This window comes from Pseudomonas sp. S1_E05 (assembly GCF_056337105.1).
The window spans coordinates 2,276,295-2,332,393 of sequence record NZ_JBFRHM010000001.1 but is presented as its reverse complement, the minus strand read 5'-3'; the positions used below and the strand labels follow the sequence as shown (position 1 = coordinate 2,332,393).

The 56,099-nt window shown below is 61.2% G+C and carries 52 protein-coding genes and 2 pseudogenes (2 of these 54 cut by a window edge); 21 read left to right on the top strand and 33 right to left on the bottom strand.

The window, feature by feature from the left end; translation table 11 throughout:
- A protein-coding gene (locus tag AB4N33_RS10740) for a glycosyltransferase 61 family protein (RefSeq protein WP_476457250.1) crosses the window boundary here: on the top strand, positions 1-460 show its 3' end. 695 nt of this gene lie to the left of the window's left edge; the window shows 460 of its 1,155 coding nt (coding positions 696-1,155); its start codon lies beyond the left edge, outside the window; it ends in the stop codon at positions 458-460.
- Between the two features lie 60 nt (positions 461-520).
- On the opposite strand, the gene AB4N33_RS10735 is transcribed toward AB4N33_RS10740, so the two are convergent.
- The 3 genes from AB4N33_RS10735 to AB4N33_RS10725 all read right to left on the bottom strand — a co-directional run bounded on the left by AB4N33_RS10735 (position 521) and on the right by AB4N33_RS10725 (position 2,983).
- On the bottom strand, positions 521-1,945 hold the full coding sequence (locus AB4N33_RS10735; RefSeq protein WP_460126374.1) for an undecaprenyl-phosphate glucose phosphotransferase: 1,425 nt from the start codon (positions 1,943-1,945) through the stop codon (positions 521-523).
- Positions 1,946-2,185: 240 nt separating this feature from the next.
- A complete protein-coding gene (gene grxC / locus AB4N33_RS10730) occupies positions 2,186-2,440 on the bottom strand; it encodes a glutaredoxin 3 (RefSeq protein ID WP_460126372.1) in 255 nt (84 codons plus the stop codon).
- 30 nt (positions 2,441-2,470) lie between these two features.
- Positions 2,471-2,983, bottom strand: a complete 513-nt coding sequence (locus tag AB4N33_RS10725) for a carboxymuconolactone decarboxylase family protein (protein WP_476457249.1) — start codon at positions 2,981-2,983, stop codon at positions 2,471-2,473.
- Positions 2,984-3,114: 131 nt separating this feature from the next.
- Between AB4N33_RS10725 and AB4N33_RS10720 the strand changes: the two genes are divergently transcribed.
- On the top strand, positions 3,115-3,942 hold the full coding sequence (locus AB4N33_RS10720) for an AraC family transcriptional regulator (protein WP_476457248.1): 828 nt from the start codon (positions 3,115-3,117) through the stop codon (positions 3,940-3,942).
- A 10-nt stretch (positions 3,943-3,952) separates the two neighbouring features.
- On the opposite strand, the gene AB4N33_RS10715 is transcribed toward AB4N33_RS10720, so the two are convergent.
- The 6 genes from AB4N33_RS10715 to AB4N33_RS10690 form a co-directional block, all read right to left on the bottom strand.
- The gene (locus tag AB4N33_RS10715) at positions 3,953-4,474 is read right to left on the bottom strand and encodes a cytochrome C (RefSeq protein WP_476457247.1); all 522 of its coding nucleotides are present in this window, start codon (positions 4,472-4,474) and stop codon (positions 3,953-3,955) included.
- 168 nt (positions 4,475-4,642) lie between these two features.
- Positions 4,643-5,164 (bottom strand): methylamine dehydrogenase light chain, encoded by a 522-nt coding sequence (locus AB4N33_RS10710; RefSeq protein ID WP_460126367.1) that lies wholly within the window; start codon positions 5,162-5,164, stop codon positions 4,643-4,645.
- Positions 5,165-5,182: 18 nt separating this feature from the next.
- Positions 5,183-5,803, bottom strand: a complete 621-nt coding sequence (gene mauD, locus AB4N33_RS10705) for a methylamine dehydrogenase accessory protein MauD (RefSeq protein WP_476457246.1) — start codon at positions 5,801-5,803, stop codon at positions 5,183-5,185.
- Positions 5,804-5,808: 5 nt separating this feature from the next.
- Entirely contained in the window at positions 5,809-6,348 is a 540-nt protein-coding gene (locus AB4N33_RS10700) for a MauE/DoxX family redox-associated membrane protein (RefSeq protein ID WP_476457245.1), read from the bottom strand.
- A gap of 12 nt (positions 6,349-6,360) precedes the next feature.
- Positions 6,361-7,512, bottom strand: coding sequence for an amine dehydrogenase large subunit (locus AB4N33_RS10695; protein ID WP_476457244.1), 1,152 nt, complete (start codon positions 7,510-7,512; stop codon positions 6,361-6,363).
- Between the two features lie 416 nt (positions 7,513-7,928).
- The gene (locus AB4N33_RS10690) at positions 7,929-9,410 is read right to left on the bottom strand and encodes an ATP-binding protein (protein WP_476457243.1); all 1,482 of its coding nucleotides are present in this window, start codon (positions 9,408-9,410) and stop codon (positions 7,929-7,931) included.
- Positions 9,411-9,746: 336 nt separating this feature from the next.
- On the opposite strand from AB4N33_RS10690, the gene AB4N33_RS10685 reads away from it, so the two are divergent.
- The 9 genes from AB4N33_RS10685 (at position 9,747) to feaR (ending at position 17,594) form a co-directional block, all read left to right on the top strand.
- A complete protein-coding gene (locus tag AB4N33_RS10685) occupies positions 9,747-10,898 on the top strand; it encodes an acyl-CoA dehydrogenase family protein (RefSeq protein WP_460126362.1) in 1,152 nt (383 codons plus the stop codon).
- A 23-nt stretch (positions 10,899-10,921) separates the two neighbouring features.
- Positions 10,922-11,293, top strand: coding sequence for a hypothetical protein (locus AB4N33_RS10680; protein ID WP_368554123.1), 372 nt, complete (start codon positions 10,922-10,924; stop codon positions 11,291-11,293).
- Positions 11,294-11,296: 3 nt separating this feature from the next.
- Positions 11,297-11,767 (top strand): nuclear transport factor 2 family protein, encoded by a 471-nt coding sequence (locus AB4N33_RS10675; RefSeq protein WP_460126361.1) that lies wholly within the window; start codon positions 11,297-11,299, stop codon positions 11,765-11,767.
- A complete protein-coding gene (locus tag AB4N33_RS10670; protein WP_460126360.1) occupies positions 11,764-12,885 on the top strand; it encodes an amidase in 1,122 nt (373 codons plus the stop codon). Before AB4N33_RS10675 ends, AB4N33_RS10670 begins: the two co-directional genes overlap by 4 nt.
- Positions 12,886-12,932: 47 nt before the next feature.
- Complete coding sequence (locus AB4N33_RS10665) at positions 12,933-14,216, top strand: aromatic ring-hydroxylating oxygenase subunit alpha (protein WP_460139555.1); 1,284 nt, start codon at positions 12,933-12,935, stop codon at positions 14,214-14,216.
- Positions 14,213-14,707 carry an aromatic-ring-hydroxylating dioxygenase subunit beta gene (locus AB4N33_RS10660; RefSeq protein ID WP_476457242.1) on the top strand — a complete coding sequence of 165 codons (495 nt, stop codon included), beginning with the start codon at positions 14,213-14,215 and terminating at the stop codon, positions 14,705-14,707. Before AB4N33_RS10665 ends, AB4N33_RS10660 begins: the two co-directional genes overlap by 4 nt.
- Before the next feature lie 10 nt (positions 14,708-14,717).
- On the top strand, positions 14,718-15,458 hold the full coding sequence (locus AB4N33_RS10655; RefSeq protein ID WP_476457241.1) for an SDR family NAD(P)-dependent oxidoreductase: 741 nt from the start codon (positions 14,718-14,720) through the stop codon (positions 15,456-15,458).
- Positions 15,459-15,576: 118 nt separating this feature from the next.
- The gene (locus tag AB4N33_RS10650) at positions 15,577-16,524 is read left to right on the top strand and encodes a PDR/VanB family oxidoreductase (protein WP_476457240.1); all 948 of its coding nucleotides are present in this window, start codon (positions 15,577-15,579) and stop codon (positions 16,522-16,524) included.
- A 149-nt stretch (positions 16,525-16,673) separates the two neighbouring features.
- Entirely contained in the window at positions 16,674-17,594 is a 921-nt protein-coding gene (gene feaR, locus AB4N33_RS10645; RefSeq protein WP_476457239.1) for a transcriptional regulator FeaR, read from the top strand.
- Positions 17,595-17,715: 121 nt separating this feature from the next.
- Here the strand turns inward: feaR and AB4N33_RS10640 are convergent, their stop codons facing one another.
- On the bottom strand, positions 17,716-18,345 hold the full coding sequence (locus AB4N33_RS10640; RefSeq protein ID WP_460126354.1) for a response regulator transcription factor: 630 nt from the start codon (positions 18,343-18,345) through the stop codon (positions 17,716-17,718).
- A gap of 256 nt (positions 18,346-18,601) precedes the next feature.
- Between AB4N33_RS10640 and hpaC the strand changes: the two genes are divergently transcribed.
- The gene (gene hpaC, locus AB4N33_RS10635) at positions 18,602-19,114 is read left to right on the top strand and encodes a 4-hydroxyphenylacetate 3-monooxygenase, reductase component (protein ID WP_460126353.1); all 513 of its coding nucleotides are present in this window, start codon (positions 18,602-18,604) and stop codon (positions 19,112-19,114) included.
- A 202-nt stretch (positions 19,115-19,316) separates the two neighbouring features.
- Here hpaC and AB4N33_RS10630 read toward each other — a convergent pair.
- From AB4N33_RS10630 to AB4N33_RS10620, 3 genes and pseudogenes are all read right to left on the bottom strand, one after another.
- A pseudogene (locus AB4N33_RS10630) lies at positions 19,317-19,913 on the bottom strand (methyl-accepting chemotaxis protein); the annotation flags it as partial.
- Between the two features lie 261 nt (positions 19,914-20,174).
- Positions 20,175-21,245: pseudogene (locus AB4N33_RS10625) on the bottom strand (methyl-accepting chemotaxis protein); the annotation flags it as partial.
- Positions 21,246-21,602: 357 nt separating this feature from the next.
- Positions 21,603-22,925: an alginate export family protein gene (locus AB4N33_RS10620; protein ID WP_476457238.1), complete on the bottom strand. Its 1,323-nt coding sequence runs from the start codon at positions 22,923-22,925 to the stop codon at positions 21,603-21,605.
- Positions 22,926-23,200: 275 nt separating this feature from the next.
- Between AB4N33_RS10620 and AB4N33_RS10615 the strand changes: the two genes are divergently transcribed.
- Together AB4N33_RS10615 and AB4N33_RS10610 are read left to right on the top strand one after the other, a co-directional pair.
- Positions 23,201-23,590: a c-type cytochrome gene (locus AB4N33_RS10615; RefSeq protein WP_476457237.1), complete on the top strand. Its 390-nt coding sequence runs from the start codon at positions 23,201-23,203 to the stop codon at positions 23,588-23,590.
- A 40-nt stretch (positions 23,591-23,630) separates the two neighbouring features.
- On the top strand, positions 23,631-25,121 hold the full coding sequence (locus tag AB4N33_RS10610; protein ID WP_476457236.1) for an aldehyde dehydrogenase family protein: 1,491 nt from the start codon (positions 23,631-23,633) through the stop codon (positions 25,119-25,121).
- A 1-nt stretch (position 25,122) separates the two neighbouring features.
- Here the strand turns inward: AB4N33_RS10610 and AB4N33_RS10605 are convergent, their stop codons facing one another.
- From AB4N33_RS10605 to chrA, 7 genes are all read right to left on the bottom strand, one after another.
- Complete coding sequence (locus AB4N33_RS10605; protein WP_476457235.1) at positions 25,123-27,510, bottom strand: DUF3772 domain-containing protein; 2,388 nt, start codon at positions 27,508-27,510, stop codon at positions 25,123-25,125.
- Positions 27,511-27,621: 111 nt separating this feature from the next.
- On the bottom strand, positions 27,622-28,806 hold the full coding sequence (locus AB4N33_RS10600) for an acetyl-CoA C-acyltransferase family protein (RefSeq protein ID WP_460126348.1): 1,185 nt from the start codon (positions 28,804-28,806) through the stop codon (positions 27,622-27,624).
- Between the two features lie 264 nt (positions 28,807-29,070).
- Positions 29,071-30,474 (bottom strand): heavy metal sensor histidine kinase, encoded by a 1,404-nt coding sequence (locus AB4N33_RS10595; protein WP_460139549.1) that lies wholly within the window; start codon positions 30,472-30,474, stop codon positions 29,071-29,073.
- On the bottom strand, positions 30,471-31,142 hold the full coding sequence (locus tag AB4N33_RS10590) for a heavy metal response regulator transcription factor (protein ID WP_460126346.1): 672 nt from the start codon (positions 31,140-31,142) through the stop codon (positions 30,471-30,473). The genes AB4N33_RS10595 and AB4N33_RS10590 overlap by 4 nt, the downstream gene beginning before the upstream one ends.
- 39 nt (positions 31,143-31,181) lie before the next feature.
- The gene (locus AB4N33_RS10585; RefSeq protein ID WP_460126345.1) at positions 31,182-31,439 is read right to left on the bottom strand and encodes a DUF2790 domain-containing protein; all 258 of its coding nucleotides are present in this window, start codon (positions 31,437-31,439) and stop codon (positions 31,182-31,184) included.
- A gap of 120 nt (positions 31,440-31,559) precedes the next feature.
- Complete coding sequence (locus AB4N33_RS10580; RefSeq protein ID WP_460126344.1) at positions 31,560-32,330, bottom strand: alpha/beta hydrolase; 771 nt, start codon at positions 32,328-32,330, stop codon at positions 31,560-31,562.
- A gap of 427 nt (positions 32,331-32,757) precedes the next feature.
- Positions 32,758-33,951 carry a chromate efflux transporter gene (gene chrA / locus AB4N33_RS10575; protein ID WP_476457234.1) on the bottom strand — a complete coding sequence of 398 codons (1,194 nt, stop codon included), beginning with the start codon at positions 33,949-33,951 and terminating at the stop codon, positions 32,758-32,760.
- Between the two features lie 295 nt (positions 33,952-34,246).
- Between chrA and AB4N33_RS10570 the strand changes: the two genes are divergently transcribed.
- A complete protein-coding gene (locus AB4N33_RS10570; protein WP_460126341.1) occupies positions 34,247-35,245 on the top strand; it encodes a bile acid:sodium symporter family protein in 999 nt (332 codons plus the stop codon).
- 7 nt (positions 35,246-35,252) lie between these two features.
- Here the strand turns inward: AB4N33_RS10570 and AB4N33_RS10565 are convergent, their stop codons facing one another.
- A complete protein-coding gene (locus AB4N33_RS10565; protein WP_460139546.1) occupies positions 35,253-36,818 on the bottom strand; it encodes an aldehyde dehydrogenase (NADP(+)) in 1,566 nt (521 codons plus the stop codon).
- A gap of 6 nt (positions 36,819-36,824) precedes the next feature.
- Positions 36,825-37,454, bottom strand: coding sequence for a cysteine hydrolase family protein (locus AB4N33_RS10560; protein ID WP_460139545.1), 630 nt, complete (start codon positions 37,452-37,454; stop codon positions 36,825-36,827).
- Between the two features lie 100 nt (positions 37,455-37,554).
- Here AB4N33_RS10560 and AB4N33_RS10555 point away from each other — a divergent pair, with 100 nt between their 5' ends.
- A complete protein-coding gene (locus tag AB4N33_RS10555; RefSeq protein WP_476457233.1) occupies positions 37,555-38,064 on the top strand; it encodes a winged helix-turn-helix transcriptional regulator in 510 nt (169 codons plus the stop codon).
- A gap of 34 nt (positions 38,065-38,098) precedes the next feature.
- Positions 38,099-38,656, top strand: a complete 558-nt coding sequence (locus AB4N33_RS10550; protein WP_476457232.1) for a nucleotidyltransferase family protein — start codon at positions 38,099-38,101, stop codon at positions 38,654-38,656.
- A gap of 49 nt (positions 38,657-38,705) precedes the next feature.
- Here the strand turns inward: AB4N33_RS10550 and AB4N33_RS10545 are convergent, their stop codons facing one another.
- Both AB4N33_RS10545 and ilvD read right to left on the bottom strand, forming a co-directional pair.
- Positions 38,706-39,137 (bottom strand): nuclear transport factor 2 family protein, encoded by a 432-nt coding sequence (locus AB4N33_RS10545; RefSeq protein ID WP_192303898.1) that lies wholly within the window; start codon positions 39,135-39,137, stop codon positions 38,706-38,708.
- Between the two features lie 579 nt (positions 39,138-39,716).
- A complete protein-coding gene (gene ilvD, locus AB4N33_RS10540) occupies positions 39,717-41,399 on the bottom strand; it encodes a dihydroxy-acid dehydratase (RefSeq protein WP_476457231.1) in 1,683 nt (560 codons plus the stop codon).
- A 380-nt stretch (positions 41,400-41,779) separates the two neighbouring features.
- Between ilvD and mqo the strand changes: the two genes are divergently transcribed.
- The 3 genes from mqo to AB4N33_RS10525 all read left to right on the top strand — a co-directional run bounded on the left by mqo (position 41,780) and on the right by AB4N33_RS10525 (position 46,293).
- Positions 41,780-43,423: a malate dehydrogenase (quinone) gene (mqo, locus tag AB4N33_RS10535; protein ID WP_460139540.1), complete on the top strand. Its 1,644-nt coding sequence runs from the start codon at positions 41,780-41,782 to the stop codon at positions 43,421-43,423.
- A 541-nt stretch (positions 43,424-43,964) separates the two neighbouring features.
- Positions 43,965-45,119 carry a hypothetical protein gene (locus AB4N33_RS10530; RefSeq protein WP_476457230.1) on the top strand — a complete coding sequence of 385 codons (1,155 nt, stop codon included), beginning with the start codon at positions 43,965-43,967 and terminating at the stop codon, positions 45,117-45,119.
- 55 nt (positions 45,120-45,174) lie between these two features.
- A complete protein-coding gene (locus AB4N33_RS10525; RefSeq protein WP_476457229.1) occupies positions 45,175-46,293 on the top strand; it encodes a glycosyltransferase 61 family protein in 1,119 nt (372 codons plus the stop codon).
- A 245-nt stretch (positions 46,294-46,538) separates the two neighbouring features.
- Here the strand turns inward: AB4N33_RS10525 and AB4N33_RS10520 are convergent, their stop codons facing one another.
- The 5 genes from AB4N33_RS10520 to AB4N33_RS10500 all read right to left on the bottom strand — a co-directional run bounded on the left by AB4N33_RS10520 (position 46,539) and on the right by AB4N33_RS10500 (position 50,643).
- Entirely contained in the window at positions 46,539-47,903 is a 1,365-nt protein-coding gene (locus AB4N33_RS10520; RefSeq protein WP_460139537.1) for a purine-cytosine permease family protein, read from the bottom strand.
- Between the two features lie 5 nt (positions 47,904-47,908).
- A complete protein-coding gene (locus tag AB4N33_RS10515) occupies positions 47,909-48,586 on the bottom strand; it encodes a cysteine hydrolase family protein (RefSeq protein WP_476457228.1) in 678 nt (225 codons plus the stop codon).
- 89 nt (positions 48,587-48,675) lie between these two features.
- Positions 48,676-48,828 carry a hypothetical protein gene (locus tag AB4N33_RS10510; protein WP_460126330.1) on the bottom strand — a complete coding sequence of 51 codons (153 nt, stop codon included), beginning with the start codon at positions 48,826-48,828 and terminating at the stop codon, positions 48,676-48,678.
- 60 nt (positions 48,829-48,888) lie between these two features.
- A complete protein-coding gene (locus tag AB4N33_RS10505) occupies positions 48,889-49,932 on the bottom strand; it encodes an LLM class flavin-dependent oxidoreductase (protein ID WP_476457227.1) in 1,044 nt (347 codons plus the stop codon).
- A gap of 225 nt (positions 49,933-50,157) precedes the next feature.
- A complete protein-coding gene (locus AB4N33_RS10500; RefSeq protein ID WP_460139534.1) occupies positions 50,158-50,643 on the bottom strand; it encodes a flavin reductase family protein in 486 nt (161 codons plus the stop codon).
- 323 nt (positions 50,644-50,966) lie between these two features.
- On the opposite strand from AB4N33_RS10500, the gene AB4N33_RS10495 reads away from it, so the two are divergent.
- Positions 50,967-52,376 (top strand): purine-cytosine permease family protein, encoded by a 1,410-nt coding sequence (locus tag AB4N33_RS10495; protein WP_476457226.1) that lies wholly within the window; start codon positions 50,967-50,969, stop codon positions 52,374-52,376.
- Positions 52,377-52,415: 39 nt separating this feature from the next.
- Here AB4N33_RS10495 and AB4N33_RS10490 read toward each other — a convergent pair whose 3' ends face one another.
- From AB4N33_RS10490 to AB4N33_RS10475, 4 genes are all read right to left on the bottom strand, one after another.
- Entirely contained in the window at positions 52,416-53,393 is a 978-nt protein-coding gene (locus AB4N33_RS10490; RefSeq protein WP_476457225.1) for a TerC family protein, read from the bottom strand.
- Positions 53,394-53,724: 331 nt separating this feature from the next.
- Positions 53,725-54,879: an ABC transporter ATP-binding protein gene (locus AB4N33_RS10485; protein ID WP_460139531.1), complete on the bottom strand. Its 1,155-nt coding sequence runs from the start codon at positions 54,877-54,879 to the stop codon at positions 53,725-53,727.
- A 15-nt stretch (positions 54,880-54,894) separates the two neighbouring features.
- On the bottom strand, positions 54,895-55,704 hold the full coding sequence (locus AB4N33_RS10480) for an ABC transporter permease (protein ID WP_460126324.1): 810 nt from the start codon (positions 55,702-55,704) through the stop codon (positions 54,895-54,897).
- A 6-nt stretch (positions 55,705-55,710) separates the two neighbouring features.
- Positions 55,711-56,099 carry the end of an ABC transporter permease gene (locus AB4N33_RS10475; RefSeq protein WP_460139530.1) on the bottom strand. Its footprint extends 541 nt past the window's final position, so the window shows 389 of its 930 coding nt (coding positions 542-930); its start codon lies beyond the right edge, outside the window; the stop codon is at positions 55,711-55,713.

Below are 56,099 nucleotides of genomic sequence, written 5' to 3'. Positions count from 1 at the left end.
GGGTGAACAATTGCTTTCACACGTCAACGTCAACACGCATCCCGGAGTATTCATCGTACGGGGCGGCCACGGATCCTCGCGGCGGTTGCGCAATGAGATGGAAGTGGCTGAACGCCTGCGTGATCGGTGGGGCTTTCGCATCCTCGACCCCGCCACCAGCGATGTCCCGACCATCGTTGCGGCCTGCGCCGGCGCGAAAACCGTGGTTGGCATCGAGGGCAGTCATCTGATCCATGGGGTCAACGTGCTGTCGCCTGGTGGTTCGCTGCTGGTACTGCAGCCACCAAATCGCTTCCTGTGTTTCTTCAAGTACCTCACGGACCGCGACCATCAGAACTTCGGGTTCGTGGTGGGGATCGCGCAGGGGGATGGTTTCAGGATCGATCCTGACGAGGTTGAGCGGACACTGGAACTGTTCCCGGCGTCGTATGAAGGATTGAACCGCTATGGCAGCCTTTGAAGCCGTTCGGTACTTGATCGGTTCACGCAGGTCGCGTGAACCGATCAAGTGGTGGTCCGCTCAATAGGCATGCTTGCCGGTAAACGCAAACAGCGTGCGCACCAGGATGGTGAAGTCGAGCCACAGCGACCAGTTGTTGATGTACTCGATGTCTGAATCGACCCGGCGGATCATCTGGTCGATTTCACGGGTCTCACCTCGCAGCCCGCGCACCTGCGCCAGGCCGGTAATACCGGGTTTGATGTTGTGGCGGGCAAAGTAACCCGAGACATCGGGTGAGTACTGCACGTCATGCGCGATGGCGTGGGGGCGAGGGCCCACCAGTGACATTTCCCCCATCAACACGTTAAACAACTGCGGCAGTTCGTCGAGGCTGGTGCGTCGGATGAAGGCGCCCACCCGGGTGACCCGTGGATCGTTCTTTTGTGCCTGCTTGATGGTCCCCTCGGCGGGTTGATGGACCACCATGCTGCGGAATTTCCAGATGCGAAAGGACTCGCCGCTCCAACCCATTCGCTCCTGGCGAAAAAACACCGGCCCCGGGCTGTCGAGCTTGATCGCCAGGGCAACCAGCGCCAGCACCGGGGCAGCCATCAGCAAAATGAGGGAGGACAGGACTTTGTCCTCAAGGTTTTTGAGGAACAGGCGCATGCCGATCAGCGGCGTTTCCGACAAGGTCAGTACGGGAATGCCGGCAATCTCGCGAACGCTGTGGTTGATCAGGCGCAGGGAAAAAATATCCGGCACCCAGTTAACCGATATGTGTTTGTCGAACAGTCTCAGGTACACATCCTGGATCACCTCGGATCCACCCAGCGGCGTGACAAAATAAACGGTACGGATGGAATGCTTGACCACCAGTTCGTCCAGGTGCGAGATATCGCCGAGGACCGACAAGCGATGCTTGACGTTCGCGGGCTCCTTGCCTCGATCATCGTCCGCGCCAATCAACACGCAGCCGACGATGCGCTCGCCCAGCCAGGGGTTGGTACTGATTTTCTTGTGCAGGTAGTTGGCCAGTTCGCCGGAGCCGATGATCAGGGCATTTTCCAGTTGCGTGGGGTGGGCGAGGAATTTCTTCTGCATTTCCCGGGTCGCCAGGTGCAACAGCAACTGGGCGATATAGCCCAGGACGAAGAGCTCGCCCATCAACAAGCGTGAATAGACTTCGCTCTGCTTGGTCAGGAATGCCATGGCCACCAGGAACCCGAAGGTCGCGGTCCACGCCTTGAGAAGCTTGAACGCCTTGATGGTAAACACCACGTTGCTGCGGTAAATGGCGTAGTGGTCATAAACCACGGCCAATGCGCCAAGCAGCAACAACAGCATGATGACGTAGTCTTGGGTGATGTAGCCGATGTGATAGGTGATCAGGAACCAGGCAACGCCGGTGACTGCAACACAATCCAGACCTGCCTGAATCACTGCACTGGTACTGCTTCGACGCTGGAGCACGGAGCGGGTGTTGTTAGGTTCAAAAATCATGCTTGGACCTCATTTGCTTTCCTTCGCGCTCGATAATGACGAGATTCAGGTCAGTCGACTCCCCTCGAGAGTCCTGGCGTCACCGGCAAGCCACTTCACCCGTCATCCATCCCCGCAATGTACAGATTACGGAAGATGGAGACGCGTGCTATCACTTTAGCAGTACTGTGCAATCATCGACGGTATTGCTGCGGTTTGATACAACATCCTTGTCAAAAAATGAAGCCTGTGACCTGCAGGTCAAGCGAGCATCGCCTGCAAGCTGCCCTGACGATCCAGTTTTGCCAGGTCGTCGAACCCGCCGACATGGATGTCGCCGATAAAAATCTGCGGCACGCTGCGCCGTCCACCGCTGCGGGTGAGCATTTCCTCGAACTTCCCAGGTTCGCGCTGGACATTTATTTCTTCGCCAACCACCCCTCGGCTGGCCAGCAACGCCTTGGCGTTGCGGCAATACGGACAGGTGTCGGTGGTGTAGAGCGTTACAGTGTTCATCAGCAATACTCCGCAATCGGGTAACAGGGTTCAGGCGACCGGAAAGTCGATCTCGGTCTGCGCCACGTTGTTGAGGTAGTTGGTCAGCGTCATCAAGGCGACCTGGGCGATCACTTCAATGATTTTGCTGTCGTCGATGCCGGCAGCTCGTGCCGCTTCAATCTGTTCGTTGGCCAACCGGCCACGGCTTTCGGTGATCTGCCGTGCGAGGATGGCAACGGCATTCAATTGGCCATGGCGTGCGGCGACGATGTCTTGCGCCGACATCCCGGCTTTGTCGGCAAAGAACGAGTGGGCGCTGAGGCAATAGTCACAGCCGTTGACCTGGGAAGTGGCGAGGGCGATCACCTCTTTTTCCACGGCGCTCAGTGACGTCTTGCCCAGGGTTGCCGACTGTTGCAGGTAGGATGTCAACACGGCAGGTGCGTGTATCAGCGTCTTGAACATGTTCGGCAGGAAGCCGATTTTTTTCTGCACGCCTTCCAGCAGCGGGCGGGTAGCGTCAGTGGCGTGTTCGAGGCTCAGGGTGTTGATGCGGCTCATGATGTTTCTCCGTAAAGGGCGCGGTATGCGCTGGGTACGGAATTCATGTTAGTGATCATGGCTGGTGTATTGGGTGCAAATCGTCGAGGATATACAACAGATCGTCCAAACTTGTTGTCGGGAGTCCTTCCATGGATCGCTTGTCGACCTTGCTCAGTCATTTCGGCGTCAGTGCCGGCACCTTCCACAGCGGTACATTCTGCGGCATCACCGCGTTCGACGGTGAACAGGCCTGCGGACACCTGCATCTGCTGCGCGCCGGCGAGCTGACGCTGAAACTGGCCGATGAGCGCGAGCTGCTGCTGGACACTCCCACACTGATATTTTTTCCCAGGCCTTATCGTCATCGTCTGTTTGCCGATGACGCGTCCGATACGCAACTGGTGTGTGCTTCACTGGATTTTGATGGTGGCGCCGGCAATGCACTGGGGGCGGCGTTGCCCGATTACCTGGTGCTGGATCTCAAGGACCTGCCGACCTTGGCCGGCACCCTGGACTGGTTGTTCCAGGAGGCCTTCGACGGACTGTGCGGGCGAGAAGCGATGATGGATCGCCTTTTCGAAGTGCTGGTGATCCAGTTGCTGCGACACCTGCTGAGCAGTCGCGAGCAAACCCCGGGCTTGATGGCGGGCCTTGCCGATCCACGGCTGTCCCGTGCCTTGAGCCTGATGCACGATACGCCGGCCAAGGCCTGGACCGTGGCCGAGTTGTCGGCAGCCGCCAACATGTCCAGGGCCAGCTTTGCTGAACACTTTCGTCAAGCGGTGGGGCAGACGCCAGTGGATTATCTGGTGAGCTGGCGGGTCAGCCTGGCGCAGAAGCGTTTGCGTGAGGGTAAGTCGATCGCCTTGATTGCCGATGAAGTCGGCTATGAAAGTCCATCGGCACTGTCTCGGGCATTCCGGCGCAAAACCGGGGTCAGCCCGCGTGAGTGGGTGCAGGGCAGCAAGCGACGCTAGACGCTTGCGCTCATGGGGTCATGCCGTCTTCGATGGCGATGCCTTGTGCTTGCATCGCCTTGATCAGCTCGGCACGGGTGCCGGGCAGGTTGAGCATGGTTTCAGCGCGCAGGGCCGTGACTTCTTCGGCGGTGTACGGCTGGTAATGTTCGGGCACGCTTTTGCCGGCCATGCCGTCCGGTCGCATCAGCCAGTTGAGCAGGTCAGCCAGTTGCGCGTTGTTCAATGCCGATTGCGACATGCCAGGGACCCGCACGAGAAACTCGCGCCCGCCCGGCACCTTCAGAAAGTTGCCAACGAAGCCGGCCATCCTCGGGGTGTCATTGGCAGGCGAGCCCATGCCATTGCCCAGGTGGCAGCCCGCGCATTGCAGCTGGTAGTTCACACCAACGCTGTAGCCGGCCTGGTCGATCGGCGTCTGCAACGCTTCGTTGCCCGGTGCATGACGTTGGTTGGGATTTGGGATGGCCCGCGCATGGGCGAGCGGGGCAATAAAAAGGCAGGCCAGGCTGAGGATTAACACGTGACGCATGACAGACCCTTCTTGTTTTTATGATCGGCCCTGTCCCTGTAGGAGCGAGCAAGCTCGCGATGGTCGTTAACGATAACGCTGGCTGTCTGAATGCCAGCGGTGCCTGGGCGTCCATCGCGAGCTTGCTCGCTCCTACAGGGATTGCAGGGTTATGGGGGTTACATCAACTCAAACAGCCACGCCACGAATGATCGAAACGGTGCAGTGATAGATGTGCGATTTGGCAGCGAGGCACCAGTTCACATCGTTGTTGTTGAACGGGCGATAGGCCGGTTCTTCACTGTCGTTTCGGGTACAGGCGCATTGGGCGCAGCTTTGCTTACCGCAGCAGTCGTTGTAGGAAATGATGTAATCCTTGCCGTCGGCCGGGTTGCGGCAGGTGCCGATCCAGGTCACTTGGGAGGCCTCGGTGCCCGGCGGGCAGGAGGTCACCGACCCGCCGCAGCAGCTGCACAGAAAGCCGTCAATGGAGCAATAGCGCCAGTAATCGCAGCTATTAGGGTCACCAGGGTCGCCGGCTTTCGGGTCGGTGGCCGCCAGTGCCTTGCTGGTGCGATCCAGCGGCAGCAGCAAGGGCAGGGCGGCACCGGCCACCATCAGCGAGCCCATGCGCGCCAGCAGTTTGCGGCGCGAAGTGGTGTCGGCAACACGGCGCGAGGAGCGCTCGAACAACAGATCCAGCAGTTTCATGAAGGTCTCCCTGCCTTATCAGTGGCTATGGCCGTGGCTGTGATCATGCTCGTGGGGCTGAGCATTGAGGTATTGCTGCAACGTGGCGTGCTTGAGGTGTTCGACTTCAAACAGGCTGTCCAGGTGTTCGCGGGAATTGACCAGGCCCTTGGCTCGCAGGATGCCGGCCTTGTCGATCAGGGCGGCATAAGGCAGCTTGCCAATCTGGTAGGTCATGCCCACTTCCGGGCCGACCACGTAGGTGGCGTCTTCGAGTTTGTGTTCGCGGATCAGGGCTTGCTGGGCGTCCATGTCGCCATCGCTGACAAACACCACGTCGAGGCGGTCTGCCTGCTCTTTGGCGATGGATTTGATCGCCGGCAGCAGCGACTTGCAGATCGGGCAGGTCGGCGAGAGGAAGAACAGCAATTGCGATTTTTCCCCGGCGTAGCCGAAGTTCACCGGGCGGCCGTGACGGTCCGAGGCGGTGATTTGTGGTGCGGCCTCATTGACCGCCACACCTTTGTCGACCATCAGTGCGCCGGCAGGCGCCAGGCGACCGTGCAGCACACCAATCTGACGCACCAGGCCCATGACGACGAATGCCACGGCGACCAGCAGCACCCAGAGCAGAACGTTGGAAACGATTAAACCTTCCATTTTGATTACCTACCAATCAATTTGAGCAGAAGAGGGGAGTTCGCCAGCAGGCCATCGGCTGCGGCGTAAATCAGTAGCGCAACGGCGCTGGCGGCGACGGTTACGAAGCCATCGAAGAAACCGAGTTCGCGCACGGCCGGCGTGACGCAAGCCAACAGCGCCAGGCCCACCAGTGCGCTGTTTCGCAGCAGCAGGATCGGGCGCAGCGGTTGCGCCTGATCGGGGCCCGCGCAGCCACAGTCGATGTCGCGCCGACCGCGCCACAGGTTGATGCCGATAGCGGCCGCGTACAGCGCGATCAGTGTGCCAGCCGTCAGAGCAGCGTAGGCGCGGCAGGCCGGCACAAGCAGGGCGAAGGCAATCACCAGTTCAACCACCGGGATCAAGCGGGCAATGGGCCGCACCAGAACATCGGGCAGCAGTTGATAGTCCGCCAGTTGTTTTCTGAAGCGTGCTGGCGCGCGCAACTTGTGGGTTGCGGCGCTGGCCAGCAACACCGCGATGGCGAGTGCGCTGGCAATGATGAAGATCGGATCTGGTTGCATGGCCAAGCCTCGTTAGTAGCTCATGACCTGGGTCGCGGTTTTTGCGACCTTCGCCATGCTGCCGGTGTGCTTGTTGGTCTTGAGGTCGAAGATCTGCAGGCCGCCCTCGACGTCGCTGCCTAGCAGCAATGGCTTGTCGTCGCCAGTGGCCTGCATGCTCCAGATCGGTGCCGGCGCTTCCAGGGTGGCGATTTTCTTGCCCGTCTTGAGGTCGAAGGCCCAGATCAGTGGGCTCGGGTCTTCCCACTTCATCGGTTCGTGAGCGTCATGCATCAGCACGTACAGGCGATTCAGCTTCGGCGCGACCGCCATCAGTTGCCAGCCTCCCGGTGCCCAACCGGCCTTCTTTTCCTCTTCGGTGGTCAGCGACCAGCTCGGCAGGATCTTTGGCGCTTCGCCACTGAAATCCACTGCGCGGACGGTGCCGGTGGTCGTGGTGAAGTAGTAGGTGTCGCCGACGTTGACGGCGCGCTCCACCAGTCGCTCGGCGTTCGGATCGAAGAACGGCGTGCGGCTGCGCGCGGTTTCCTGGCCCTGGTCGTTGAGAGTGACGACCTGCAGGCTGCCATCACCGCACAGCGAGGCGAAGCGACGTTTGCCCACTGGGTAGTTGAGCACGCAACCGGGGATCGCGATTTCGGTGACCACGGCTTTGGCCTCGGTGTCGACCACGGTTACCGATGTCGACGGGGTGAAGTTGTAGACGTAGACAAAACGGTCGTCGGCGCTGGTTTTCAGGCCATAGCGCTGGGTCAGCGACTCGGCGCGTTTGTTCGGGATCAGCACTTCCCAGGCCGGCGACAGGGTCGAGCTGTCCCAGGCGGTCAACACGTCGGTGCGCGTACCGCGAGTGCCGCGCGAGTACCAGATGTCGGCGCTGTAGAGGGTTTTCTGGTCGTGGCTCAAGGTCGACGGCGCGGCGAAACCGGTCGGCACCATGCCGAGCACGCGCTTCTTGTCGGGGTCGACCACGGTGACGCGGCCCGCGACGAAACTTTCGAATTCGACATCGACCACAAAGGCTCGGTGGGCTTCGGGCGGGAATGCCAAAACGGTCTGGCCGATGCCAGTGTCAGCGGGAAGATCCGCGCTGGCATTGTTCAAACCCAGTACCAGCAGGCTGAGACTCAGCGCTGACTGTACGGTGATCCTGGTGGCTCGCATGGGAACTCCCTGAATTATTGTTCTCGCAAATCGCGGGTGCATGGCAGATTTTTACAGTTCGATTCTGCCTTGCCGGGGAGGAGGGGGAATTGCTGTGGGTGCCAAGAGGTTGTGTGTCTGTGCCAGTCTTGATGAGTGGGGGGCTGATTGGTGTACATATCCATTGTTGCGGTAACGGCCACCTAAGGTTCCGCCCTTTCGTTCGGTGCCTCGCCTAGGCTCGGCATACCCTCGCTCCGGCATCCCGAGGGGGCGGACACCGCGTCACGGCGACGCGAGGCGGCCTACCGGCCGGCCTGTTCTTTGAAGCGACGCATGCCCCTGTAGGAGCGAGCTTGCTCGCGATGGTGGTCAAGATGACGCTGGCGGCCTGACACACTGCGGTGCCTGATCCACCATCGCGAGCAAGCTCGCTCCTACAGGTCCGGGGCGATGGGGAGGGTGAAGCTGAACACTGCGCCACAGGGCTCCAGGTTCTGGGCCCAGATGTCGCCGCGGTGGCGGCCGATGATGTTTTTGCACAGGGCCAGGCCGATGCCGTTGCCGCTGACCTTGGAGGAGAAGAAGCCGTCGAACAGTTTCTCCTGGGCCTCGGCCTGGATGCCGCGTCCACGATCCTCGATGCGCAGCAGCGCCATGCCGTCCTCACTGCTCGCCTGAATGCGCAGCACCCGGCGTTCGACGGGCAAATCGCTCATTTCTTCAATCGCATTGAACGCCAGGTTGAGGATGACCTGGCCGATCAGTACTTTTTCGCAACTGACCCGCAGCGGCGTCTGGCTGGGGATGATCTCGACCCGAACCTGGCTTGGGTCGGCGCGCAGGCTGATGAAATAGCGGGTTTCGCGCAGCAGCTCGTTGAGGTCGATCAGTTCTTCGCTCTGCTCCAGTTTGACCACGTAGTCGCGCACGCTTTTGATGATCACCGAAGCGTGTTCGATCTGCCGTACAGCATTTTGCAAACCCCAGGTCACGCCCGGATCGGTGCTGGGTTCCTTGCCCAGGCGGATCACCGCGCCTTCGATGAAATTGCGTGTCGCCGCCAGCGGTTGGCTCAACTCATGGGCAATCGCCACGGCCATTTCGCCCATGGCGTTATAGCGCGCGAGGTATTCGAGCTTCTGCTCACTCAAGCGCCTCGCCTCTTCGGTGCGCACTTGTTCGGTGACGTCACGAAACAGCAGCAGGTGGCCGACCAGGTCGTCCTCGATCTCGATAAACCGACAGGTCGCCTGATGCCAGCGCCAGGCTCCATCACGACGCTGTACGTGGTAATGCACGCTGAACGGCGCATGTTCCGGGGTTTCGCTGGCCAGTTGTTGCAACAGACGCTGGCGTGAGTCGTCGTCGCACCAGGACAGGAAGTTTTCCCCGGTCAGCGCATGCCCTTCGCCGTGCAGCAGGAGCGCGCCGGAGTCGCTGATAAAACGGATCTCGCCCTGGGGGCCGAGCACTGCCACGCCTTCGGCCAGGTCCTGCATGAATGCCTTGAGCCGGCTTTCGAACCGCTTGAGGTCACGCTTGACCTTGTCCTCTTTGGAGATGTCGCGGAACTGCACCATCAGCACATCACGGCCTTCGAGGTGCATCAGGGTCGCGACCGCCTCGGAGAGAATTTCCACCCCTTGCTTGGAGCGATAACACCACTCGATGGCGCGCTGGCCGGTGCGTGCGGCGCCTTCCAGCCAGCGCAGGCCGACCGAACGCCGGTACTTGGGCGCATTGCGGGTCATGTCGGGGGCCTTGAGCGGTGTCAGTTCTTCCAGGGTGAACCCCAGCGCGTCGAGGGCGGCGGTGTTGGCCCAGAGAATCTCCTTGCTGTGTGCGTCGTGAAGAATGATGCACAGTGGCATGGCTTCGATCAGGGTGAAGAAATCGTTGGATGTTGGCAGGTACATCGCGCAGCCCTTGCAGCCAGTGAAACCTGGGAATGGGAAGTATGGCTTTTTATACCCGCTTGCGCGTGGGGATGCGCTCAGAAGTAACCGGGGGCGGGGTAGGGGATTTCTTTAGCCATGGGGCTACACGCACCAATAGTTGCGCACTGAGGCGGTTTTTACACTGGAACCCAACACAAGGGTAACGGCCTGCCGCTTCCCCTGTAGGAGCGAGCTTGCTCGCGATGGCGGTGTACCTGTCGACATCACTGGTGGCTGACACACCGTCATCGCGAGCAAGCTCGCTCCTACAGGGGGACGCGGGGCAACGAATAATAAATACAACGGAGACAAGCCATGCTGCGTTCAGCTGTCGCGGAGAAAGACCCTCTGCCAGGCGTTGAAGAGAACACCGCTTTTGCGCAAGTGCTGGAAGAAGTACGCCAGCGCCGCGATGAGTTCGATGCGGTGTCCCATGTGCCAAGGGACATGATCGAGCGCTTCAAGCAGATCGGCATCTACCGCGCCGCCACGCCGAAACGATTCGGTGGCGATGCTCTGGCACCCGCGCTGTTCCTGCGCATGATCGAGCGAATCTCCGAGGCTGACGGCTCGGCGGGCTGGGTCGCCAGTTTCGGTAGCGCCGGTGTCTACCTCGCGGCTTTACCGCCAGAAACCCTGGCCGAACTCTATGCTGACGGTCCTGACCTGGTGTTCGCCGGCGGCCTGTTCCCGCTGCAACCGGCCGAAGCGGTCGAGGGTGGTTATCAGGTCAACGGCACCTGGAAATTCGCCAGCGGCTGCAAGGGGGCCGACCTGCTTGGTGTCGGCATCGGCGCGGCCGGTGGCAAGCCGCGCACTGCGGTGCTGCGCCCGGATCAGGTGGATATCATCGAAAACTGGGACGTGGTTGGCCTCAAGGGCACCGGCAGCCATGACTTGCGCGTCTGCGACAAACGTGTCGACGAACGCTGGACATTCATTCGCGGCGGCGCAGCCACCATCGACGAACCGCTGTTCCGCTACCCGTCAATTGCCTATGCCGCCCAGGTGCTGGCGGTGGTCAACCTTGGCCTGGCCCGCGCCGCGCTCGACGAAGTCAGCCGCATGGCTGCCGGCAGCGGCATCACCGGCGCGCCAAAAATGGCCGACCGCGCCTACGTGCGCATCGAGATCGCCAAGGCCGAAGCCAGCCTGGCCGCCGCGCGCGGTTTCTTCTACAACGCCACCGAGCAGGTGTGGAACTCGATCCTCGCAGGCTGCCCGGTCACCGCCGAACAGACCAGCCTGCTGCGCCTGTCCGCCATTCACGTGTCCCAGGCCGGTGCCGCCGTGGTGCAAAGCGCCTACAGCCTGGCCGGTACCACCGCCATTTACCTGCGCCACCCGCTGCAGCGTTACCTGCGCGATTCGATGGTGGTCACCCAGCACGCTTTTCTCAGCGAAGGCCTGTACGACGGCGCCGGTTCGGTGCTGCTCGGCGTGCCGCCATTCCCTGGCTACATCTGAACCCACACTTAAAGGATCACCCCATGTCCCAGACTACCCAGGAACCGTTGCGCGTCGTCTTTTGCATCGGCATCACCCAGAACTTCTTCGACCTGCCCACCGGCGAAGGCCTGAGCGTGTGGAAAGGTTTCAGCCAGATGATGGCCTCGCTTGGCGCCATGCCCGGCATCAACGTGCTCGGCGCGATGGACGATGATCGGCTGATGGTCGGCCCGTCCACCACCTCGCCCTGGACCGTGTACATCATGGCCGACGTCGATTGCCACCAGTCGGTGATCGACGCCTGCAACCTGTTCCGCACCACCCCGGTAAACGAGTACAGCCTGTGGCGCTACGCCAAGGTCGAAGCGCGCATCGGTCGGCCGCTGACCATTCCCGACGCGGCCAAGGTGTAAGCCATGGAACAGGCCTTGCTCCAGCGTCTGGCGACGCTCGAAGGGGAAAGTGAGGTGCGCCGTTTGATGGCGCGCTACATGGACCTGTGCGATGTCCCCAGGGCACCCTGCCACGTCAGCGAATTGGCCGAGCTGTTCTGCCTCGACGCAATCTGGGAAGGCATCGGCAGCCAGACCGCGCAGACCTTCGGCCAGCATCACGGGCGGGACGCGGTGGCGGCATTCGTCGGCGGTTACCTGCCGCCGTCGGATCACTTCCGGCTCAACCTGCATTACCTCACCAGCGAGTCGATCCAGGTCGACGGCGGGACGGCGCAAGGGCAGTGGATCATGCAGCAGATTTCCACTTACGCCGACGGGCGCACCGAGTTGTTTGGCACGCGGTTGAACATCGATTTTCGCTGCGTCGACGGTACTTGGCTGATCGCGCATTTTCGCACCCAACGCCTCTTCAACCAGGAACTCAATGCATGAGCACCTTCATCAGCGAATTCCGCCTCGGCGGCAACGGCAAACGCGTGGCCATCAAGGACTCCATCGACATTGCCGGTCACCCGACCCGTTCCGGCAGCCGTGCCTTTGCCGACGCAGCGCCAGCGACGAAAAACGCCGAGGTGGTCGAATCGATCATCCAGGCTGGCTGGCAGATCGTCGGCAAGACCAACCTGCACGAACTGGCCTTTGGCGTCACCGGCATCAATGACTGGACCGGCACGCCGATCAACCCGCAGGCGCCGGACCGTGTACCGGGTGGCTCCTCCAGCGGTTCGGCAGCGGCGGTCGCGGCGGGGCTCGCGGACATCGCCATCGGCACCGACACCGGCGGTTCCGTGCGAGTGCCAGCGGCTTGCTGCGGTGTTGCCGGGCTCAAGCCGACTTATGGCCGTGTCAGCCGCGAGGGTGCGCATCCACTTCAATCGAGCCTCGATTGCGTCGGCCCGTTCGCCCGCAACATGGACGACCTGATTGCGGCCATGCGGGTGATCTGCCCGGGCTTCAACGTTCAGGGACTGCCCGCTGACGGCGCCAAAGTCGGGTTTCTTGAAGTCGATTGTGATGCCCACCTGCAAGCCCGTCTCGGTGCCGCTGCCGACCGCGCAGGATGGCGGCGCAGCTCGCTTTCGTTGAGCGAGTTCGAGGCCGCGTTCGCCGCCGGCCTGACCGTGATCAACTTTGAAAACTGGGCGGCCTTCGGCCACCTCACCGGCAAGGGTCTGATCGGCGCGGACGTCGAGCAGCGCCTGCTGGCGGCCAGTCGCACCACGGCGGCGGACCTGGCCCACGCGGAAAAAGTGCGGGCGCGCTTCAGCCAGCAGGTGGATGCCGCGCTGGATCAATTCGAGGTGCTGCTGTTGCCCACGTTGCCCAGCCTGCCGCCGACGTTGGCAGAGGCCCGCAGCGCGAGCAAGGCAGTGGCCGGGATGACGCCGCTGGTGCGGCCTTTCAACCTGAGCGGCCACCCGGCGCTTTCGGTGCCGGTGGAACTCGATTGTGGCGGGCTGAAGGTCGGCCTGCAGATTGTTGGCCGCAAAGGCCAGGACGAACAGGTCTGCGCCTTCGGTGCGCAGTTGCAACAACGCATGGCCGGTTAACGCTTTAGGCCTGAAAACAATCATAAAAACGCCATGAGGAGAACCGCATGAGCACCCATGACTACCGGCTGATCGCATCATCGAAAAGCCCCGAAGACCTGGTCCAGCCTGACCGCGTCGACGTCTCGCTGTACAACGACCCGGCGCTGTTCGAAGTCGAGCTGGAGAAGATTTTCTACCGCACCTGGGTGTGGGTGGCCCACGAAAGCGAAGTGCGCAATAGCGGCGACTTCAAGACTGCCATGATCGGCCGTCGCCCGGTGATCGTGGTGCGCGACAAGAAGAACACCATTAACGTGCTTGAAAACCGGTGCCGCCACCGTGGTGCCACCGTGTGCGAAAAGCACAAGGGCAACGCCACCGGTTTCACCTGCCCGTACCACAGCTGGTCCTATGGCCTGGACGGCAAGCTGCGTGCGCTGCCGTACCCGGACGGTTATGAAGGCATCCTCGAAAAATCCGAGCTGCCGCTGACCAGCCTGCGCGTCGAAAGCTACGCCGGCATGATCTTCGCCAGCTACAACGACGATATCGAACCGCTGGAGGACTTCCTCGGCGGGGCCAGACACTGGATGGACCTGTTCATGAAGCAGGGCGCCGGTTATCCGATCAAGACCCAGGGCGAACACAAGTTCAGCTTCAAGGGCAACTGGAAGATCCAGCTGGAAAACACTACCGACGGCTACCACTTCCCGATCGTGCACAAGTCGTTCATGTCGTCGGTGGATGAGGAAACCTCGGAAATGCTCTCGTTCATGACTGACGAGCAGGCCGTGACCCATTCGCTGGGCAACGGGCACAGCGTCATGGTGATGGTGCCGGAGCACGTCGATCTGGATCACGACGACGGCACCGAGCAGTTGCAGGAACGCTTCGCCCACGTCACCCGGGAGCTGTCCAAAACCATGGCGCCGGAGCAGGTGCGCCGGATCGTGCGCTCGTTGCATGGCGCCGGGTTTAACCTGAACCTGTTCCCCAACGTGGCCATGTCGATGTCGTTTTTCCGGGTGCTGCGCCCGGTGTCGGTCACTGAAACCGAGATCCGTCATGTTGCCCTGGGCATGGACGGCGGTCCGGAAATCGCCAACCGCGAGCGCATGCGTATTCATGAACACTTCCAGGGCCCGTTCGGTTTTGGCAGCCCCGATGACGCCGAGGCCTGGGACCGCGTGCAGCGCGGGTCCTACGCGGGTGTCGATGCACCGATCCTGGTCAACCGTGGCCTGAACCGCGAAATCACCGCTGAAAATGGCGACAAAGTCAGCCACGCCACCGACGAAGGCGGGATGCGCGGTGCCTACGACATGTGGAAAAGGATGATGAGCCAATGAGCAATCACGACATCTTGAATGGCGGCCCGCTGGGCCAGGCCATCGAATTCATCTGGCGCGAAGCCGAGTTGCTGGACCACAAGCACTACGCCGAGTGGGCGACCCTGTGGAGCGAAAGCGGCAAGTACATCGTGCCGATCGACCCGGACACCGAAGACTTCGAGGCCACGCTCAACTATGCCTACGACGACGCACGCATGCGTGACCTGCGCATTGAGCGCCTGACCGCCGGTTACTCGCCGTCTGCCGTGGACGCGGCGAAAACCATCCGCACCGTCTCGCGTTTTCGCCTGGTGGAAGCGGCGGGAGACATCGTCGAAGTCAACTCGGCACAGTTGCTCTACGCCTACAAACGTGGGGTGCACACGCCGTTCGTGGCCGACCTCAACCACCGCATCCGCTTCACCGACGGCGTGCCGAGCCTGGAACGCAAAGTGGTACGCCTGATCAACTCCACCGACAGCCTGAGCGCGCTCGGCTTCCTTTTGTGAGGGCTTGAACATGGACCGAGTAGCCCTTGTCACTGGCGCCTCGCGGGGGCTGGGCGAATGCATCGCCCGGCGCCTGCATGCGGCGGGTTATCGCGTCGCCTTGGCCGATGTGCAGATCAACGGCGTGCAGCGCCTGGCCCTGGAGCTGGACAGCAGCGGGACCAGCGCGGTGGCCGTCGAGCTCGACGTGCGCAGCAAGGATGATTTCGTCCGCGCTCGCGACCTGTTGAGCGAACGCTGGGGCGGCACCGACATCCTGGTGAACAACGCCGGGGTGTCGAAAGTCGCGGCGCTGATGGACATCACGCCCGAAGAGTTCGACGAGTCGATGGCAATCAATCTGCGCGGCACCTTCGTCGCCTGCCAGGTGTTCGGCGCGCATTTTGCCGAGCGTGGCTTTGGCCGCATCGTCAACATCGCCTCGCTCGCCGGGCAGAACGGCGGCACGGCCACCGGCGCGCATTACGCAGCGGCCAAGGGTGGCGTGGCCACGTTGACCAAGGTGTTCGCCCGTGAGCTCGCCCCGAGCGGGGTGACGGTCAACAGCATTTCGCCGGGTCCGCTGGACTTGCCGGTGGTGCGCGAGACGGTGGCGCCGGAGCGTCTGGAGCAGATCCTCAAGATGATCCCGGCGGGCACCCTCGGCGACCCGGCGTATGTCGCCGACAGCGTGCTGCTGCTGATCGCTGATCACGCCACCTCGATGACGGGCGCGTGTCTGGACATCAATGGCGGGTTGTTCATGCGTTGAAGTAATTTCAGCAACACCCCCACCCCTTGAGGGAGCGGGCTTGCCCGCTCCCTCAGGAGTAAAGCATTCCACCGGGGGCGGGGCATTCCAACAAAAACAACATGATTCAGGTGATGCAATGATGAAGGTGAAGATCGAAAGGATCGTCGACGAAGCGCTGGATATCCGCTCCTTTCGCCTCGTGCGCAGTGACGGCCAGCCGCTCGACACCTATGAGCCGGGTGCCCACGTCGATTTGACCGGGCCAACCGGGGTGACCCGTCAGTATTCGCTGTGCAGTCCACCCCAGGACCGCCGTGCGTACCTGGTGGCGGTGAAGAAAGAGGCGCAGTCCCGTGGCGGTTCGGCGGCGCTGCATGAAGTGCAGGAGGGCACCGAGCTGGAAATGGGCGCGCCGCGCAACCTGTTCCGCCTCGACCCTGAGGCGGGTGAACATGTGTTGTGCGCCGCCGGCATCGGCGTCACGCCGCTGCTGAGCATGGCCTACCGGCTGGCGGAGACCGGTCAACCGTGGCGTCTGCACTATTTTGCCCGTTCTGCGCAGTACGCTGCGTTTTCGGCTCTGTTAGCCGAGACGTTCGCCGGGCATGTGCAGTTTCACTACGGCGTCGAACCGGCTGACATGGACGCGGTGTTGAGTGAGTGCCTGAGTCAGGCCGGGCGCGCCGCCCACGTTTACACCTGCGGCCCGGCGCCGTTCATGAACAAAGTGGTGGAAGTCGCGGCGCGCGGTCGTGGCGATGAAGCCATCCACCTCGAGCATTTCCAGGCCGATCCGGCCGCGAATGCCGGTCCCTGTGGCGATTTCGAAGTCGAGCTGGCCAGTTCCGGCGTGGTGCTGCAGGTGCCGGCCAATATGTCGCTGGTGGACGTGTTGCAGGCTCATGGCTGCGACATCGATACTGAATGCCGCGAGGGGATCTGCGGAACCTGCATCGTCGATGTGCTCGACGGTGTGCCGGAACACCGCGACAACTGCCTGTCGAACAAAGAAAAGGCAGGGAACAAGCAGATTTGCGCCTGCGTATCCCGCGCGCTTTCCGCTCGTCTGGTATTGGACATCTGATTCAAGGCAAGACTGGCTATGCTGCGCAGCAGTCTGTTGAATAGAACCTGCGGCTGTCGAGGGAGGCGGCGGCCCAGGTTGTGACATTTGCCGAACCGCTCGACGAAGCGGTCGAAAAATAACAATAAAAGACGTGAGGCTTTGCAGTGATGATGACTTCTTCGGCGGTTCGCAACGAGGCGTTCGAAAGCTGGTTGAACCAGGTCAACCAGGCGTGTGGGCGTTTCGATGCCCGGGCCCTGGACAGGGATTTCTATGGCGAGCTGGCGGAGTACCGCAACGGTGCCATCAATCTCAGTGTCGTCGACATGGCGCACGTGCACCTGTATCGCACCAGCAAGGACGTCAGCGTCAGCAGCGACGGGCATTACTATGCGGTGTTCCAGATGCGCGGCAGCTCACAGCTTGAGCAGGGCGGCAATCGTGCCCGGCTGGGCGCGGGCGACATCGCCCTGATCGATGCCAGCCGCCCCAGCGACATGACTTATCACGACGATTCCCGGCAGTTGTCGCTGATCCTGCCTCGGCAGGTCGTCGAGCGCGGTTCGCACTTCAACGCGGTCAACTGCGCCACGCGCATTGGCGCCGCCTCGCCCTTGGCGGCCATGGCCAACAAGCTGGTGCTCGACACCCGACAGCAGGAAGGCCTGGACATGCAGGAGAGCGAAGCCGTGCTGGATGCGCTGGTGAGCTTGCTGCTACCGGGCATCAGCGCCCGTGATAATGGCGGCGACCCTCATGAGCGGCAGTTTCGCAAGATCATCGCCTACATCGACGACCACCTGGGCACCGAAGAATTGTGCCCCGAGCTGATTGCCCGAGAAGTGGGGATTTCCGTGCGCGGGCTGTACCGGATGTTCTCCAAGCGCGGTTTGGTGGTGGCGCAATACATCAAGCACCGACGCCTGGATTTCTGCGCGGAAAACCTGCGCCGCTCGGACGTCGAGCAGAAGCTGTCGGCGCTGTGTTATGCGTGGGGGTTTTCGGACTCGAGTTATTTCTCGTCAGCGTTCAAATCGCGCTTTGGCGTATCGCCGGGAGCTTATCGCAAGCGCTATAGCCAGGTTTGACCTCACTGCCGCCATCGCGGGCAAGCCCGCTCCCACAGGGTTATGCGCCGAGAACAAATGTCAGGTTAACCGCAACACCTGTGGGAGCGGGCTTGCCCGCGATGGCGTCCCAATGTTCACCTCAATGCCGCACCGGCTCCTCCGCTGGCAAATGCAACACCTCGCGCACCAGCATGGCGATGCTGGTCACGCCCATCTTTTCCTTGATCTTGGTGCGGTGCACGTCAACGGTCTTGACGCTGATGTTCAGCTCGCGGGCGATGACCTTGCTCGCCTTGCCGTCGATCACCAACATCAACACCTCGCGCTCACGCCCGGTCAGCAGTGCCAATTTGCTTTGCAGGTGCTGTCGCTGCTGCTGGTCGGCCTGGGCGTGTACGGCGGTCTTCAGCGCGGCCTGGATGCGGTCGATCATCTGTTGCGGGTTGTAGGGCTTCTCGACGAAGTCCAGGGCGCCGTTCTTCATCGCCGTCACCGACATGGGAATGTCGCCATGGGCCGAGACGAAGATTGTCGGCAGGCTGCTGCCGCGCTGGTTGAGGATTTCCTGGAGCTGGAAGCCACTGGTTTCCGGCATGCGCACGTCCAGCACCAGACACGCCGGCTGCCTCGGGTCGTACTGACTGAGGAACTCTTCAGCACCGGCAAAACACTGCGCCTGCACGCTGACCGACTCCAGGAGCCAGGCCAGCGAGGTGCGCAAATCCTTGTCGTCGTCGACGATATAAACAATCGGTTTGCGAGTTTCCATCAGGGTTGCCACGAATTTCTAATTATTGTTTTCGCACGCGTGCACGCAGCGGCGGTTGGCGTCCATGTGACGTCTACAAGCAGCATAACCACTGCTGCGGGCCCTGACGATAAAGAAACCACCTAGTCGACTAGCGGAAAGCCCACCTCGCCATGGTGATCGTCAGAATGGCTGCGCGCTGCCCCCGGCCTTAGTCTTGTATTCAATCCAACGGGCCGCGCAATGACGGCCCTGCACAAGAAAAAGGGGCACCGACATGGCCAACCTGAGCCAGCAGCAAATCGACTTCCGCAACGCCATGGCGCAGTTGCCAGCGGCGGTGAACATCATCACCACCAACGGCCCCGGCGGTCGCTGCGGGATCACGGCCAGCGCGGTGTGCTCGGTGACCGATTCGCCGCCCACCGTGCTGGTGTGCGTCAACCGCAACAGCGCCACCCACGACGTATTCCGCACCAACGGACAACTGTGCGTCAACGTGCTGTGTAGCGAACAGGAAGAACTGGCCCGCCACTTCGCCGGAATGACCCAGGCAACCATGGCCGAGCGTTTCGCCTGGGACCTGTGGGACGGCGGCGACAGCGGCGTGCCGGTGTTGCGCGATGCGCTGGTGCAGTTGGAAGGGCGGATCAGCGAATGCAAGGAAGTGGGCTCGCATTCGGTGATGTTCGTCGAGTTGTCCAACATCGGTGTGCGCGGGGCGGGCGACAGCCTGGTTTATTTCAACCGCCTGTTTCACCGGCTCGAGCATGCCGGGGTGGCTTGCTGAATGTGATTAACCTGTAGGAGCGAGTTTACTCGCGAGGGTCTCAAGGTCGCCGCTGGCTGTCAGGTTTGCCGTGTGATCGTTCACGACCATCGCGAGTAAACTCGCTCCTACAGGGGGCAGGGTGTACACAAATCATGTGAACACCGCTGGCCTTGTGGGAGCGGGCTTGCCCGCGATAGCTATGCAACAGGCACAGCAGATATCAGATTCGAAAACTCCCCACCAACTCATGCAACCGCCCAGCCTCGCGCTCAAGCTCGGTACACGCGCGCAAGGTCGATTGCAGGTTTTCCACCCCACGCTGGTTCAGGGTGTTGATCTCGGTGATGTCGACATTCAACGCCTCCACCACCGACGTCTGCTCTTCGGTGGCGGCGGCGACGGACTGGTTGACGTTGTCGATCTCGCCGATGCGCTGGGTCACGCTGCCCAGCCGGGTGCCGGCGAGGTTGGCGATGGTGACGCTTTGCTCGCTGTGCTGCTGGCTCTCGGTCATGGTGCTGACCGACTCGCGCGCGCCGATCTGCAGCGCTTCAATCATCTGCTGGATCTGCGCTGCTGAAGTCTGCGTGCGACCCGCCAGGCTGCGCACTTCATCGGCGACCACCGCAAAACCACGACCGGCTTCACCGGCCCGCGCCGCTTCAATCGCGGCGTTGAGCGCCAGCAGGTTGGTCTGCTGGGAAATGCCCTTGATCACTTCGAGGATTTGCCCGATGTCCACGGTCTTGGTGTTCAGCACTTCAATATTGGCGCATGAGTCGCTGATTTTTGCGGACAGTTCGTTCATCACCTCAATGGTGCGCTCCACCACCTGACGCCCATCTTCGGCCTGTTGCCGGGCGGCGGACGCCTGCTGCGAGGCGTCGGAGGCGTTGTGGGCGATTTCCTGTGCTGCGGCACCTAACTGGTTGATGGCGGCGGCGACGCTGTTGGTGCGGGTCGATTGTTCGTCGACATTGCTCAGTGACGAGTTGGACGCCAGGAGCACGCGCTTGGCCCCTTCATTGACCCCGAGCGCCGCCGAGGACACTTCGCGGATGGAGTGATGGATGCGCTCCACAAAACGGTTGAATGCCGTCGCCAGTTGGCCGATCTCGTCCCGCGATTGCACGGTCAGGCGTCGGGTAAGGTCGCCTTCGCCCAGGGAGATGTCTTCCATGACCCGGGTCAGCACTTGCAATGGCCGGGTGATGCGATAGGCCGCGTACCAGATGAGCGCCAGTCCCAACAGGGCTGAGCCGCCGCCGAGCAGCAGCGACAGCGCGGTGCTTTGCACGCCTCGCGCCTCCAGGTGACTTTGCAGCGTGGTGACCGGTGCCAACAGCACGTCCTGCGGTACGCCGACCAGCACGCCCCAAGGCGCGGAACCGGCAATCGGTGCCAGCGGCTCGAGGACCTCGATCTGCTGTCGGTCGGCGAACACCTTCGGCTGTCCCTGGCGCAGGGCCGCCATGACTTCGTTATTGTCCAGCGTCTGTCCCAGGCGTGCCATGTCCCGGCTGTCGGCTGAGATCACTCCGCGCGGGCTGACGATGCTGATCTGGCCTTGGCCGTCGAACAGTTGTCGGGCGCTGGCCTCGCTGTTTTGCTGGAGGGCGGCGAGGTTGATGTCGAGGCCGACAACGGCGATGACTTTGCCGTTGTCCAGCAGCGGGAAGGCGATACTGGTCACCAGTTTGCGACTACCGGAGGCTTCGTCGAAATACGGTTCCAGCACACACGCCTGGCGGCTGTCCCGGGCGCAGGTGTAGAACGCGTTGTACGGCGCGCCGCTGGGGCCCGGCTCGGTGTTTGCCAACAGGCCTTCGTCGCCGATCACCGCTTGCAGCTCACCGGGTTTGCCTTGCACCCAATACACTGAAAAACGACCTTTTTCGTTGCTGCCCAGATCCGCCTTGTCGATAAAAGCGGTGTCGTCGCCGTCCAGCGCATCGGGTTCAAAAATGACATAAAGCCCGAGCAGGTCGGGCTTTTCGTTCAGGGCTTGACGCAGCTGGGTGTTCAGCTCCTGGCGCAGTTGTTGGCGGGACAATGTGCCCTGATGTTGAAGTTGCCGTAGGTACAACAGATAGCGCGACAGGCCCTGGCCATATTCCTGGGTCTGGTTGAAGGTGCGTTGCACCTGCATCGCCTGCACCTTGCCCAGTGCCTGCATGTGTTCCCTGGCGGCATCGGCGAGCATGTCGCTGCTGGCGTGGGCCACTTGCTGGCGGCTCTCGTGGCTCTGGTACAGCGCCAGGCCCATCAACAACGCCACCACCAACAGCAGGCAGAGGCCGGCGAGCAGGGCAATCTTGCTTTGGATCGTGAGGAATTTGTTGTGCATTGGAAAAGCCTTTTTCCTGGAAACGAACCCTATTCCCTGTAGGAGCGAGCATGCTCGCGATGGAAGTCCAGGCACCGCTGGGTATCAGACAGCCAGCGTCATCGTTGACGACCATCGTCGGAACGCCGCCCGGAGCATGCTCGCTCCTACAGGAAGCAGTCAGAACGTGGTGGCGAAAATCACCTGGCTGTAGAGGTTCTTGTCGTTGTTGCCCAACTGCGTGCCGCCCTGATCGGCGCTCTTGTCCGGCTGGAACAGGCCCACCAGCGGCATGATGCTCAGGTGGTCGTTGACGTGCCATTCGGCGTACAGGTCGATTTCGTGGCCGTCGGTATTGCCGAGGTTTCGGTCGATGGTGTCGAAGTTGAAGTACATGGCGCCGACGTTGACGTTCTCCAGCGGCGAGACGGTGAACTTGACCTGCTGGATGCGTGAGTTGGTGTTGAACGGGCCGGCGTAGTTGCCCGCCACTTCACCCTGGAACCAGGTGCCGAAACCACGGCTGAAACCGTAGAACAGCGTGTCGTAGTTTTCCGAGAAACGGCTGTAGCGATAGCCCACGTACGGCGACCAGGCGACGTCGGAAAAGGTCCAGCCAGCTTCCAGGTACCAGGCGTCTTCAGTGCCGGTGTGCGGCTTGTCCTGCGTGGCGTATTCACCGGAAAGGAACAGGTCCTTGACCCCGGCGTTGCCCGTGGCGCGCAGGCTGTAGGTCTTCATGCCGTCGCGCTCGAGCTGGATCGGCGAAGCGTATTGTTCGTCGACGTCGGTGGTGTCGATGTAGGTCAGGCCGACAGTGACGGCTTCGGACACGTGCTCCAGGGTGCCGACGTACATTTCGGTCATGGCCTGGGCGCGGTTGTTCGACTTGAGGTACATCAGGTCGCCACGCCAACCTTCCTTGCCACCGATGCGCAACACGGCGGTTTCATCGAACGCCTTGCGCGCGGCCAGCCAGTAGGCGCCGCCACGGTTGAACTCGCCATCCGCCAGGCCCTTGCCCATGTTCAGGGCGTCGCCGTCGATCAGGAAACCATCGCCCACCACGATGTTCTGGCGGCCGAAGGACAAGTCGATGCCGTCGTCACCGAGCACGTCGAACAACTTGCCCGAACGCCAGCCAAGGTAAGCGTCTTCGAACTTGGTGGTGCGCTCGGAACCGTCGCTGAAGCCTGCGGCATCGCCGTCACCCCAGGTGCCGGAGCTGAGCAGGTTCGCCGCACCATAGGCGGTGCCCACGCCGGCCAGGCCCTTGTCAAAGCTCAGGCCGTATTTGATGTAGCCCTCGCGCCACGACGACGAACCCTCATTGAGGCGACCCGACAGCGCGTAGTTTTCCTGGCTGTGGAACACGCCGAACACGGCTTCCAGCGTGGCATTCAGGTGGCTGTCATCATCGGCGTAGAGTTCGTAGGCGCAGGCCTGGCCAGCGCTGATCATCAGCGCAAGGGTGGAGAGACGAAGCAAGGGCGACTTGAGCATGGTGGGGCATCCGTTCTTGTTCTTGAGCGCAGGTTTGCGGTCTTTTTCGATACTAAGTCGCGGAACTTTTCCAACCTTTTGTGTGGTTGCCAAAGAGTTGGTTGTGCTTGCCAAAATGACCGGTTTGGCAGCCTCGACAATACGACTGGCACGCAGGGCAAAGCCTGCGCGCCAATGACCGTCGACAATCCTTCTCAACCTGCCGATGCCGCGTTGCATCAGCCTCCCGTGTTGGCGCTCGCCTGGCGAGTGCGGATTTTCAAGGTCGTTTCCCTATGTTCAGTTCTTTGCGTCTGCCCCTTTTCGGCTTGCTCTCGTTCACCGTGGCGCACACCGCGTTGGCCGCCGATTGCAGCCCCGACCAGGGCCGTGGCGCCCAGGTCTTCGCCAACGAGTGCGGCGTGTGCCACTCGGTCACCAAGGGCGCGACGGGGATGATGGGGCCGAACCTGGCCGGGGTGGTGGGGCGCAAGTCGGGCTCGCTGGAAGGCTTTAACTATTCCCAGGCCATGCGCACCAGGGACGTCACCTGGCAGGCCGAGAACATCGCGCAACTGATCACCCAGCCCCAGGCGTACGTCCCGGGCACCTACATGCCTTACATGGGCCTGGCCTCGGCGGACGACCGCCAGGCCGTCACGTGCTATCTCAAAGAACAACACTGATCAGCCGGCTTCAGGCTGACATCCAATCGAAAGGTGATGTATGAGCAATGTTGAAATCCTGCCGCAGGTTGCTGCATTTCTGGAGCGCCGCCATGGCTGCTTCATCGACGGCCAATGGGTGTTCGCCGAAGGACCGCGCATTGCCGTAGTCAACCCGGCGGACGGCCAGACCCTGTGTGAAACCCTCGATGCGCCACTGGACGTGGTCGAGCAGGCCGTGCAGTCCTCGCACAAGGCGTTCAAGGCGGGCGTCTGGTCGGGCCTGCGCCCGGCGGATCGCGAACGCATCCTGCTCAACTTCACCCGACTGGTGGAAGAGCACGCCGAAGAGCTGGCACAGCTGGAAACCCTGAGCCAGGGCAAGTCGATCAACATGGCCCGCGCCCTGGATTTGAACGCCACCGTGGAGTTCATGCGCTACATGTCGGGCTGGGCAACCAAGATCGAGGGACAGACGTTCGACGTGTCGATCCCGCTGCCACCGGGGGCGAAGTTCACCGCGTTCACCAAGCGTGAACCGGTGGGTGTGGTGGTCGGCATTGTGCCGTGGAACTTCCCGCTGCTGATTGCTGCCTGGAAGCTGATGCCCGCACTGGCCACCGGTTGCACGGTGATCATCAAGCCAGCCATGGAAACCCCGCTGACCGCCATGCGCCTGGCCGAACTGGCGCTGGAAGCGGGCATTCCGGCGGGCGTGTTCAACGTGGTTACTGGTGGCGGTGCCTCGGTGGGGGGCGTGCTGACTGCGCACCCGCTGGTGAGCAAAGTGTCGTTCACCGGCTCCACCGCCGTGGGCAAGAGCGTCGGGGTGGCCTGCATGGCCAACATGACGCGGTTCTCGCTGGAGTTGGGCGGCAAGAACCCGATGATCGTGCTGGCCGATGCCGACATCGAGAAAGCGGTGCAGGGCGCGATTCTCGGTGGCCTGTTGAACAACGGCCAGGTGTGCGCGGCGGCCTCGCGTTTCTACGTGCATCGTTCGATCCACGACACATTTGTCGAAGCCCTGGCCGCCGCGGTTTCGGCCATGCCCATCGGTGCCGGCATGAACGGCGACGCGGCGATCAACCCGCTGGTGTCGCGCAAGCAGCAACAGGCGGTGCTCAAACACATCGAACTGGCTCGCCAGGAAGGTGCACGCGTGGTAACTGGTGGCGAACTGCTGGACCGCGAGGGCTTTTTTGTCCAGCCCACCATCCTGGCCGATATCGACCATGGCATGACCGTGGCCCGCGAAGAAGTGTTCGGCCCGGTGCTGGGGGTGATGCCGTTCGATGATGAAGACGCCGTGATCGCCCTGGCCAACGACAACCGTTACGGTCTGGCTGCGAGCCTGTGGACCAACGACCTTGGCAAGGCGATGAACCTGGTGCCGCGCATCGAGGCCGGCACCGTATGGGTCAACGCCCACGTGTTGCTCGACCCGGCGATGCCGTTCGGCGGGGTCAAGCAGTCGGGCATGGGGCGTGAGTTCGGGCGAGCGGTGATCGAGGCCTACACGGAGCTTAAATCGGTGTGCATCGCCCACTGATTCACGTGGTTGGCGCGGGCTTCGCCAGTTCGATGCCCGCAGCGCCCAAGCGCTTGAGAATCTCGAACAGCAGGTCGCTCTTGGTCACCCCGACAATCCTGGGACTGGCCACGTAGCCCGTAACGGTCAGGGTGATGCCATCGGGCGTCAGCTTGCTGAACCGCACCACCGGCGCCGGTTTATCGAGGATGGTCTCGTTCTCGTGATAGGCGTTGTAGAGCAGGTCCTTGACCTGTTCCGGGTCGATGTCCAGGGGAAACGTCAGCTCCAGTGACGCCACCCCCTGGGCACTGCCACCCAGGGTCACGTTGCGCAGGTTCTGCGAAATCAGCTGTGAATTGGGCACGATGACAATCGAGCGGTCACTGAGCTGGATTTCCGTGGCTCGCACGTTGATCCGGCGGATGTCGCCTTCGACGCCGCTGATGCTGATCAGGTCGCCCACCTTCACCGGGCGCTCGGTGAGCAGGATCAGGCCGGAAACGAAATTTTTCACGATCTCCTGCAAACCAAAACCAATCCCCACCGACAGGGCGCTGACGATCCATGCCAGGTTGGTCCATTGCACCCCCAGCGACGACAAGGTCAGCAGGATCACCAGTGCATAGGCGATGTTGGCGAACAGCGTGCTGAGCGAGGCGCACATGCCGGGGTCCATGCGGGTTTTGGGCAGGAACTCGTTGTCCAACCAGCGTCGCAACGTGCGCACCAGGTAGATACCGATCATCAGGGCCAGTACGGCGTTGAGCAAATGGCCGGGGATGATGTTCAGTTTGCGCAGCCCCGCACCGCCAAGCACGGCCATGGTCTGGTCGATCAATTGCCCCAGCGTGGTGCCCACACCACCGACGAACAGCGTGATGATCGCCAGCAGGATCAACCCTGCGCGACCCAGGCCCGAAAGAATGACCGACGCCTGTTCGAGGCGCGTATCGCCCATGCCCAATACCTGTTTCAACGCCTTGCCGCTGGCACTTTTGGGGGAAAACAGGTGCTCGCAGGTGTCGTTGAACAACTGCACCAGCAGATAAAAACCGGACAGGATGATGAACATCCACACCAGTTGGTAGGTGATGAAGCGTGCGGCGGAAATGTAGCCGATCAACAACGCACACAAGGAGGCCACCACGCACAGGCAGGCGAAGGCATACAGGAGACTGGCGACCGCGGAGCTGGAAGGGGCATGGTCGCCTGTGCCCGCCACGGCTTTTCGCGCCTTGTTGATGCGCAGGAACAGGGCGCCGATCAGCAGGGTGATCACCAGTGAAACGAAGCCGCGCGCGAACAGCACGGCCTGGCTGCTCATGTCCGAGACATTGACGATCTGTGCCAGGGTCATCAGCACCAGCAGCACGCCGGCCACCAGCTTGGGGAAGGGTTTGACCGCCTGCGCGACCGGGTCGGCAATGGCCGGCAAACGCCAGGAAGGATGCTGCGTGGACAACAAGGCACGGCTCAAGCCGGTAATGAGCACGCACACGTACACGACTTTTTCGAATTCATCTGAATAGCTCTGCATCAGCGGCGACAGGGGAATGTGGCGCGTCAGCGCGAAAAACAGCAACGACATTGCGCACGCGGTGGTCAAGAGTGTGGCGGCGACCGAGGCGAAGGCCAGGGAACTGCGGCGCAGGCGACCTTCGGGCATTCGGTGGATACAGACCCAGGTGAAACCCCGGTCTGCGACCTGGCGCCCGAACGTCCACAACACAAACGCCAGTGCTATCAATATCACTGTAAACAGACGCTCACCCGGCAACCAGGCCACCGCCAGCGCTGCCACGGCGTGCTGGAAGAAGATGCTCAGGCTATCAAGGTCACTCTCCAGCGGCCTGAACAACGGCGACCAGAAATCGGTGCTCAAGATGCTGCCGGCGCGTAACGACACTTCTGATTCCAACAGGCTGCGGCGAATCGCGGCAATCTGGATAAGCAGGCCGGCGCCGCTGTCCTTGAGGCTGGTCAGGGTCTTGATGTTGGCGTCGACTTTGCTCTTCTGTTCGGAAATGGCGTCTCGTTGCGCGGCGATTTCCGATTTTTCCAGCACCACATCGCCCTGGGACACAGGCTCCAGCACGTCGAGCTGGGCCTGCAACTGTTTCTGCTCGGGGAGTAGCGCCGACTGCATGGCCGTGACATCGGTGATGAACGACTGGATCAGGTCCTGCAACGTGATCATCTGGTTGACATTGTTGGCCTGGGAAACCTGCTGCTTGATGCGGTCCAGGCGCAGTTGCAGGCCTTGCAGGTCGCTCTGGGACACGGCCACCGTGGTGAGGCCGGACAGGGAAGGGGCGTTGCCCGTCAGGTTGGCGGCCAACAGCGGTGCGCCGCTCGGTACAAGCAGGGTGAACAGGAGAAAAAACACTGACCGCAATGCATTGCCCATGGCCTGGCCGACTCGATGTTAGTCATTCAGCCTATGAGGTTAGGTCATCCGGTCAATATTCGAGGGATAGTTTGCTTGGTGGGACCCGATTGAGCCCCACCAAGGTGCTGACTAGACGCGTTCGAACAACACCGCGATACCCTGGCCGCCGCCGATGCACATGGTCGCCAGTGCATAACGGCCCTGGACGCGGATCAATTCGTGGATGGCCTTGGTGGCGATGATAGCGCCCGTGGCACCCACCGGGTGGCCCAGGGAGATCCCCGAACCGTTCGGGTTGACCTTTTCCGGGTCGAAGCCCAGCTCCTGGGCGACGGCGCAGGCTTGCGCGGCGAAGGCTTCGTTGGACTCGATAACGTCCAGGTCAGCCACGGTCAGGCCGGCACGCTTGAGGACCAGGCGCGTGGCGGGAATCGGGCCCAGGCCCATCAGCTCCGGCTCGACACCGGCGTGGGCGTATCCGACCAGGCGGACCATCGGCTTGAGGCCCTGGGCTTTAACCATTTCGCCAGTGGCCATGATCAGCGCCGCCGCGCCATCGTTCAGGCCCGAGGCGTTGCCGGCGGTGACGCTGCCGTCCTTCTTGAACGCCGGTTTCATCTTCGCCAATTGCTCGGCATTGACCTCGCCACGCACGTGCTCATCGGTGTCGAAAGTCACGGTGCCTTTGCGCGAGGCGATTTCGATCGGCACGATCTGGCTGGCAAAACGACCTTCGGCAATCGCCCGTGCCGCGCGCTGCTGGCTGACCAGGGCCAGTTCGTCCTGGGCCTGGCGGCTGATGCCAAACCGTTCGGCGACGTTTTCGGCGGTGATGCCCATGTGGAAACCGGCAAACGGGTCCTGCAATACGCCGAGCATGTAGTCGATGGCCTGCATGTCACCCATGCGGGCGCCCCAGCGTGCCTGCGGCAACAAGTACGCGCCACGGCTCATGGACTCGACACCACCGGCCAGCGCCGCACCGGCATCACCGAGCATCAGGCTCTGGGCGGCACTGACGATCGCCTGCAAACCGGAGCCGCACAGGCGGTTGACGTTGAACGCCGGGGTTTCCTTGGGCAGCCCGGCATTCATTGACGCGGTACGGGAAATGTAGGCATCGCGGGCTTCGGTGGGGATCACATGCCCCAACACCGCATGACCGATATGCTCAGGTGCCAGCCCCGAGCGCTCGATGGCGGCGCGGCAAATATCGGTCGCCAGTTGGGTCGGCGGCACATCCTTGAGCGAGCCACCAAAACTGCCGATGGCGGAACGCACGGCGCTGATCACATAAATGTCGGATGGGTTCATGAAGGTTCCCTGCTTGAGTCGGGTGCGCGTCTGGCACTGTTAATGGTGCAAGAGTCTAGGCGCGGCGGGGGCATTGGCCTATGTCGCAAGTGCTCAAGGGCGGTGGTGTTTTTTGCCAGTTGTACCGTGCTCCGCAGCGTCCCCTGTAGGTGCGAGCATGCTCGCGATGGTCGTTAACGATAACGCTGGCTGCCTGATACCCCTTGGCGCCTGATACACCATCGCGAGCAAGCTCGCTCCTACAGGGTTGTGGTGTCAGGGCAATCACTCGCCCTGCCGCCGCGCCGGGAACACCAGCTCGAAACTCGTCAGCCCATCCAGGCTGTTGGCGCTGCATGTGCCATTGTGCAGCTGCATGATCGTCGCCACGATTGAAAGCCCCAGGCCATTGGAGTTGGCCGAGCGTTCGCGCGACTGGTCGACGCGGTAGAAACGCTCGAACAGTCGGGGCAGGTGTTCGGCGGGGATGGTCGGGCCGTGATTGCGCACGCTCAGGCGGATACCTTCGGCGCACGGCGTGGCGTCGATGAGCAGTTCAGAGTCAGGGGCACCGTACTTGATCGCGTTGGCGCACAGATTGGCCAATGCTCGACGCAGAAGCATCGGTTCGGCCCAGATCACTCCACTCCCGCAGGCTTGGATGTGGATGCCGACATCGGCTGCCGGCCCCTCGAAATAATCGGCCATGCGTTGCATTTCATCGGCAGCGTCCAGTTGCTGTCGCTGTTTCAGGGCACTGGACGGGTCGGTACGGGCCAGAAACAGCATGCTGTCGAGCATGCGCGCCAGGCGCTCCAGTTCTTCAACATTGGAAGCGAGCAGCTGCTGATAGGCGTCCAGGCTGCGGTCCTGCTGCAGAGCGACCTGGGTTTCGCCGAGCAGGTTGTTGATCGGCGTGCGCAACTCGTGCGCCATGTCGGTCGAGACCTGGCTGAGTTGCGCGAAACCTCTGCCCAGACGGTCGAGCATGGCATTGAACGCATCGATCATCGGCAACAGTTCCTGGGGGGCGCCGTGGCTGTCGAGGCGTTCGCCGAGGTTTCCGACGTCAATGCCATGGGCGTGCCGCGCCAGGCGTCGCACCGGCAGCAGGCCACGATGAACCAGCCAATAACCGGAGAGCGCGAGCAGCACCGCCGCGACGCTGGCGAACAGGTAGACGTTGAGTCGATAACTGGCGAGCAGGGCAGTGCGTTCAGTCATCAGGCGTCCGGTAACGACTTGCAGGGCCCCCATGTCGCCGGAGTCGATGTTTGCCGCGACGGCAGAAAACGGGACGCCGTCGACCCCGGGATAATGCTGCACGTCCGAAAGCCCCAGTTTATGGTCCATCGGCACTGGCGCCAGTGACGGCAGCGGCAGATTGCCGGGGTTCACCACCAGCAAGGGCTTGCCACCGGGAGGGGTGATGGTCAGCAGGGCTTCGCGGTTGCCCATCATGTTCTGGAACAACGCCGGCTTGCTCTTGATCAGCTCCAGGGTGTTGCTGTCGTTGAGGAACGTGCGCAACTGGTCGATCCGCGTGATCAGGGCGGCGTCGTCGCGGTGGATCAGTTCGCGCTCCAGGTCGCGATACAGCGCCACGCCCAACAGGGTCAGCGACACGAACGCCAGCAGGGCGAACACCAGTGCCAGGCGCAGGGTCAGGGAATGGCGCAGTCCGTTCATGGTTGCGTGTCGAAGCGGTAGCCGATACCGCGCACGCTGTGGATCAGCTTGAGCTGGAACGGGTCGTCGATTTTCAGGCGCAGACGGCGCACGGCGACGTCGACGACATTGGTGTCGCTGTCGAAATTCATGTCCCACACGCGCGAGGCAATCATCGAACGTGAGAGGACTTCGCCCTGGTGCGTGGCGAAAAGGTGCAGCAGGGCGAACTCTTTGTTGGTCAGGGTGATGCGTACGCCGGCGCGGGTGATACGACGCTTGAGCACGTCGATTTGCAGGTCGTCGACGTGCAGCTGTTCTTCCTCGCGAGTGGGGCCACGGCGCGTCAGGGTGCGCAGGCGCGCCACCAGTTCGGCGAAGGAAAACGGCTTGATCAGGTAATCATCGGCGCCCAGTTCCAGGCCCTTGATTCGGTCGGCGATGTCATCCCGGGCGGTCAGAAACAGCACCGGCGTATCAGCCTCCTTGCGCAACCGGCGCAAGACTTCCCAGCCGTCCATCTTGGGCATCATCACGTCGAGTACGATGACATCGAAGTCATGCTCCAGGGCCTGGTGCAAACCATCGGCGCCGTCCCGCGCCAGGGTCACGCAATAACCCAGCTCCTGCAGGCCGTTGAGCAAATAATTGCCTGCCTTGGGTTCGTCTTCTACTACGAGGATGTTCATGCCAATACGCCTCAGACCGATCGCGCCAGTGTAGCTGGATCAATGGTCATTGGTGCAGCCCGAGCCGTTGACCTCGTAATCCAGCACATGCTCACGGCCCTGGGAATCGAGGTAGTTGAGCTGCGCCGGAATGACCCCGCATTGTTGGGAAATGTCGGTGCTGGACAGGACCTTGGCGACATCCAGGTGCACGAAGAAGCCGGTCTTGTCGTGGATCACCGGCGCGGTGCCTGTGGTGCCGGCAAAGGCCGAACCTGCGGTGAGGAGGGCGGCGATACCGAAGATAAACATTTTCATGGCGAGTCTCTCTATTCAAGGGGGGTGGCTGCCGGGGAGTGACCTGACAGTGAGTTCAGGTTAACGAGGCGATCCAGACAGCCGACCAACAGAACAATGACAATCCTGTAATGAAGCGGATCAGGGCTGGCGGCCGGAGGCTTCAAGGATCAGGTCGGTGATTTCCCTGGCGTGGGACACCAGCGACAGGTGGCTCGACGGCAGCTCGATGGTGCTGGCGTTCATGCGTTTGGCCAGGAAGCGCTCAAGGTCCGGATTGATGGTCTGGTCGAGGCTGGACACCGCATACCATGACGGTTTGCTGTGCCAGGCCGCTGCGGTGGTGCGGTCGGTGAAGAGGGTCTTGGCGATCGGTTGCTGCACCGCGAACAATTGCATGGCCTTGGCATGGGGCACGTCGCTGGCGAAGTATTTGAGGAAGGCGTCCTGTTTGAGACTGATGAACCCGCCATGCTCTTCGGTGCCGGCACGCACCGGCATGGTTGGGTATTTCGCCGACAGCGCGACGAAATCTTCGCCGGCGTCCGGGGCGCGAGCGGCGACGTAGACGAGCGAGCTGACCTTCGGATCGACGCCGGCCTCGCTGACTACGGTCCCAGCATAGGAATGACCGACCAGTACCGTGGGGCCGTCCTGTTGGTCCAGTACACGTTGAGTGGCAGCAACGTCGTCGGCAACGGACGTCAGCGGATTCTGTACCGCAGTCACGTGCAGGCCCGCCGCCTGCAACCGGGAAATAACCTCCGCCCAGCTCGAACCATCGGCCCAGGAACCGTGCACCAGCACGACATTGTCGGCCTTGACCGGCGCGATGTCGGCGGCCATGGCGGAACCGGTGCCCAGCAACATCAGGCTGGCGGCGATCAGGCAAAGTTTGCTCAATGGTTTCATGATTTGGACCCTCGTCATCATCAGCGAAAAGCGTCACCCGATGGGGTGAGCGACGCCGCCACTTTAGGGAGCGAGGGGGTTGGCAACGCTGACAAGTCGATGACAAATCGGTAATGCACGCCGTGCCGTATGTCGGGCGCCAGGAACGGCTGTTGGTGCAAATCTTCCAAATCAGAACAACGAAGGGAGATCAACCATGACCAATGACTGTCGACGTGAGGCCCTGTCCGCCTGGTATAACTTGCTGGCTCACCCTGGACTTCTCATGGATGTAGAAGAGCAATACGATGAGTTGCTCAAGGCGGCAGACGAGATGGAACGCGCCAACTTGATCAGTTGTGCGGAGTGGCGAAGCCTGGTACGCAAGGCGGTATCGGTGTTTGCCCATGACAGGAGCGATGCAGGTTCTGGTGCCCAGGATCAACCTTTACCCTGCAATGCTCAGCAACCACCCCCCCAGGCCACCGGCAATAACCACTAGCCATGGCGGCAGCTTCCAAAACATCAAGGCGACCAGTGCCAGTAATGCCAGGCCCAAGTCCTGTGGTTTGCCGATCGCGCTGGTCCACACCGGATGGTACAGCGCGGCCAGCAGCAATCCGACGACTGCAGCGTTGACGCCGATCAGCGCCGCCTGGATGCGCTGGCTGCGGCGTAGCGCTTCCCAAAATGGCAAGGCGCCGAGGATCAGCAAGAAGGACGGCGCGAAGATTGCCAGCAGGCAGATCACACCGCCGCCGAGGCCCGAGGGCGACTGGTTCATGGCCGCGCCCAGGAACGCGCCGAAGCTGAACAACGGGCCAGGGATGGCCTGCGCGGCGCCGTAACCGGCCAGGAACAACTCATTGTCGACCCAGCCCGACGGCACGACTTCGCTTTGCAGCAGGGGAAGCACGACGTGGCCGCCTCCGAACACCAGGGCACCGGAACGGTAAAAGGCGTCCACCATCGCCAGCGTTTGATTGGCCAGGACTTCGTGAGCCAACGGCAGGCCAACCAGCAGAAGGATAAAGAGCGTCAACCACGTTGCGCCTGCGTGTCGTCCAATGGTGATGGGCAGAGGGTCGTGCTGGCTGACGGGCATGGGTTTGAATAACAGCAGTCCCGCCACACCGGCGATCACCATCACGCCGACTTGGGCCCACGCGGACGGTTCCACCAGGACAATGCAGGCGGTCACTATCATTATGGTCATGCGCAAACCATCGGTGCACAGATTGCGCGCCATGCCCCAGACCGCTTGTGCAACCACTGCCACGGCGACCACCTTGAGGCCGTGCAGGGCGCCGGGCGGGAGGATGGAACCATAGTGGGTGAGCCCAAGGGCGAACAGGATCAGCAAGACGGCAGAGGGCAACGTAAACCCGGCCCAGGCTGCAATCGCGCCTGCGTAACCCGCCCGCGACAGGCCCAGGGCAATGCCGACCTGACTGCTGGCTGGCCCCGGCAGAAACTGACACAGCGCGACCAGATCCGCGTAGCTTCGCTCGCTCAGCCAACGTCGGCGGCTGACAAACTCGGCGCGAAAGTAGCCCAAGTGTGCGATGGGACCGCCGAACGAGGTCAGGCCCAGGCGCAGGAAGATGAGGAACACCGACCAGGCGCTTTGGGAGTGAGTCATGCCGGGCCTGTCTGGGTGGGGTGGAAGGCCGACATTATAACCATGATGCTCACTGTACGAGGGGGCTGCCGGATGCCCGCGGTGTTTGGTCTACCATCGCGAGTAAACTCGCTCCTACAGTAAGTTGCGGTGTATGCAATGTCCTGTAGGAGCGGGCTTGCCCGCGATGAGGGCGGCACATTCAGCGTCGCTGGTGTCCTTTAGGCGCTATCTTGTGGCTTGTTAGCGTTAGTCGGTAGCTCGCGGGCGCGTTAAAGTGGACGCCATGTTTCTCGCACCTCGATGGATGCTGCCCATGACTCGCCCCCGTTTCCTGCCCGACAATTTCACCTTGACCCTCATTGCCGTGGTCATTCTCGCCAGTCTGCTGCCCGCCAGCGGGCAAGTCGCGGTGGGTTTTGGCTGGTTGACCAACCTCGCGATCGGGCTGCTGTTCTTCCTGCACGGCGCCAAACTGTCACGTGAGTCGATCATCGCCGGTGCGGGTCATTGGCGCCTGCATCTGCTGGTGTTCAGCCTGACATTCATCCTGTTTCCGCTGATCGGCCTGGCGCTCAAGCCGGTGCTGTCGCCGCTGATCGGCGACGATCTGTACCTGGGCATGCTCTACCTGTGTGCCTTGCCGGCCACGGTACAGTCTGCGATTGCCTTCACCTCATTGGCGCGCGGCAACATTCCGGCAGCGATTTGCAGTGCGGCGGCATCCAGCCTGTTCGGGATTTTCCTCACGCCGTTGCTGGTGACCTTGCTGCTCAACGTGCACGGCGATGGCGGTTCGACCCTGGATGCGATCGTGAAGATCAGCGTGCAACTGTTGCTGCCCTTCATCGCCGGGCAGATCGCCCGTCGCTGGATCGGTGCCTGGGTGGGTCGCAACAAGAGCTGGCTGAAATTCGTTGATCAGGGCTCGATCCTGCTGGTGGTCTACGGCGCGTTCAGCGAGGCCGTCAACGAAGGCATCTGGCATCAGATCCCGTTGTGGGAACTGGCCGGCCTGGTGATCGCCTGCTGTATTGTCCTGGCGCTGGTGTTGGCGGCGTCAACCGTGCTGGGCAAGGCCTTTGGCTTCAATCAGGAAGACCGCATCACCATTCTGTTCTGCGGTTCGAAGAAAAGCCTGGCGACCGGCGTGCCGATGGCGCAGGTGCTGTTCGCTGGCAGCACCATCGGCGTGTTGATCCTGCCGCTGATGCTGTTTCACCAGATTCAATTGATGGTGTGCGCGGTCCTTGCGCAGCGTTACGCCAAACGCCCGGAAAGCGTTCCGGAGTTGATGGCTCACGTCGATCCTTGATCGCGGTTTACTGGCCGTCCACCACGCGCGGCAGTTGCAACGGGTTGAAATCACGCAGCGCGTCGGGTAGCAACGCCTGCGGGAAACCCTGGTAAGCCACTGGCCGCAGGAAGCGTTCGATCGACGTCATGCCCACCGAGGTGAAGCGGCTGTCGGAGGTGGCAGGGAAGGGGCCGCCGTGCACGGTGGCGTGCGTGACTTCCTGGGGGTGAGCGAAGGCGTTGACCACAATCCGACCGGTGCGACGCTCCAGCAACGGCAACACGCGCCGCGCCAGTGGCAAGTCAGGTTCTTCAAGGTGCAACGTGGCGCTGAGTTGTCCCTTGAGCGAACGGGCCACGGCGAGCCACTGCGATTCATCCCGGGCTGTGACCAACAGCGCTGACGGACCGAACACCTCTTGCGCCAGCACCGGTTCGCTGAGGAAGCGTTCACCGCTGACCTCCAGCAAGGCTGACTGGCCGTCAAAGTCCGCTCCGGCCGGCGAGCCTGCGGCAATACGCTGCGCACCCACACTTTCCAGGGTCGCGAGGCCATTGAGGTAGGCCGCGTGAATCCCCGGCGTCAGCATCGTGCGCGCTGGCGCCTCATTCACCCGTTTCATCATTGCCTCCCGCAACGGCTGCAAACCCGCGCCTTCTATCGCGATCAGCAGGGCTGGACGCAGGCAGGCTTGGCCGACATTGACCAGCATGCGTTCGATAAAACCATCGCCGATCTGCGTACCACGCTCGGCCAGGGCTGCAGGCAGGATGAACGTGGGGTTGATGCTGGTCATTTCGGTAAACACCGGAATCGGGTCGGGCCGAAGTTGCGCCCGGCGATACAGGGCCATTCCGCCGTGTTCGGAGCCGGTGAAGGTCACCGCCTTGATCAGGGGGTGATCCACCAGGGCTTCCCCGATGGCGTTACCGGCGCCGCGTACCATCGAGAACACGCCTTCGTGCAGGCCATGATCGCGAACGGCCTTCTGAATCGCCCGCGCCTGGATTTCCGAGGCGCCCGGGTGGGCGTTGTGCGCCTTGAGGATCACGGTCGCACCCGCGGCCAGGGCCGATGCGGTATCGCCACCAGCGACCGAATAGGAGATCGGAAAGTTGCTCGCGCCGAAAATCGCCACCGGGCCGATGGCGATTTTTTGCAGGCGATGGTCCATGCGCGGGCGCGGCTGACGCGCCGGCTGCGCCGGGTCGATGGCCAATTGCAGGAAGCGGCCCTTGCGCACGACGTCGGCGAACTGGCGAAATTGCGTGGCGGCCCGGCCCACTTCGCCTTCCAGCTGCGCTTGCGGCAGGCCTGTTTCGAGTGCGGCCCGCTCCGCCAGCTCGCCACGAACAGCCTCCAGGTTGTCGGCAATGCTCTCCAGGAACGCCGCTCGCTGGCTGAGTGAGGTATGGCTGTAACTGTCGAACGCTTCGTCGGCGAGGGTCGCCGCCCGATGCACCTGCAATGCGCCACCCAAGGCGAATTCGGTTTCGAGCCATTGGTTGGTGGCCGGGTTGAGCGCCTTCATTGTCCCTTCACTGGCGGGGACATCGTGGGCGCCGATCAACAGGTTTCCCGTGAGGTTCATCGGCGATTACTCCTGACCTGTGAGGGTGGCGATGAGTTCATGGGTCGTCACGATCGAATGCGCGAAGGTCGGGCCGTTGAGTTCATGGGCGGCGTGCATCATTTCCGGACGCAACGCGGCAGTCGCGTCGCGCACCAGGGTGACGTGATAACCCATTTCGGCGGCGTAGCGGGCGGTCGCCTCGATGCAGGTATTGGCCAGCAGCCCGACGATGATCACGTGGGTGATACCTTGTTGCTTCAAGCGAAAATCCAGGTCGGTGTTGGCAAAACCGCTGGAACCCCAGTGTTCCTGGACGACGATGTCACCGTCCTTGGGCGCGAAGTCAGGGTGCCATTCGCCACCCCATTCACCGCGGGCAAAATGGTGCATGTGCATGATTTTGCTTTGGGTCGGCGTCGGGTGGTCCCAGCATTCGTAGTCACCATGCTCCCAGCGGCGGTGCGGTACGATGACCACCTGGATGCCTTGGGCGCGCACGGCGAGATCCAGGGTACGCAGGTTGTCGAGCAGACCGACCTGTTCGGCAATCGGCTTGAGAAGGGGGAAAACCTTGCCGCCTTCGGACAGGAAATCGTTGTACGGATCGACCAGCAGATAAGCGGTGCGATCCAGGGGATAAAAGGGCTGCGACATGACGATGTGCTCCACAGGAAGATGAGTGTCAGGTGCCGGGGGTTGCCCGGTCATCTTGTTGATATGATAATCATAGTAACTAGGAATGAGGCAAGTCCCTATGTCGACAAACACCAATGCACCCGACACCCTGTGCCCGATTGCGCGGGCCGAAGCGGTCGTGGGAGACCGCTGGACCGTGCTGGTGCTGCGGGAGCTGTTCATGGGTAGCCATCGATACGACGAGATCCAGGCGCAGACCGGCGGCACCCCGCAAATGGTCGCCACGCGCCTGAAAAATCTCGAGGTCGAGGGCATGGTCGAACGCCGCCTCTACAACGAACGACCGCCACGCTACGAATATCACCTTAGCGAAAAAGGCCGGGCTTTCTACTCGGTGATACTGGCGCTGCGGGCCTGGGGGGAAACCTGGTGCAAGTCGCCGGAGGAGGGATTGGCGGTGGTCTATACCCACAAGGCGTGCGGCGAACCCGCGGGCCTTGGACCTGCGTGCGATCATTGTGGCGAATTGCTGCGCCGTGACGAGCTGGCCAGCGAACAGAGCCCGGCCTACCAGGCTGAACGGCTGGCACGTCGCGAGGCGTTCAAGAGCGGACGTAGCCCGCAGTGATCGGAGCATGGATGACATCGCGCAAGGAGCCCACATGCCACTGACCGCCACCACCCTGATCGACATTGCAATGACCAATCCGGTCAATGCCCAAATCACCCGGCGCCTGCCTGAACTCGGGTTGCGCCAATGCATGCTGACGGCAGGGTGCCTGTTCCAGGCGGTGTGGAATCATCAGGCCGGCCAGCCTTCTGACTGGGGCATCAAGGATTACGATGTTTTCTACTTTGATGAAGACCTGTCCTGGGACGCGGAAAACCAGGTAATACAGGCCGCGCAGGTGCTGTTTCAGGATCTCGCCGTCAACATCGAATTGAAGAATCAGGCGCGGGTGCACCTGTGGTACGAACAACGTTTCGGCACTCAATACCCGCAGCTACTGTCGGCGAAGGATGGCATCGACCGCTACCTGGTCGCTGGCACGTGCATTGGCTTGGAAGTGGCGACAGGGGAGGTGTACGCGCCCTTTGGCCTGGACGATATCGAGCAGGGCCTTTTGCGTATCAATCCAATCAATCCCCGGCCCGAGTTGTTTGCCCGCAAGGCGCAGAGTTACCAGTCTCGTTGGCCCTGGCTGACAATTCTCGATTGAAAAAGGGGATGGAGTGCCGACACACCCCACCCCCTTCATCACGCCATGATCAGAACTTGAATGCTTGGCGTCCCACCAGCAGCCACTGGCCTTTCTGTTTCTGCCAGATCTGGAAGTTCTCGATCTCGGTCGGGATCACTTCAGTGCCTTTGAGCGCCTGTGCCGAGAAATGGTTGCGCACCAGCGCGACGTCGCCCGACAGGTTGATGGTCTGGTTCTGCATCTCCAGGGTCTTGAACGCGCTGCGACCGGTTTCGATGTCGGCTATGTATTCCTGCTTGTTCTGGATTTTCCCGCTGGAGTGACCGTAGGTCAGGTTCTCGGCGGTCAACGCGTTGAGTTCGGGGATATTCTTTTTCAGCATGGCCTGGGTCAGCTTGTCGACGGCCTTGGCCACATCGGCCTCGCCGGCAGACGGGGCGGCGGCGACGTAGCCACTGAACAGGCAGAGAAAACCGACCAGCACTTTCACTTTTTTCATGGGGCATTCCTTGTTGTTGTAGGGAGCGAATGATGGATCTGGGTAGGCATTCATCAGTCGTCGTACAACCTAGCATGAGGCGAGGAAAAAGCGAACTGTCTGGAGAATTGACTGGGCCGGTCTGGCCCCATCGCGAGCGTGCTCGCTCCTACAGGGGCAACGCGAACAAACTGTAGGAGCGAGCTTGCTCGCGATGGTCGTCAACGATAACGCTGGCGTCCTGCTGCCCCGCGTTGTCTGCGCCACCATCGCGAGCGTGCTCGCTCCTACAGGGACAACGCGGACAAACTGTAGGAGCGAGCTTGCTCGCGATGGTCGTCAACGATAACGCTGGCGTCCTGCTGCCCCGCGTTGTCTGCGCCACCATCGCGAGCGTGCTCGCTCCTACAGGGACAACGCGGACAAACTGTAGGAGCGAGCCTGCTCGCGATGGTCGTCAACGATAACGCTGGCGTCCTGCTGCCCCGCGTTGTCTGCGCCACCATCGCGAGCGTGCTCGCTCCTACAGGGACAGCGCGGACAAACTGTAGGAGCGAGCTTGCTCGCGATGAGGCCCGCCCAGCCAATACAAACACCTGGTCAAAGATACTTGTCCGTCACCGCCCCCTCCGAAGCACTGGACACCGTCCTGGCATACTTGGCCAGCACCCCTCGCGTGTACTTGGGCGCAGGCCTGATCCAGCGGGCCTTGCGCTCCGCCAACACCGTATCGGAGAGCGCGACGCTGATCTGCCGCGTTTGTGCGTCAATGGTAATCCGGTCACCATTCTCGACCAGCGCAATCGGCCCGCCGTCGAAGGCTTCCGGGGTAATGTGGCCGACCACAAACCCATGGGACCCGCCTGAAAAACGCCCGTCGGTGATCAGCGCCACTTCCTTGCCCAGGCCCTTGCCCATCACCGCCGAGGTCGGTGACAGCATTTCGCGCATGCCCGGCCCGCCCCTGGGGCCTTCGTAGCGGATTACGATCACGTCGCCCGCTTGCACTTCGCCATTGAGAATGCCCGCCAGCGCGCCTTCTTCGCCGTGATAGACCCGCGCCGTGCCTTCAAAACGCAGGCCTTCCTTGCCGGTAATCTTGGCGACCGCGCCAGTGGGCGAGAGGTTGCCGTGCAGCACCACCAGGTGCGAATCCTTTTTTACCGGCTGATCGAACGGGAGGATCACGTCCTGGCCTGGCGGGTAATCCGCCACGTTTTCCAGGTTTTGCGCCAGGGTCTTGCCGGTGACGGTCATGGCATCCCCGTGCAACATGCCGGCGGCGAGCATGCGTTTCATCAACGGTTGGATGCCGCCGATGGCCACGAGCTCGCTCATCATGTACTGGCCGCTGGGGCGAAGGTCGGCGACTACGGGGGAAATTTTGCCCAGCTCGATGAAGTCCTCCAGGCTGAGATCGACGTCCACCGCATGGGCCATGGCCAACAGATGCAGCACCGCATTGGTCGAGCCGGCGAGGGCGATCACCACGCGAATGGCGTTTTCAAAAGCCTTGCGGGTCATGATATCCCGCGGCTTGAGGTCCAGCTTGAGCAGTTCCATGACCTGCTGCCCGGCGCGGAAGCTGTCCGAGGCCTTGTCGCCGCCGACCGCGTCCTGGGAGCTGGAACCGGGCAGGCTCATGCCCAGCGCTTCGATGGCCGAGGCCATGGTGTTGGCGGTGTACATGCCGCCACAGGAGCCCGGCCCGGGGATCGCCACTTCCTCGATCTGCTTGACCTGGATTTTGTTGATGTCGCCGCGGGCGTTCTGGCCCACGGCTTCGAACACGGAAATGATGTCGGTGTGCCCGGCGCCGGGGCGAATAGTGCCGCCATAGACGAAGATGGACGGGCGGTTCAGCCGGGCCATGCCGATCAGGCAGCCCGGCATGTTCTTGTCGCAACCGCCCACTGTTACCAGCCCGTCGAAGCCCTCGCAACCGGCGACGGTTTCGATGGAGTCGGCGATTACTTCGCGCGACACCAGCGAGTACTTCATGCCTTCGGTGCCGTTGGCGATGCCATCGGAAATGGTGATGGTGTTGAAAATGACGCCTTTTGCCCCGGCGGCGTTCGCGCCTTTTTCCGCTTCGATTGCCAGTTTGTCGATGTGCATGTTGCACGGCGTGACCATGGCCCAGGTGGAGGCGATGCCGATTTGGGGCTTCTTGAAGTCCTCGTCCGTGAAACCCACGGCCCGCAGCATCGAACGGCCCGGCGCACGCTCCACGCCATCGACCACTTGAGAGGAGTACTTGCGCAAATCGTCTTTGTTGCTCATGACTGTTCCTCATCCAGGCGTCTGGAAATCAGCATGAGTATAGTGGCCAGCGGGCGTGGGTCCGGACTACCAGGTCAGGAACAGACGCGCGGGTTTACGCGGTCGTGATATTCTTCGCACCATTGGGTTTGATCCATTCCGTTTTCCTGTCCCTGGCGACAGGGGAACAGAATCACTGTCGCTCAAGTAGCTGAAGCCAAGAAAGATAAAAAGTCAGTTCAGTAGGGACATATAACTGGGGTCGATGCATTCAATCGGCCTTGTGTGCCCACCCTTCGTTTCTTATGTGCGAGTACCGGGGACAGTTGGCTTGTCTGTCGTGATCAGGGCCTCGTGGGTAAGTGGGAAGGGCGGATGACGGTTTATCATAGGTGCTACAGATGTTTAAGAAAGTGAACACGGCCCTGCTGGGTCTGGCTCTGTCGTTGGGGATGACGACTGCCCAGGCTGAAGAAGCCAAGAAAGTCGATGTGCTGCTGATTGGCGGCGGCATCATGAGCGCCACCCTTGGCGTCTGGCTCAACGAGCTGGAGCCGGGAACCTCGATGGAAATGATCGAGCGCCTGGACGGTGTGGCCCTCGAGAGCTCCAACGGCTGGAACAACGCCGGTACCGGTCACTCTGCCTTGGCCGAACTGAACTACACCCCGGAAGACGACAAAGGTAACGTGTCGATTCCCAAGGCGGTTGAAATCAACGAAGCGTTCCAGGTCTCCCGTCAGTTCTGGGCCTGGCAGGTTCAGCAAGGCGTGCTGAAAAACCCGCGTTCGTTCATCAACACCACGCCGCACATGAGCTTCGTGTGGGGTGATGACAACATCAAATTCCTGAAGAAGCGCTACGAAGCGCTGCAAGCGAGCCCGCTGTTCGCCGGCATGCAGTACTCCGAAGATCCGGCTGTGATCAAGAAGTGGGTTCCGCTGATGATGGAAGGGCGTGATCCGAACCAGAAGATCGCGGCCACCTGGAGCCCGCTGGGTACCGACATGAACTTTGGCGAAATCACGCGCCAGTTCGTCGCTCACCTGCAAACCCTGCCGAAATTCGATTTGAAGCTGTCCAGCGAAGTGCAGGACATCACCCGTAACGAAGACGGCACCTGGCGCGTCAGCTCCAAGAACCTGAAAGACGGCAGCAAGTTCGCCACCGACGCCAAGTTCGTGTTCATCGGCGCGGGCGGCGGTGCTCTGCACCTGCTGCAGAAGTCCGGCATCGACGAAGCCAAGGAATACGCGGGCTTCCCGGTAGGCGGCTCGTTCCTGGTGACCGATAACCCGGCCATCGCCGAGCAACACCTGGCCAAGGCCTACGGCAAGGCTTCGGTGGGTGCACCGCCGATGTCGGTTCCGCACCTGGACACCCGTGTACTGGACGGCAAGCGCGTCATCCTCTTTGGCCCATTCGCCACTTTCAGCACCAAGTTCCTGAAAGAGGGTTCATACCTCGATCTGCTGACGACCACTACTACCCACAACGTGTGGCCAATGACCAAGGTCGGTATCAAGGAATACCCGCTGGTGGAATACCTCGCCGGCCAACTGATGCTGTCGGATGAAGACCGCCTCAATGCCCTGAAGGAATACTTCCCGAACGCCAAGGCTGAAGACTGGCGTCTGTGGCAAGCCGGCCAGCGCGTGCAGATCATCAAGCGTGATGAAGCCGCCGGTGGCGTCCTGAAACTGGGTACCGAGATCGTTGCTTCGGCTGACGGTTCGATTGCCGGTCTGCTCGGCGCCTCGCCAGGTGCTTCGACTGCTGCACCGATCATGCTGTCGGTCATCGAGAAAGTGTTCAAAGACAAGGTCGTAACCCCTGAGTGGCAGGAAAAGCTGCACAAGATCGTGCCAAGCTACGGCACTAAGCTGAACAACGACCCGGCCAAAGTGGCCGAGGAGTGGGCCTACACCGCCAAGGTCCTGCAACTGCCGACGCCTCCGGTGATCGGTCAGGCCGCCGCGCCGGCACCGGCCGCTGCGCCAACTGAAGCGCCAAAGGCTGAAGCTGCCCGCGACATGGCTCTGTAACCACAGGCCTGCTGGAAAAGCCCACTGAACCGGCAACGGTCAGTGGGTTTTTTTTAGCCCCTCTGTAGGAGCGAGCTTGTCTCCTACAGAAGGGGGGAGGGCTCGGGTTATTGGTGTCAAAAAATCGACAGTCAAGTGCCCTGGATTTTATTCATGGCTAATATGTTTCAAGATGTAAAAAAATACACAAATCAAAATGCCTTCCATATCAAGGTTTAAGCGTATATCCCGGCAACTGTTCACGTTGCCCTCGATCGCGCCATCGCGTTGCGATTTTCAATAAAAATCCTTTTCAGTCAGTAGGTTGAAGAAGTTTTTCGCTGCGTTTTTGAAGTGTCACCCGCTTTTATCCCCCCTCGATCCCATCTGCGCCACCCACCCGTCCACTCTTGCAAACGAAAGCCTTTCTTTCTTAACTGTTACCTAATGTAAAAAAATAATTTCATCGACGATGTCTTTTAAATCAAGGTTTTAGGACGGCCAAGTGCTGCCGGATGTTTCTCTGACCTGGGCAAGATGACTCTCAAGGGATGACCGATAAATGAAAGAGAAGCTGACAGCACTGGTTCGAAAATTGGTCTCGCCTTCAATGCGCTATGAGCTGCGAAGCGCCGCCAACCGGTTGCGCGGTCTGCTGGAGCGTGCCTGTTTATGGCGCTGGGAAATTGCCCGATTTCGGCTGCAGCATGAAAGTCCTTACGAGGTTCTCTACGTGGGCCGCAAAAACCGGCGGGACATGGCCAAGTTGCTGATCGGTGGCAAGTCCCTGATCGACAGCGAGGTGCAGCAGGAGGAAGTCCAACCCGCGGCCTCGAATCATGTGGTGGTCATCAGCGAAGTACCGACCACGGGCGCCTTGAACGTGCCTGTTTATTTGAGTGCCGTCGTGCCCCTGGGGCGCTCCCTGGAAGACATCACCGCCCGCTACGACAGCGAATTGCGGCGCAGCATCCGCAAGAACCGGCCGTTGTACCAGATGCGTCAGGCGTTGTCGGACGAAGACATCGAAATGGCCGACCGCGAGCTTTTGCGCCCTTATGCTGCGGCTCGACAAGGCACGCATGCGGCGCAATTTGCCACGCAAGAGGTGTTCAGGATCGCCAGGTCCGTCGGCAGGCTCGACCTGATCACCCTCAACGGCGAAGTCGTGGCTTGTCACCTGGGCTGCGTCATCACTCGGGGTGGCAAGCGCTATTGGAGCACGCTGCGTTTCGGTTATACGCAGGCCGTGTTCTGCGACGCCAAGAAGCTGCGGGAGGTGAATTCGATCACCACCTACATGGCACTCGAATGGGCCATCGAGAACGGCTTCGACTACTACGACATCGGGCTGTGCGTGGCGCGGCCGGATGATGGCTTGTTGAAGTGGAAAAGACGCCGTGGCGGTGACGTTGACTCCCTGGGCAACGATTCATTCCTGTTTGTTCGCCTGCCCAAGACCGGCACCGCGCGCTTCCTTTGGGATACACCATTGTTTGCGTTCGAAGGCAAACAGCTGACTCTGCATCTTGGCTTGCCGGATGGCCCTAGCGATGAGGAGGCGGCGCGTCGTTACCATGAGATGGTTTTCGGCGGGCTCGACAAGATCTACCTGCACTGCGAGAAGAACAAGGGCGAGCAGTTCCTGGAGACCTTGCGCAACCGCTATGCCAATGCGCAAGTCACTCCGGTTTTACAGAAGGTGGCCTCGAGTTGAACCAGGTCCAGGCTAAATCAGCGCAATGCTTCGATGTCCTGCCGGGAGGACTTTCATGAAAGGTGATGTGACGCATTCGAGTGCCCTGAGCGCCAGCCGCCGGAAAAAATGGACCCTGGCCGCTTACCGATATATCGCCAGAAAACGCTTGGCGCACACAGCAGAAATCAACCTGAAAAACCTTGCAGTGAAAAGTTGGGATATCGCCCCCAGCGAGGTGACCTGTTCGCCGCCGGCGTTCTTCCTGCCCGGCCAAATGGAGCGCGTGACGGGCTGGGAGGCCAAGCGCTTTTATCCCTACGAGCATCCGTCGCGCACCATGCAAGGGCTGGGTGATGTCGTTCAGGGGCCGACCCGTGGTTACCTGCTCAAGGATGTTTGGCTGATCGACGGCGTGCTTTACAAGGGCAAGGCCAGTCTGTGGCTGTCGAACAAACCGTCGCGGTTTCCGCACATCGTGGTCGAGCGTGAAATTCAGCGTGCCGCCGTCTATTGCACGCAAAACGGCAATAGCTGGTTTGGCACTTGGCTGATGGAAGATTGCCCGACCTACGCGTTGGCCGAGGAAGAGGGCATGCCGGTCACCACCGCGCCGTCTGCGCGGTTCCCGCTGTTCACTCAGGCGCCGGCGTACGAGGACTGGTTCGACATGCGGCCGACGCGCCTGCACACGGCGTTTTTCCGCGAACTGGTGCTGTTCGACGACCAAAGTCAGAACAGCAGCCGGAGCCTGCGCTATCGGGCCATGGGCGAAAAATTGCTGTCGCGCGTCAACGCTGCTGCGCACCCCGGCGTGTTCATCCTGCGCGGCGGCGCGGGCGATCTGCGGCTGTTGCGTAACGAACTGGAACTGGCGGATCACCTGCACAAGACTCGCGGCTTTCGCATTCTCGATCCACTTAAAAACGATGTCCCGACTATTGTTGCCACCTGCGCGGGTGCGCAAACCGTGATGGGTGTCGAAGGCAGCCAGTTGGTGCATGGCGTCAATGTACTGAAGCCGGGTGGGTCGGTGCTGACCTTGCAGCCCCCGAATCGCTTCGTCAGTTACTACAAATACCTGACGGATCGTGACCGGCAGAACTTCGGCTTTGTGGTGGGGCGCCCGGAAGGGGATGGGTTCACCATCGATATTGGCGAGGTGGAGCGCACGCTGGATTTGTTGCCTGCGTAGCGCGGAATGGGTCGCAAAAGCAGCATAAGATCGTGCCAAGCTACGGCACTCAGTTGAACCACGACCCGCCAGCACCAAAGCCTGGCGCTGCAAACGACATGGTTCTGTAACCACAGGCCTGTTGCAAAAAGCCCACTGAACCGGCGACGGTCAGTGGGCTTTTTTGTGCGCGGTGCCCTTGCGCAGTCGCGAGCCCGCAGCACAGCGGTCAACCGCGTCCCATGGGAATGTGGTCGTCGGCCGTTTTAGCGCGATACCGTATTGGCGCCAGGTGTGCGCAGCGCCATCTTCATCAGCCAGTAATAAGTGAGCGCCGGTACCAGCAAGCCTACGAGCCACGCCAGGTCTACACCATCCAGTGCACGAGCCACCGGCCCCACGTACAACGTGGTGTTCATGAAGGGGACTTCCAGCGCGATCGCCAGCAGGAAGCTGCCGCAGGCGACACCATTGAACCGACCATAGACCCCGTCCGGATTAAAGATGTCCTCGATTCGGTACTGGCCTTTGCGCAGGCAGTAGTAGTCCACCAGGTTGATCGCCGTCCAGGGAATCAAAAAGTAGCTCATGAAGAAGATGAAGTTGAGAAAGAAGCTGACAAAGTCATCCTGACCGATGGTGCACAGCGCCGTGGCCAGCAAGGTGATCAGTAGCATGAACAGGCCGCGAACCCGAGGCGTCACCTTCAAGCGCGCGAATGGCTCGATCACGGTAATGGTCGACATGAATGCCCCATACAGGTTGAAGACGTTGATCGAAACCTGGCCGTACACAATGAACAGGAACAGCAGCAACGCCCCGCCTCCAAACAGCCCCGCCACGTGCCCGCCGACATTACTGGAAAAATCCGCGATGCCGACACTGAGGATGGCCCCCAGTATCATCATCCAGGCACCCCCAATGACCGTGCCGGCGTAGCTGAACCAGAATACCTTGGCGGTAGAGGTGGCACTGGGCAGGTAGCGTGAGTAGTCAGCGACATAAGGTGCATAGGACAATTGCCAGGTCACCGCAATGCTCACCGCCACCAGGAATTTGGACAGGGAGAAGCCGACGGGCAACCATTGTTCGGCCGCGATGGGTAACTGCATGGCCAGCAGCGTTGCACCAATGAACACCACCAGCGACAACAGCGACAGCCACTTCTGCAATCGATGGATCAATCGATAGCCATACAATGCCACCACAAAGCACAGCGCACCGATCAGGTAGGTATTCGCCGTGGCGGACAGTGGGCTGACGGTTTCCAGCGCCTGGGCGGCCAGCAAGGTGTTGCTGACGAAGAAACCGAGATAGATCAGCATCACGAACAGCAGGGGCAGGACGGCCCCCAGCACGCCGAACTGAGCGCGGCTCTGGATCATTTGTGGAATACCGAGTTTTGGACCCTGCGCAGAATGCGAGGCCATGAACACTGCTCCCAGCAGAGAGCCGATGACAATGGCCAGCGCACTCCAGAACAGGTTGAGCCCCATCACGACCGGCAACACGCCAGACGCGATGGTGGTGATGTTCATGTTGGCGCCGAACCAGATGAAGAACAGCGAGCCTGGCTGGCCATGACGCTCGGTCTCGGGAATGAAGTCGATGCTTCTTTTTTCGACGTGCATGGCGATCACTCCTGGGTCCGGGTGAGGTGGGAATGCAAACGGGCGATGGTGGCTTCGAATTCGTGCGGTTGGTGGGCAAAACCATCCGGATGCTCCGGGATCAGGCTGACATGATCGCGACCTTCCATGGCCCGCCGGCATTGCTCGCTGGTGAGGATTTCCAGCGCATAAATCCAGTTGGCCATGATCAACAGGGCCGCATGATGTCCCGCCAGGGTGGTCGTGGTGCAGGCGTCGCTGACCAGGCGAACCCGGTAGCCCAGCGCGAAGGCATCGAACACGCTGGCAAGCACACAAACGTCGGTCAGTACGCCGCAGATGATCAGCGTCTCGATACCCGACGCCTTTAACCGGGCGTCCAGGTCGGTGCGGTGGAAGGCGCTATAACGACCTTTGTCCAGCACACATTCACCGGAATGCGGTGTCAACTGCGGGAGAATTTCCACCTGACGGGTGCCGGCGCGATAGCTGCTGGGGCCACCGTCGGCCGCGCGGGGTTCGCCGCGTGGCAAATCGCTGCCTTCGGCCGAATTGATGTGGCGGGTATAGATGACAGGTATCTGCTGACGACGAGCCGCGTCGAGCAGTGTCGAGGTATTGGTGATTACAGCGTCGAAGTTTTCGAGGACGAAGCTGTCCTCCTGCTGCATGTCGATGATCAACAGCGCATTGTTATTATTCATTGGGTAAACCTGAGCTCGAGTCGAAGCACAATGCACCACACATGCGCCCTGGAGCGTGACGTGAGGGGCGTGGATTGCTGTTCGGGAGCTCAGTTGACTATTTGCCAGAATCCGTTCTGCTTGGCGCAGACACAGGCGCGCAGACGTTTGAAGTGCAGATGCGAAGCGGTCCATTCGCCGCGCAGATAAGCCTGCTCGGCGCCGCAGGGCAGGGTAATGGATGGGAGACGATCTTCTAGCATCACAATCGACCCTGCATTTGCGTCAGTCCCCGTAATGGGCATCCGGGGACGTTGGTGGACTCAGCGAAACGCCGGAACCACGTGTTTGATGAACAGCTCCAGGGATTTTTTCTTCTCCGCGTGGGACAAGCTGTTATCGCACCAGAAGCTGAACTCGTCGACCCCCAGTTCCTGGTAATACTTGATGCGCGGAATGATCTCTTCCGGGGTGCCGATCATGGCGGTCTTGTGCAGGCTGTCCAGTTCGAACTCGGGACGACCGGCAAATTTTTCTTCCGGGCTTGGTTCCAGGAAACCGTTGACCGGCGTTTGCTTGTTGCCGAACCAGGCATCGAATGTCCGATAGAACTTCGAAATTGCCCTGGCGCCGACTTTCCAGCCTTCCGGGTCGTCAGCGGTGTGCACGTGGGTGTGACGCAGCACCATCAGTTGCGGACGTGGCACGCCCGGGTTGTTGTCGAGCGCGGTCTGGAACTTGTTCTTCAGGTCGAGGACTTCTTCGTCGCCCTTCATCAGCGGGGTGACCATGACGTTGCAACCATTGGCCACGGCGAAGTTGTGCGAGTCCGGGTCACGGGCGGCGATCCACATCGGCGGGTTAGGCTGCTGGATGGGCTTGGGCACGCTGGTGGAGGTCGGAAACTTCCAGATGTCGCCGTCGTGGGCGTAGTCGCCTTGCCACAGCGCACGGACCACCGGAACCATTTCGCGCAGGGCCTGGCCACCGCTTGAGGCGGGCATGCCACCGGCCATGCGGTCGAATTCTACCTGGTAGGCGCCGCGCGCCAGGCCGACTTCCATGCGGCCATTGCTGATCACGTCGAGCAGGGCGCATTCCCCGGCCACTCGCAGAGGGTGCCAGAACGGCGCGATGATGGTCCCGGCGCCGAGGTGAATGGTGGTGGTTTTGGCGGCCAGGTAAGCCAGCAGCGGCATCGGGCTTGGCGAGATGGTGTATTCCATGGCGTGGTGTTCGCCAATCCACACGGTGCTGAAACCGCCGGCTTCGGCCATCAGGGTCAGTTCGGTCAGGTCCTCGAACAGCTGGCGGTGGCTGACGCTTTCGTCCCAACGTTCCATGTGTACGAACAGGGAAAATTTCATGACGCTACCTCGAATCTCTTGTGGTCGACCCGTCGACTGCGGGGCTGTTGGCTATTGGTATACCATAATACCAAGTGGCTGCAAATTGTTTAGATGCTTAACCTTGTTTTCCTGTAGGAGCGAGCATGCTCGCGATGGTGGAACAGGCACCGCGGGCATCCAGACAGCCAGCGTTATCGTTGACGACCATCGCGAGCGTGCTCGCTCCTACAGGGAATGGGGGAGTCAAGCGAGAACGGGCAACGCCCCCATCTTGCCGTGGCAATACACCAGAGGGCCGTTGTTGTGCTGCGGCACGATCAGGTTTTTCACCGCGCCAACCATGATGGCGTGGTCGCCCCCTTCATATTCGCGCCACAACTCGCATTCGATGACCGCCGTGGCATTGGCCAGGATCGGGTTGCCCAGTTCGCTCAACGTCCATTCGATGCCTTGCGCCTTGTCCTTGCCTTTACGCGCGAAGGCATAGGCTTCGCTTTGCTGGCCGCCAGACAGGACGTGGATGGCGAAGCGTTTGTTCTTGATCAGGACAGGATAGGAGTCGGAGCTGTAGTTGGGGCAGAACAGCACCAGGGCCGGATCCATGGACAGCGAGCTGAACGCGCTGGCGGTCAGACCGACGATTTGCCCATCGTCATCGAGCGTGGTGATCACGGTAACCCCGGACGGAAACGAACCCATCACTTGTTTGTAGATGGCGGCATCGATCATGGGACGGTCCTCTGGCGGTGAAACGGGTTTTTATGAATTTATAGGTATGATGGTATACCGTAATACATCGTTTGCAAGTGCTTTTTCAGTCATGCCGATAAACGTATGTTTTTGCTGTTTCGTCTAATGATTACGGGGTTTTTTCAAGATTTGACGTGCAGGTCATTCGTCAGGAAAGCGGATCAGACCGCTTTTTAAAGGCCGGATCAGTCTTGTCAAAAGTTTGGAATACCATAATATGACTCGCATCTGAGGGGGGCCATGGAGCACCCCCGGTTTGGCTTCGTACAACTATAAGATCAGACAAACTCGAGTTCATGCACATGTCCCAGATGTCCCGGCAAGACCCCCTGATCGAGAATCACACGGTCGATTACGTCCCACTCGCGGAACGCCACGGGAAGGCCCGCGACCTGTTCACCTTATGGTTCAGTACCAACATTGCGCCACTGCCCATCGTCACCGGTGCCATGGTTGTACAAGTGTTCCATCTCGACCTGTTCTGGGGCCTGCTGGCGATTGCCCTCGGGCATATGATCGGCGGCCTGGTGATTGCACTCGCCTCGGCGCAGGGCCCGCGCATGGGCATCCCGCAGATGGTGCAGAGCCGTGGCCAATTCGGCCGTTACGGCGCGCTGCTGATCGTGTTCTTCGCGGCGATCATCTACGTCGGTTTCTTCATCTCCAACATCGTGCTGGCCGGCAAGTCGATCGTCGGCATTGCGCCGTCGGTCCCGGTGCCGGTCAGCATCCTGATCGGCGCACTGAGCGCCACGGCCATTGGCGTGATCGGTTACAACTTCATCCATACGCTCAACCGCATCGGCACCTGGGTGATGGGCAGCGCGTTGCTCGCCGGCTTTATCTACATCTTTGCCCATGACCTGCCGGCGGACTTCTTCACCCGTGGTGATTTCAACCTGTCCGGATGGTTGGCGACGGTGTCGTTGGGGATCATCTGGCAGATCAGCTTCTCGCCGTACGTGTCCGACTATTCGCGTTACCTGCCGGCGGACATCGGCATCACCAAACCGTTTTTAGCCACTTATCTCGGGGCGACGCTGGGCACCATCCTGTCGTTCACCTTTGGCGCCGTGGCCGTGTTGGCAACGCCCGAAGGCACCGAGGCGATGGCGGCGGTCAAGCAGTCCACCGGCTGGCTGGGGCCGATCCTGATGGTGTTGTTCCTGCTCAACATCATCAGCCACAACGCGCTGAATCTGTATGGTGCGGTGCTGTCGATCATCACTTCGATCCAGACCTTCGCCAGCCAATGGACCCCGAGCATCAAAGTGCGCGTGGTGCTATCGAGCGTAATCCTGGCAGGTTGCTGCCTGGTGGCGCTGGGGGCATCGGCAGACTTCATCTCCGAGTTCATCGGCCTGATTCTCGCGCTGTTACTGGTGCTGGTGCCGTGGGCTTCGATCAACCTGATCGACTTCTACGTGATCAAACGCGGCAGCTACGACATCGCCTCGATCTTCAGTGCCGACGGCGGCATCTACGGGCGCTTCAACCTGCACGCGATCATCGCCTACTTCATCGGCATCATCGTCCAACTGCCGTTCGCCAACACCTCGCTGTACGTTGGGCCCTACGCCAACCTGGTGGAGGGGGCGGACTTGTCCTGGCTGGTCGGCCTGATCGTGACCTGCCCGCTGTATTACTGCCTGGCGACACGCGGCAAGGCACAGCAGCAAAGTACTGCGGCGCGTCTGGGTTACACCGACTGACCGCTGTCATTCAACTCGCCAGCGGGGCACAGCCAGCACCTACAGGTTCTGGGTCTGGCTGTCCTTGCGGGTGAGGATCAGGCTCAATACCACCGACCCCAGAATCACCACGCCCACCACTGCCAGCGACCATTCCACGGGCATGTGGAACCACGGCATGATGGTCATCTTGCCGCCAATGAACACCAGCACCAGCGCCAGCCCATACTTGAGCAGATGAAAGCGGTCGGCCATGTCGGCGAGCAGGAAGTACAGCGCGCGCAGGCCCATGATCGCGAAGATGTTCGACGTGAAAATGATGAAAGGATCGGTGGTGACGGCGAAGATCGCCGGGATGCTGTCGACCGCGAACATCAGGTCGCTGGCCTCGATCAGCACCAGCACCAGGAACATCGGCGTGGCCCAGCGCACACCGTTGCGCACCACGAAAAAGCGCTCGCCGTGAAAACTCTGAGTGATGCGCATATGACCGCGTATCCAGCGCAGCAGCGGATTGTTGTCCAGGTCCGGTTGTTTGTCGGCGAACACCAGCATCTTGATCCCGGTGATGATCAGGAACACCCCGAACACATACAGGATCCAGGTGAACTGCGAGACCAGCCAGACGCCGGCGAAAATCATCGCCGCACGCATCACGATTGCCCCGAGCACGCCGTAGAGCAGAACGCGGCGCTGCAGTTCCGGCGGTACGGCGAAGTAGCTGAAGATCATCACGAATACGAACATGTTGTCGATCGACAGCGATTGCTCGATCAGATAACCGGTGAGGAACTCGAGGGTCTTGTCGCGGGCCACATCGGCACCGAACTCACCGTGCAGATACCACCAGAGCAGGGCGGCGAACGCCAATGCCAACAAGCACCAGGCAACCACCCAGGACGCGGCTTCGCGAACCGACACCCGATGGGCCTTGCGCCCACCGAAGACAAACAGATCCAGGGCCAGCATTGCCAGCACGAAGACGATGAAGGCGCCCCACATCCAGGGTTCGCCGATATTGATGTGCGTGGCTGGCATGGCGTTCTCCCTGTCTGTGAGTAGTCGGGGTCATGCTAGCGAAGGGATTGCAGGAGAGGAAAATCGTTTATTTCGTCGTGATGGTTCGGTTTTTCCGAAGTATCACCGTTCCCCCCTCCCACAAAATGCACCATGTTCCCTGTAGGAGCGAGCATGTCGAGGCGTCGAACCGTCGCGATGGGCGTCAACGGTGACGCGGGCTTTCTGGATGCCTGCGGTGTCTGGACCACCATCGCGAGCATGCTCGCTCCTACAGGGGAGGGGGATATCGAGGGCAAAAAAAAGACCGCCACAACCCGACGTTGTGGCGGCCCGAGGGGGACGCGTTGGATCAGTGTGCGCCAGCGGCCTTGTTCAGGTCGCTTTCCGCCCACTCGGTGTACACGCAGGCATCGGCGGTGGCCCAGCGGACCCGCACCGGATCACCGGCCTTGAGCGGCATGCCTGCGGCCGAGAGTGCCTTGACCGTCATCGAGGTGCCGCCCAGGGTTTTTACGGTGCAGGTCTGGCTCTCGCCCAGGAACAGCATTTCACCGACAATCGCCGACACCTCGTTCCAGCCCGCCGCCAGCGGTTCCTGCGCAGCCTGTTCGACACTCAGCGCCAGCGCTTTTTCCGGGCGGACCATCAGCAGCACATCCTGGTCGGTCTGCAGCCCGGCGGTCAGGCGGATCGACAGCGACTGGCCTTCGAACGAGGCCGCCGCGTTGCCTTGGGCCTTGAGCTTGAGGAAGTTCGAGTTGCCGAGGAACGACGCCACAAACGCGTTTGGCGGGTTCTGATACAGGTCATAACCACTGCCCAGGCCGACGATCTTGCCGTGGCTGAAGATGGCGATGCGCTGGGACAGGCGCATGGCTTCTTCCTGGTCGTGGGTCACGTAGACGATGGTGATGCCCAGGCGCCGATGCAGTTGGCGCAGTTCGTCCTGCAAGTCTTCACGCAACTTTTTGTCCAGCGCACCCAGGGGTTCGTCCATCAGCAGGATGCGGGGTTCATAGACCAGCGCCCGGGCGATGGCGACCCGTTGCTGCTGGCCTCCAGACAATTGCGAAGGGCGGCGATGGGCGAATTGCTCCAGTTGCACCAGCTTGAGCATCGCATCCACCCGGCGCTCGCGCTCGGCGCTGTCGAGCTTGCGGATCGCCAGCGGAAACGCGATGTTGTCGCGTACCGACAGGTGCGGGAACAGCGAGTAGCGTTGGAACACCATGCCGATGTCGCGTTTGTGCGGCGGCACATTGACCAGGGATTTGCCCTCGACCAGGATCTCGCCGCTGGTGGGCGTTTCGAAGCCGGCGAGCATCGACAGGGTGGTACTTTTGCCCGAGCCGCTGGAGCCCAGGAACGTGAGGAATTCGCCGTCCTTGATGTCCAGGGCGATGTTGTCCACGGCGGCGAATTCGCCGTAGTACTTGTTCAGGTTGCGCAGGCTTACCAGGGGTTGGTCATTCTGCTGCGCGGCATCTTTGATCACTGCACTCATGTCGTACTCCTGGCGCTAGGCGCTGATTTCATTGCGCCGGCGAAGGGCGGCGGCGATCACCATGACCAATACCGAGAGGCCGATCAGCAGCGTCGAAGCGACGGCGATCACAGGCGTCAGGTCCTGGCGCAGGGTGGTCCACATTTTCACGGGAAGGGTCTGCAAGGTCGGGCTGGCCATCATCACGCTCAGCACCACTTCGTCCCACGAGACGAGGAAGGCGAAGAGGGCGCCGGCCACCATGCCGGGGCGGATCGCCGGGAATGTCACCTTGAACACCGCTTGCAGGCGCGAGGCACCGCAGATCACGGCGGCATCTTCAATCGACTGGTCAAACAGCTTCAGCGAGTTGATGATCGAGATGATCGTGAACGGCAGCGCCACGATCACATGGCTGACCACGAAAGCGAACATCGTCCCGGTGTAGCCCAGCTTGAGGAACAGCGCGTACACGGCCACGGCAATGATCACCAGTGGCACGATCATCGGCAGGGTGAACAGCCCGTAGAGCATTTCCCGCCCGGGGAAGCGTCCGCGCACCAAGGCAAACGCGGTTGGCAGGCCGAGCGCCACGGCGAAGAACGTGGTCAGCACGGCGACCTTGAGGCTAGCCATCGCCGCGTTCATCCAGTCGGCATTGGAGAAAAACTGGCCGTACCATTTCAGCGTCCAGCCCGGCGGTGGAAACACCAGCCACTGGGAGGAACCGAACGACAGCAGCACGATGAACACGATAGGCAACAGCAGGAACAGCGCGATCAGGCCCGTGGTGAAATAAAGGCCCAGGCGCATGCGCCGGCTCATCGCATTGGGGGTCAGGAGCATGACGGCTTACCTCGCGTTGCTGGCGCCAACCGGGGATTCCGGCTGAAGCTTCAGGTAGAAGTAGAACAACACCAGCGTAATGGCGATCAGCAACGCGGCGCCGGCGCTGGCCAGGCCCCAGTTGAGGAACGATTGCACCTGCTGGATGATGAACTCGGGCAGCATCATGTTCTGCGCACCGCCCAGCAGCGCGGGGGTGACGTAGTAACCGAGCGACATCACGAACACCATCAGGCCACCGGAGAACAACCCCGGCCGGCACAGCGGCAGGAACACCCGGAAGAAGTTGGTCCATGGGCTGGCGCCACAGATGGAACCGGCCTGCAAAATCATCGGATCGATGGCCTGCATGGTCGCCTGCAAGGGCAGCACGATGAACGGGATCATGATGTAGC

Excerpts from the sequence above, each read along its gene's own strand:
- AB4N33_RS10735 (WP_460126374.1), bottom strand. The coding sequence starts at position 1,945 with ATGATTTTTGAACCTAACAACACCCGCTCCGTGCTCCAGCGTCGAAGC.
- grxC (WP_460126372.1), bottom strand. The coding sequence starts at position 2,440 with ATGAACACTGTAACGCTCTACACCACCGACACCTGTCCGTATTGCCGC.
- AB4N33_RS10725 (WP_476457249.1), bottom strand. The coding sequence starts at position 2,983 with ATGAGCCGCATCAACACCCTGAGCCTCGAACACGCCACTGACGCTACC.
- AB4N33_RS10720 (WP_476457248.1), top strand. The coding sequence starts at position 3,115 with ATGGATCGCTTGTCGACCTTGCTCAGTCATTTCGGCGTCAGTGCCGGC.
- AB4N33_RS10715 (WP_476457247.1), bottom strand. The coding sequence starts at position 4,474 with ATGCGTCACGTGTTAATCCTCAGCCTGGCCTGCCTTTTTATTGCCCCG.
- AB4N33_RS10710 (WP_460126367.1), bottom strand. The coding sequence starts at position 5,164 with ATGAAACTGCTGGATCTGTTGTTCGAGCGCTCCTCGCGCCGTGTTGCC.
- mauD (WP_476457246.1), bottom strand. The coding sequence starts at position 5,803 with ATGGAAGGTTTAATCGTTTCCAACGTTCTGCTCTGGGTGCTGCTGGTC.
- AB4N33_RS10700 (WP_476457245.1), bottom strand. The coding sequence starts at position 6,348 with ATGCAACCAGATCCGATCTTCATCATTGCCAGCGCACTCGCCATCGCG.
- AB4N33_RS10695 (WP_476457244.1), bottom strand. The coding sequence starts at position 7,512 with ATGCGAGCCACCAGGATCACCGTACAGTCAGCGCTGAGTCTCAGCCTG.
- AB4N33_RS10690 (WP_476457243.1), bottom strand. The coding sequence starts at position 9,410 with ATGTACCTGCCAACATCCAACGATTTCTTCACCCTGATCGAAGCCATG.
- AB4N33_RS10685 (WP_460126362.1), top strand. The coding sequence starts at position 9,747 with ATGCTGCGTTCAGCTGTCGCGGAGAAAGACCCTCTGCCAGGCGTTGAA.
- AB4N33_RS10680 (WP_368554123.1), top strand. The coding sequence starts at position 10,922 with ATGTCCCAGACTACCCAGGAACCGTTGCGCGTCGTCTTTTGCATCGGC.
- AB4N33_RS10675 (WP_460126361.1), top strand. The coding sequence starts at position 11,297 with ATGGAACAGGCCTTGCTCCAGCGTCTGGCGACGCTCGAAGGGGAAAGT.
- AB4N33_RS10670 (WP_460126360.1), top strand. The coding sequence starts at position 11,764 with ATGAGCACCTTCATCAGCGAATTCCGCCTCGGCGGCAACGGCAAACGC.
- AB4N33_RS10665 (WP_460139555.1), top strand. The coding sequence starts at position 12,933 with ATGAGCACCCATGACTACCGGCTGATCGCATCATCGAAAAGCCCCGAA.
- AB4N33_RS10660 (WP_476457242.1), top strand. The coding sequence starts at position 14,213 with ATGAGCAATCACGACATCTTGAATGGCGGCCCGCTGGGCCAGGCCATC.
- AB4N33_RS10655 (WP_476457241.1), top strand. The coding sequence starts at position 14,718 with ATGGACCGAGTAGCCCTTGTCACTGGCGCCTCGCGGGGGCTGGGCGAA.
- AB4N33_RS10650 (WP_476457240.1), top strand. The coding sequence starts at position 15,577 with ATGATGAAGGTGAAGATCGAAAGGATCGTCGACGAAGCGCTGGATATC.
- feaR (WP_476457239.1), top strand. The coding sequence starts at position 16,674 with ATGATGACTTCTTCGGCGGTTCGCAACGAGGCGTTCGAAAGCTGGTTG.
- AB4N33_RS10640 (WP_460126354.1), bottom strand. The coding sequence starts at position 18,345 with ATGGAAACTCGCAAACCGATTGTTTATATCGTCGACGACGACAAGGAT.
- hpaC (WP_460126353.1), top strand. The coding sequence starts at position 18,602 with ATGGCCAACCTGAGCCAGCAGCAAATCGACTTCCGCAACGCCATGGCG.
- AB4N33_RS10620 (WP_476457238.1), bottom strand. The coding sequence starts at position 22,925 with ATGCTCAAGTCGCCCTTGCTTCGTCTCTCCACCCTTGCGCTGATGATC.
- AB4N33_RS10615 (WP_476457237.1), top strand. The coding sequence starts at position 23,201 with ATGTTCAGTTCTTTGCGTCTGCCCCTTTTCGGCTTGCTCTCGTTCACC.
- AB4N33_RS10610 (WP_476457236.1), top strand. The coding sequence starts at position 23,631 with ATGAGCAATGTTGAAATCCTGCCGCAGGTTGCTGCATTTCTGGAGCGC.
- AB4N33_RS10605 (WP_476457235.1), bottom strand. The coding sequence starts at position 27,510 with ATGGGCAATGCATTGCGGTCAGTGTTTTTTCTCCTGTTCACCCTGCTT.
- AB4N33_RS10600 (WP_460126348.1), bottom strand. The coding sequence starts at position 28,806 with ATGAACCCATCCGACATTTATGTGATCAGCGCCGTGCGTTCCGCCATC.
- AB4N33_RS10595 (WP_460139549.1), bottom strand. The coding sequence starts at position 30,474 with ATGAACGGACTGCGCCATTCCCTGACCCTGCGCCTGGCACTGGTGTTC.
- AB4N33_RS10590 (WP_460126346.1), bottom strand. The coding sequence starts at position 31,142 with ATGAACATCCTCGTAGTAGAAGACGAACCCAAGGCAGGCAATTATTTG.
- AB4N33_RS10585 (WP_460126345.1), bottom strand. The coding sequence starts at position 31,439 with ATGAAAATGTTTATCTTCGGTATCGCCGCCCTCCTCACCGCAGGTTCG.
- AB4N33_RS10580 (WP_460126344.1), bottom strand. The coding sequence starts at position 32,330 with ATGAAACCATTGAGCAAACTTTGCCTGATCGCCGCCAGCCTGATGTTG.
- chrA (WP_476457234.1), bottom strand. The coding sequence starts at position 33,951 with ATGACTCACTCCCAAAGCGCCTGGTCGGTGTTCCTCATCTTCCTGCGC.
- AB4N33_RS10570 (WP_460126341.1), top strand. The coding sequence starts at position 34,247 with ATGACTCGCCCCCGTTTCCTGCCCGACAATTTCACCTTGACCCTCATT.
- AB4N33_RS10565 (WP_460139546.1), bottom strand. The coding sequence starts at position 36,818 with ATGAACCTCACGGGAAACCTGTTGATCGGCGCCCACGATGTCCCCGCC.
- AB4N33_RS10560 (WP_460139545.1), bottom strand. The coding sequence starts at position 37,454 with ATGTCGCAGCCCTTTTATCCCCTGGATCGCACCGCTTATCTGCTGGTC.
- AB4N33_RS10555 (WP_476457233.1), top strand. The coding sequence starts at position 37,555 with ATGTCGACAAACACCAATGCACCCGACACCCTGTGCCCGATTGCGCGG.
- AB4N33_RS10550 (WP_476457232.1), top strand. The coding sequence starts at position 38,099 with ATGCCACTGACCGCCACCACCCTGATCGACATTGCAATGACCAATCCG.
- AB4N33_RS10545 (WP_192303898.1), bottom strand. The coding sequence starts at position 39,137 with ATGAAAAAAGTGAAAGTGCTGGTCGGTTTTCTCTGCCTGTTCAGTGGC.
- ilvD (WP_476457231.1), bottom strand. The coding sequence starts at position 41,399 with ATGAGCAACAAAGACGATTTGCGCAAGTACTCCTCTCAAGTGGTCGAT.
- mqo (WP_460139540.1), top strand. The coding sequence starts at position 41,780 with ATGTTTAAGAAAGTGAACACGGCCCTGCTGGGTCTGGCTCTGTCGTTG.
- AB4N33_RS10530 (WP_476457230.1), top strand. The coding sequence starts at position 43,965 with ATGAAAGAGAAGCTGACAGCACTGGTTCGAAAATTGGTCTCGCCTTCA.
- AB4N33_RS10525 (WP_476457229.1), top strand. The coding sequence starts at position 45,175 with ATGAAAGGTGATGTGACGCATTCGAGTGCCCTGAGCGCCAGCCGCCGG.
- AB4N33_RS10520 (WP_460139537.1), bottom strand. The coding sequence starts at position 47,903 with ATGCACGTCGAAAAAAGAAGCATCGACTTCATTCCCGAGACCGAGCGT.
- AB4N33_RS10515 (WP_476457228.1), bottom strand. The coding sequence starts at position 48,586 with ATGAATAATAACAATGCGCTGTTGATCATCGACATGCAGCAGGAGGAC.
- AB4N33_RS10510 (WP_460126330.1), bottom strand. The coding sequence starts at position 48,828 with ATGCTAGAAGATCGTCTCCCATCCATTACCCTGCCCTGCGGCGCCGAG.
- AB4N33_RS10505 (WP_476457227.1), bottom strand. The coding sequence starts at position 49,932 with ATGAAATTTTCCCTGTTCGTACACATGGAACGTTGGGACGAAAGCGTC.
- AB4N33_RS10500 (WP_460139534.1), bottom strand. The coding sequence starts at position 50,643 with ATGATCGATGCCGCCATCTACAAACAAGTGATGGGTTCGTTTCCGTCC.
- AB4N33_RS10495 (WP_476457226.1), top strand. The coding sequence starts at position 50,967 with ATGTCCCAGATGTCCCGGCAAGACCCCCTGATCGAGAATCACACGGTC.
- AB4N33_RS10490 (WP_476457225.1), bottom strand. The coding sequence starts at position 53,393 with ATGCCAGCCACGCACATCAATATCGGCGAACCCTGGATGTGGGGCGCC.
- AB4N33_RS10485 (WP_460139531.1), bottom strand. The coding sequence starts at position 54,879 with ATGAGTGCAGTGATCAAAGATGCCGCGCAGCAGAATGACCAACCCCTG.
- AB4N33_RS10480 (WP_460126324.1), bottom strand. The coding sequence starts at position 55,704 with ATGCTCCTGACCCCCAATGCGATGAGCCGGCGCATGCGCCTGGGCCTT.